The following is a 57,362-nucleotide window of genomic DNA, read 5'->3' as shown; positions in this document are numbered from 1 at the left end:
ACAGGTCGCGCGCCGTCATCGGGGTCTTGCCGCAGGGCGCCGGGTCCGGGAACCGCAGCTTGGCGACCTTGTCGCTCTGCCGGACCTGGTCCAGGCCGGAGAGCAGCTTCTCGGCGCGGCGGGCCATGTTCTGCGCGGCCACCGTCTTGGTCGCCTTGGCGCGCATCTTGTCCGCCTGCGCGTTCAGCGTCGCGGCCTTCTTCTCGGCGTTGGTCCGCTCGCGCCTGCGGCGCTTCTCGTCGTCCTCGCGCTGCTGCTGGTACTGCTTCCAGCCCATGTTGTAGACGTCGATCGCGGAGCGGTTGGCGTCCAGGTAGAAGACCTTGTTGACGACCGTCTCGACCAGCTCGACATCGTGCGAGATGACGATGAAGCCGCCCTTGTAGGTCTTCAGGAAGTCCCGCAGCCAGACGATCGAGTCCGCGTCGAGGTGGTTGGTGGGCTCGTCGAGCAGCAGCACGTCGGAGTCGGAGAACAGGATCCGGGCCAGCTCGACGCGGCGGCGCTGACCACCGGAGAGCGTGTGCAGCTCCTGGTTGAGGATGCGGTCCGGCAGGCCCAGCGCGGCGGCGATGGTGGCGGCCTCGGCCTCGGCCGCGTACCCGCCCTTGGTCAGGAACTCCGTCTCCAGGCGCGCGTACTTCTTCATCGCGTTCTCCTGGGTGGCGCCCTTGCCGTTCGCCATCCGGTCCTCGTTCTCGCGCATCTTCTTCAGCACGGTGTCGAGGCCGCGGGCGGAGAGGATGCGGTCCTTGGCGAGGACGTCGAGGTCGCCGGTGCGGGGGTCCTGCGGCAGGTAGCCGACCTCGCCCGAGCGGGTCACCGTGCCGGAGGCGGGGATGCCCTCGCCGGCCAGCACCTTGGTGAGCGTGGTCTTGCCGGCGCCGTTGCGACCGACCAGGCCGATCCGGTCGCCGGGGGCGACCTTGAAGCTCGCCGACTCGATCAGGATCCGGGCACCGGCACGCAGCTCAAGGGCGTTGGCGGAAATCATGGCTGGGGACTACTCCTGGGGCGTGGGCGGGCGCCCGGACGGGGCACGGGCCGGGACGGCGGGTGAAGGGCGTCGGCGGAGGCTCGGCGGACCGCACGGCGCGGCGCCGCTCGCCCGCTAGTGCACGGAGAGAACAGCCATGACGGCAAGTCTACCGGGCCGCGCGAGCGAACCCCCGAGGGATTACCGGCCGGGGGTACCCGGAGGGCCGGCTACCGCGGCTGCTGCCCGTCCGCCGGCGCCGCGCAGCTGCCCTCCGGGCGGACGGCGGCGAACGGCTCGGCCGGGCTGCCGCAGGCGGCCTCGGGCGCGGCCGCGCGGGTGTCGAAGACCTTGGGAGCGACGATCGGGCCGTCCGAGATCAGCACCCGGCGGCCGTCCAGCGCCTTCATCGAGACGCCCGGGCCGGCGTTGAGCTGCCAGCCGCTGCTGTCCAGCCGGTAGCCGGAGATCCCGCCGGAGACCGACTGGCCGCTGCTGTTGGAGCAGCTGCGCGGAACCAGCACCGCGAAGTCGCTGGCCACCGTACGGGTCGGGTCGTAGACGCAGTTGCCGGCCGGCTTGGAGTTGTAGCGCAGGTCCCCGTCCGCGTCGCGGAAGCCCATCGTCAGATTGGGTGTGACCACCGCCACCCAGGGCGCGGACTGCTGGACCGTCCGCAGCGAGGCCGCCGCCCGCTCGGTCGCGAGCTGCTTGCGCTGCTCCTCGGTGCGCTTGTCGGCGCCGGGCTCGCCGTCGGCGCGCAGCCAGTCGGCCAGGCCGGGCACCGCGCGGTGCCAGCGCACCTCGTGGTCGCCGGGCCGCACGGAGGTGACCAGGCCGTCGTCCCAGACCACCACGGCGTTCTCGCCCGCCATCGACAGGTAGAGCGCGGTGGCGCCCTCCCGCTGGTACGACCAGGCGTGCTCCCCGGTGGCCTTGTGGTACGCCTCCAGGCCCGGTCCGACCCTCAGGTCGAGGTCGGCCGCGTCCAGGGACTTCACGGCGTCCGGGCTCGCGTCCGAGGCGCCCGGTGCGGCCACCCGGTCACCGAACGGAACCGGCTTGTTGGCGTGCGCGGCCGCGCCCGCCACAAGGACCAGCAGCACCGCCAGGGCAGGCAGGATCGATCGGGGGCTGAGGGCGCGCGACTTCCAGGACACGGGCGGAGCGTACCTTTCACCGCCCGCGCGAGTCAGCCGGACCTCTCCGTACGGCCGGACGGCGGAACCTCGCCGGCCGGTTTCGCACGGGCCGGCCGACGCCGCCCACCGACCTGCGCCGTCGGGCCCGGCGGCGCCCCGGGCCCCGCCCGGGCCCGGGGCGCGGGTAGGGCTCCCCGGGCCTCCGGGACTGTTACAGAGGTGATACACGGCACACCGCCGGACGGCGTTCGAATAGCGCCCACTTTAGGGTGACATTCGGCTTTTCCTCCGCCCGGCGGGCCTACTGTCGGCAATCGGGGCGTCACGTTGCGTCGCCCTCCGCCCTGCCCCACCGAGGCCCCCGCCCGAGGAGAGACCATGCGATTCGGCCGCCTGGCGCTGGCCGCCGCCGCCCTGCTGCTGCTCACCACCGCCAGCGTCCCCGCCGGCACCCCGCTGAGCCAGACCGAACGGCACGCGCTCTCCTCCGACGCCATCTCGCCGCGCGGCGCCGCACCGCGCCCGGTCGTCCAGCGGCCCAAGCACGAGCCCCCGTTCGGGGCGTTCGTCGGCTCCTGGGACCGGTACATCCCGCAGATCGGCCGCTACGCGCAGTGGCTCAACAACGCCAACCTCCAGGTCGGTCACACCTATCTGGCGGGCAACGGCTGGGCCGACGTCGAGGGCGAGGCGATGGTGCTCGGCATGTGGTCGCAGTGGCGCCAGGCGGACCCGTCCCGGACGCTCGTCCTCGGCGTGCCGATGCTCGTCCCCAACGAGGCGAACGTGCCGGACGGCGAGGTCGCGAAGCTGCTCGCCCAGGGCGCGCGCGGGGACTTCGACCGGCACTTCCTCAAGCTGGCCCGCCGGCTGGTGGCGCTCGGCGGCGCGGACACCGTCCTCACCCTCGGCTGGGAGATGAACGGGGTCACCTACACCCACCGCTGCAAGCCCGACCCCGCGGCCTGGAAGACGTACTGGCGACGGATCGTCACCGTGATGCGGTCGGTGCCCGGGCAGCGGTTCCGTTTCGACTTCACGCCCAACCGCGGGCTGGACGCGATCCCGTGGACCAAGTGCTACCCGGGCGACGACGTGGTGGACATCATCGGCATGGACAGCTACGACCAGCCGGCCGGCGCGACCTTCGACGACTACGTGCACGAGCCGTACGGGCTGCTGGACCAGGTGGAGTTCGCCGCCAAGCGCGGCAAGCCGGTCTCGTACCCGGAGTGGGGGCTGTTCCGGAACGGCGACAACCCGGAGTTCGTGCAGCGGATGGTGGAGTGGATCCGCACCCACGACACCGCCTACCAGACGGTCACCGACTACTGCCCGCACGGCTTCTGGCAGTGCGACCGCAACCCGCGGTCCAGCGCCCGGTTCCGGCAGCTGATGGGCGGCTCCCCGGGGGCACCGGCCGCGGCCGTGCCGACGGCGCCCCCGGCACCGGCGGCGCCCGCGATGCCGTCCGCACCGCCGGCGCCGTCCGGCGCACCGACCGGTCCCCCGGCCTCGCCCACCACCCCGGCCCCGGCCCCGGCGGCGGCCTCCGCGCCGCCGTCCGCCACGGCGAGCCCGTCGGCGAGCCCCTCAGCGAGCCCGTCGGCCGGTCCCTCACCGAGCGCCTCGCCGACCGCCGCCCCCGCGCGGCGCTAGGACGTGTCCGGCAGACGCCCCCGGAGTGCCCGTTCAGCTCCGGCGGCGGGCGAGCAGGGACTCCTTCAGCTTCGGCAGCCGGCTGCTGAGCACGCGCACCGCGGCCTGCCGGGAGCGGACGGCGCCGCACCGGACCGCGGCGGCCGGGGCCGGGCCGCGCGGGCCGAACAGCAGCCGCTGGTTCGGCAGCCGGTCCGGCCGCCAGCGCTGCTTGTACGGCTCCTGGCCGCGCAGCAGGCCCAGCACCGGGATGCCCGCGCCGACCGTCTCATCCAGCGCGGCGCCGAACAGCAGGCCCGCGATGTCCAGCCGCTCGCGCAGCCTCGGGTGCGCGCCGTACATGTAGAGGCCGCCGAAGGACGGGCAGAGCAGCAGCAGGTTGACCGCGACCAGCTCGCCGTCCAGCCAGTACTGGTGGACGGCGGCCCGGCCGGTGGCCACCAGGCCGGTGGTCGACTCGTCCAGGTGACGGGCGAACCGCTCGGTGCGGTGCTCCGGGGTGACCCCGCGGTCGGCCCACTGGAGGAAGTGCAGCCGCAGCAGCCCGGCCAGGGCCTCCGGCACCTCCGCCGGGGGCGTCGAGCGCACCTCCACGCCCGATTCGGCGATCTTGCGCAGCTTGACCCGGCTGCGCTGGGCGGTCTTGCCCGGCACCCGCTTGAGCAGCTGCTCCATCGGGACGGCCGGCAGGTACTGGCAGAGCGAGTCGGTGAACCGCCGGCGCCGGCCGCGCCAGTGCGCGAAGACCCGCTGGACGGCGGCCTCCGGGTGGACCTCGCGCAGGTCCAGACTGTGCCAGGGGCGGGTGAGCGGGAGCGCGGCGGCGAACTCGGCGGCGGCGCGGTCGGCGCAGGAGTCGTCGAGCAGGATGTCGGTGAAGTCGATCAGCCCGTCACCGAGGCCGGTCAGGCCACTCAACGGGCCGCCGCGGCGCTGGAACGCGCCCGCGCCGACCAGCCGGCCGTCACGGCGGACCAGGACCACCAGCAGGGCGCCGGGGCGTCCGTAGTTGCGCCACCAGGAACGCTGCCAGACGGCGGCCTGGAAGAAGGTGGCGGTCCGGCAGCGGGTGACGAGGTCGTCCCACTCCTCGGCGAGGGTGTCGAGCGCGTCGTCCTCGCGGCGCAGCTCGGTGGTCCAGCGCGGTGCGCACGCCTGGGCGGGGAGCCCCGTGGTCGGGGCGGCTGCCTCGGTGCTCATCGTCCGCTCCCGGCCACGGTCTTGGTCCTGTTCTCCGACTTGGCCGGAGCCGCGTCCGCGGCGGGCCCGGCCTTTCCGGCCCGGTCCGGCTTTCCGGCCCGGGCCGCCGTGTCGCCGGTCCCGGACGCGGCCGTGACCTCGGCCGTGACCTCGGTCCCGGCCTCGGGCCGGGGCTCCGGGCCGGGGCCGGCCACGGGTTCCGCCCCGGGCTCGGCGGTGCGCGGGCGCGGAGCGGTCGGGACGGGCGCCGCCCCGGCCGCGGGGCCTGCGGCGCTGTCGCTCCGGCGGCGGGTCATCATCACCAGGGCGCCGATCAGCACGCCCGCCGCACCGCCGACCGCCACGTCCAGCCGCCCGGAGGGGGTGGTGGGCCGCTCGGGCTCTGCGGCGGCCGCGAGCGGGACCAGCCGGACGCCGGTCTCCTTGGTGCTGCCGTTGGCGAAGGTGACCAGGGAGCGGGCCACCGCGTCGGCCGTCAGGACGGCCTCCTGCGGGTCCGCCCCGGTGCCGGTGATCTCGATCATCGGGGCGTCCGGCGAGGTGGTGCCGTGCACCAGGGCCTCCAGCTCGGACCGGCTGTGCCCGGTCTCCGCGGCGGCTGCCGCGAGTACCTGCGGCCGGCCGGCCAGCCGGCCGTATGCCTGGGCGAAGTTGACGGCCGTGGCGCTCTCCCCCGGGTTCTCCGACACCACGATCACGTAGGAGTCGGCGGCGTACGAGGGGTGGGCGACGACGGCGTACCCGGCGCCGGCGGCGGCACCCAGGGGCACCGCGAGGGCCAGCGGCCACCAGCGGCGGACCAGGAGACGGGCGCTTCGGCGCGGTTCGGTCATCGGGACTCCTTGGATACGGGGGCCGCCCGGCCGGCGGCCCGGCGACTGGGGAGCTGCCGGCTCAGGCGGGGACCAGGCGGTCGTAGAGGGCGCCGAGGTCGGCGGCCACCCGGACGATGTCGTAGTGGCCGACCGCGGGGGGCCGGGGCAGCGGGTCGGTGCTGTGGTCGTTGAGGTGGCGCAGCTCGCCCAGCGCGGTGGCGTACGCGGCGGCGTCCGACGGGATCCGGCGGGCCTGCGGGGCGGCGCTGGGCGGCAGTTCGTCCAGGGCCGGACAGGCGCTGTGGCGGACCGGGAGGCCGGCCGCCAGCCCCTCCAGGACGCCGAGTCCGAAGGTCTCCTCGGTGGAGGGCGCGGCGAGCACGTCCAGCGCGGTGAGCAGGTCGGGGACGTCGTCACGCTCGCCGGTGAGCACCAGCCGGTCGCGGACGCCGAGTTCGGCGGCCCGGCGCTCCAGGGCGGCGCGTTCCGGACCCTCGCCGACCAGCACCAGGCGGGCCGCGCCGTCGAGTTCGGCGAGCGCCTCCAGCAGCACCGGGAAGCGCTTGCCGGGGACCAGGCGGCCGACTCCGCCGACCACCCAACTGCCGGGCGGCAGACCGAGTTCGGCGCGCAGCCGGGCGCGGGTGGCAGCCCGGTCGGCATCCTGCCGGCGGTAGCGGTCGGCGTCGATGCCGTTGGGGATCAGCTCCACCCGGCCCGGCGGGACGCCCCAGCCGTGCAGGGTCTGGGCGACCTGCCGGGAGACCGCGACGGTGGTGGTGCCGAGCCGCTCGGCGGCCAGGTAGAGGCCCTTGACGCCGCGGGTGACCGGCCGGCCCTCGATCACCCCGGCGTGCAGCGAGTGTTCGGTGGCCACCACGGCCCGGACCCCGGCCAGCCTGGCGGCCAGCCGGCCGTACAGTCCGGCCCGGTAGAGGTGGGTGTGCACCACGTCGTAGCGGCCGGCCCGGATCAGGCGGGCCAGCCGGGGCAGCGCGCCGACGTCCCGGTTGCCGCGCATGCCGAGGTGGTGCACGGTGACGCCCTCGGCGCGCAGGGCGGCGGCGACCGTGCCGGGGTTGGTCAGCGCGAGGACCTCGCAGTGCTGGTGCGCGGGCAGGTACCGGAGCACAAGCTGGAGCTGGCGTTCGGCGCCGCCCGAGGCGAGGCCGGTGACGATGTGCAGCACCTTCATCGGGCGGCCCTGCCGTGGCCCGCCCGCTCTCCGCCGGGGCGCTCGGACCTGCGGGCGGCACCGTCCGTGGGTCCGGCGGGCGGGAGGTGCGTCCGGGCCCCGCCGGGTTCGCCGGACCGCCGGACGGGTGCGACCGCGTCGTTCCCGGGCCGCTGGTCGCCCTCGGCGGCGCGGACCTTCGGCTCGGGGCGGTCCGCACGGTCCGCACGGTCCGTACGGTCGGCCCGGACCGGGCGCTCGGCCTGGTCCGGACGCTCGGGGCGCTCAGGGCGGGTGCGGGCGGCGAGACGGGTACGGCGCAGTTCGGTGACGGTGTCGCGGAGGCGGTGCCGGCCGCGCTTGGCGCGCAGCCGCCAGGCGCCGTCGCGGTCGCCGACGTAGCAGCGCGGCAACGCGTACCTGCCGGTGAGCGGGGAGTGCGCGATCGCGCAGGCGTAGTCGTAGCCGGCGTCCCGGACGGCGTGGGTGGCGGCCAGGTCGACGGCGCCGTACGGGTAGCAGAAGCCGGTGACCGGACCTCCGACCATCTCCTCCAGGGCCCGGCGGCTCTCCCGGGTCTGGTCGGCGAGCACGTCGGCGGGCAGGCCGGACAGCGCCCGGTGGCCGAGGCCGTGCGAACCGATCTCCCAGCCGGCCGCGGCGAGGTCGGTGACCTCCTGGACGGTGAGCAGCTTCTTGCGCGGGCCCTCGGTGTCCCAGTCGTTGGCCCGGCCCAGCAGGTCGGCGACCACGTAGGCGGTGGCGGTGAAGCCGTAGGCCTGAAGGATCGGTACGGCGTAGCGTCCGAAGTCGGCGTAGCCGTCGTCGAAGGTGAGGCCGACCAGCTTGTCGTCCCGGCCGGCGGCCCTGGCCCGCATCAGCTCGCGGACCGAGACGCCGCGCCGGCCGCACCGGTGCAGCCAGGCGATCTGTTCGGCGAACCGTTCGGGGCTGACGGTCAGCTGGTAGGGGTCCTCGTCCTCGACGGCCACCGAGTGGTACATCAGGATCCACGGCGAGGAGGGCTCCGGTGCGGGCGCCTCGGCGATCGGGCGGCGGCTCCTCGGCAGCTGTGCCGGTGGTCGGCGGGTGCCCGGCCGTGGTGCGTCGTGGCGCGGCGCGTCGGTGTGCGGGCCGACCGCGGCCGGCGCACCGGGTGCGGCGGGGCGGCGGACGCCCGACAGGACCGGCCGGACGAATCCCCGTTCAGCGTCCATGGGGAGGCTTCCCTTCATCGGCGACAGGTGACGGGCCCAGGGCCCGGGCTGCGGCGCGGACCGGTCCGCGCACCTCGCGGGCGCCGAGGACGGTGCCCAGGGCGGCGAAGACCAGCGCCACGGTGAGGCCCCCGCACAGGGTCGAGAGCAGGGGGTCGGCGGTGAGGCCGGCGACGGGGGTGCCGAGCGCGACGGCGCCGGCGGCGGAGGCCAGCAGCCGGGCGTGGCCGCCGAGGACGAGGCGCAGGCGCAGCGGGATGCCGCGCAGGACCAGGCCGTGCAGCAGGAGCGCCGCGGTGGCGGTGATGCCGACCGCGTTCCCGGCCGCCAGGCCCGGGGCACCGAACCGGGGGGTGGCGAGCAGACCGCCGACGACGGTGACGACCAGGCCGAACGCCATCGCGGCGGCCGGGTACCAGTCGAGCAGCCGGCGTCCGCCGTCGTCGGGGCTGGGGTCGCCGGCCCGGCGGACCACCGGGCGGAGCGAGAAGTAGGGGCGGATCATCACGCCGATCAGCGCCTGCGCGGGCAGGCCGAAGCTGTAGACGCGGATGACGGCGGCGGTGGCGGAGGTGTCCCGGGGGCCGAAGGCGCCGCGTTCGAAGAGCAGCGCGACCACCGACGGCGCGCAGGCGAGCAGGAAGGCGGTGCCGAGCAGGACGACGGCGGCGGCCTGGCCCAGGTCCTTCTCGACGCGGTCGCGGGCGGCGGTGAGGTCGCCGGCGGCGAGCGCCCGGGCGACCAGGGGGAAGGTGACGGTGCAGATCAGGATGCCGGCGGTCATGGCGAGCTGGGAGACCTTGGCGGCGTAGTTGAGGTGCGAGATGGTGCCGGCCGGCAGCTCGGAGCCGAGGAACCGCTCGATGAAGACCTGGGACTGGCGGGTCAGGGTGAAGGCGGCGACCGGCAGCAGGGCCAGCGGGATCAGCACGAGGGCCTTGCTGCGGGGGCGGCGGCCGCGGGCGGGGCGGGCGCCCGGTCCGGTGCGCAGCCCGTACAGGAAGGGGACGATCAGCAGGCCCGCCATCAGCAGGCTGCCGAGGGCTACGCCGAGGGCGGCGGAGCGGACGCCCCAGATCGCGTGGCAGCTGAGCAGGACGCCGAGGATGCCGACGTTGTAGGCGACGTAGATCCCGGCCGGGGCGGTGAAGCGGTGGTGGGCGCGCAGGGCTGCGGCGAGGTAGCCGGCCACGCCGAAGGGCAGCACGGTGATCGCGGTGATCCGGGTGCAGGTGACGGCGAGTCCGGGGTTGGCCAGGCCCGGGGCCAGCACGTCGACGAACCAGGGGGCGCCGAGGGCCGCGCCGAGGGAGAGCGTGGAGAGCGCGAGCAGCAGCCAGGGCAGGGTGGCGCGGACCAGTTGGCGGACCGGGTCGGGGCCGTCGGGGTTCTCCTCGCGGAGCACCAGGGCGAGGGCGAAGGCGGGCACCATGAGGAAGGACATGGCGTCCTCGATCAGCAGCGGTGCGGCGGTCTCGGGGACGGTCCAGGCGACCAGGAAGGCGTCGGTGCCCTGGTTGGCGCCGAAGTAGCGGGCCAGCAGGAGGTCGCGGAGCAGGCCGAGGGCGGAACCGGCAGCGCTGAGGACGGCGGTGACGCCGAAGGCCTTGGCGAGGAAGCCGCGCCGGGGGGCGGCTGCGGGGTCGGCGACGGCGGGGTCGGCGGGCGCGGACCGGGGGGCCGGCAGGGCCGGGGTGAGCGCGGTGGGCTGGTCGGTGCTCATCGGGCCGCCGCCTCCGGGCCCGCGCCGCGGGGGCCTCCGGCGGTTCTTGCGGCTCCGGCGGCTCGGGGGGCTCCGGGGGCTCGGGCGGCTCGGGCGGCGAGGCCGAGGACCACGGAGGTCAGCACGGTGGTGGTGCCGCCGATGTCGGCGTAGAGGAAGTCGACCAGGACCCAGGTGAGCAGGGCGAGCGCCGCCAGACCCGGGCCGCGGGCGTGCCGGAGACAGCCGAGGAGCAGGCCGAGGAAGAGCACACCGTAGGCGACGATGCCGGTCAGCCCCTGCTCGCTGAGCACCAGGAAGTACATGTTGTGCGGGGAGAGCAGCGGTTCGCGCTGGAACCCGATGGTGGCGTCCGCGGCGTCGCTGCCGGAGGAGAGCCGCAACGGGGCGTGGCTGTCGCGCAGTTGTTGGAAGGCCTTGGGGCCGGCGCCGGAGAACGGGTGGTCCTGCCAGATCCGCCCTGCGGTGGCCCACAGGTCGTAGCGGTCGGAGACCGACTGGTCGGGGGCCTCGGAGACGGAGCCGATCGAGCTGATCCGGGCGGTGACACCGGAGCCGCCGAGGCCGAGGCCGCCGACCAGGACGACGGCGGCGGCCAGGCCGAGGACGGCGCTGCGCACGGCGAGCCGGGCGTCGGCGCGCAGCAATAGGACGGCGGCGGCCGCGGCGGTGGCGATCCAGCTGCCGCGGCTGAAGGAGACGGCGAGCGGGAAGGTCAGGAAGGCGGCGGCCGTGAACAGCGCCCGCCGGAGCCGGGGGTCGCCGGCCGGGCCGCGTTCACCCAGGGCCAGGGCGAGGGCGGCGAGCAGGCCGTAGGCGACCACGGTGGACATCGCCATGATGTCCAGCGCACCGAAGGTGCCGACGGCGCGGATAGGCCGGCCCGTGTAGGAGGCGCCCGTCCCGGTGAGGAACTGGTGGACGCCGACGACGCCCTGGACCAGCGCGGCGACCACGAAGGAGCCGAGGACGAGGCGCTGGTCGGTGCGGTCGCGCAGGGAGCAGAGCACCGCGGCGGGGACGAGCACGAAGACCTGGGTGAGCCGGACGAAGCCGGTGAGGCTGGTGGCCGGGTCGATCGAGCCCACGGTGGCGACGGCCGCGGCGGCGACCACGGCGCCGAACCGGACGGCGTCGGCGCGGCCGATCGCGGGCGTCCGGCCGCGCAGCAGGTTGACGGCGGTGAGGGCGACCAGCGCGAGCGAGGCGAGGTCCGCAGCGGTGACGTGGACGGCGGCGGCCACGTCCTTCTCCCCGGTGGGGACGCAGACCAGCAGCACGGTGGCGGCGGCGAGCAGGGCGGGGCGGTCCTGGAGGAGCACCCCCGCACGCCGTAAGAGGTGTGCGGGGCGGGGAGGTGTGGCAAGGGTCAGGGCCACGCTGGGTCAGCTCCCGTCCGGGTGGAGCATCAGGACCGCAGTGCGGCACAGGATCTTGACGTCCTGCCAGAGGCTCCAGCTCTCGATGTAGCGGTTGTCGAAGCGGGCCCGGTCCTCGATCGAGGTGTCCCCGCGCAGGCCGTTGACCTGGGCGAGGCCGGTGAGGCCGACCGGGACGCGGTGGCGGTCCGCGTACTCGGGGTAGGCCTGGCTGAACCGCATGACGAAGTAGGGGCGCTCGGGGCGCGGGCCGACCAGGCTCATGTCGCCGCGCAGGACGTTCCAGAGCTGCGGGAGCTCGTCCAGGGAGCTGCGGCGCATCAGCCGGCCGACGGCGCCCATCCGGTGGTCCTGGGAGATGTTCCAGCGGGTGGCGGACTCGTGCTCGTTGCTGGGCCGCAGGGTGCGGAACTTGAGGACGGTGAAGACCCGTCCGTCGAGGCCGGTGCGCTGCTGGCGGAAGAGCACGCCGGGGCCGGTGTCGAAGCGGACCGCGAGCGCGCAGAGGACGAGGACGGGGGCGAGCAGCAGCAGGCCGAGCCCGGCGGCGGTGACGTCCAGGGTGCGCTTGGCGGTCCAGCCGGGGCGGCGCATCGCCGCGCGCCCGACGCGCAGACAGGGGAAGCCCCAGAGGTGGTCGGCGCCGGCGAGCCGTCCGGCGCCGAGCGATCCGTACTCGCGCAGGGCGGGGACCAGCCAGACCTGGCAGCCGAGCCGGGCGGCGTCGCGCAGGGCGGCGGCGGTCTCGGCCTCGTCGGCGGCGCCGGCGGTGGCGACCACGTGGTGGACGCGGTGGCGCCGGATCTCGCGCTCCAGGACCTCACGACCGCCGAGGACGGGCAGGTCGGTGTCGCCTGCGAGCAGCGCCGGGTCGGCGTCGAGGAAGCCGACCGGGCGCATCCCGTACTCGCCGCGCTCGCTGAGGGCGGCGGCGACCCGCCGGCCGAGCCGGCCGGCGCCGAGCACCAGCACGGGGCTGGGGCGGCTGCGGCGGATCCGGCGGACCAGGTGGTAGAGCACCGCGCGGACGCAGACGGCGAGCAGCAGCTGGGTACCCAGCAGGACGGTCAGCCGGGCCGGGGTGGCGGGACCGGAGTCGGGCCAGTGGCCTTCGAGGCAGCCGGCCAGGGTGACGGCGAAGGCGGTGGCGACGACGGCCCGGACGGTCAGCGCGGGCAGCTCGTCGAGGACGGAGAGGGTGAGCCGGCTGCGGTACAGGCCGCCGGCCAGGTTGAGGAGCAGCAGCAGCGGCAGCAGGGCGGCCACGCCGAGCAGCGGCGCGACCCGGACGGCGGGGTCGAGGGCGCGGTTGGCGATCCCGGTGGCGGTGCACAGGGCGAAGGCGTCGACGACGACCAGGGCGACGGGCAGGGCGATCCGGGAGCGGACCGGGCGGCGGTGCCGCCTGGCCGCCGGGACGCTGCGGGTCCGGGCGGTCCCTGCCGGGCGGTCGAGCAGCCCGGTGGCGGGCCTGCGCTGGCCGGACAGGGGCCGGCCGGGCCGTGGCACGCTGTCGTGGTCAATGGTCATCAGCGCACGAACTCCCCTGCTGTGTGCCCGGGGTGACGGCGGTCCGGCACCGGTTGGCCCGGGGCGGCCGTCCCGACCCGGTGGGCGCGGTCCTGACTGCACCTGCCACCGCTGGCGGCTTTCGGATTTCTCGCGAATTCCCGGCGTGAAATCGAAATGAAGCAGGCAAAATCAGACAATACCGAACGCCGACCGGAATGCTGGAAGTCGACTTGCCATTTCATTCCAGCCGCCCATTAATAGGTATTTCTGATTTCACGCCTCACCCACAACCGGCTGAGGGTGCGAATACGACAGCGCCGGACCGGCGGGCATTCACGGCATGTGAAACGATCAGATCCGCTGCGGGACACGGGCGCGGCGGCGCCCGGCCGCAGGACCGGCCCCCAGGAGATCCCGGTAGAGCGCGTCCACCTGTTCGACCACCGAGCGAACATCATGGCGAGCCGCCGCATGCTCACGCAGGCGTGCGCCGCGTCGCTCGCACTCGATCGGATCGGACAATGCTTCGGCCATTCGGGTGGCGAGCGCGGCGGCGTCCTCCGGCGGCACCACAGCGGACTTCCGTTCGGCCGGCGGCAGGCATTCACGGGCCCCCGGAACGTCGGTCAGCAGCACCGGACGGCCGGAGGCCATCGCCTCCAGCGGGGCGAGCGCCATGCCCTCCCAGCGCGAGGGCAGCACCACCAGGTCGGCCGCGGCGAGCCACGGCCGCGGATCCGCGACGTCCCCGACCAGCCGGACCCGGGCCGGCTCGGCCGACTCCCGGACGACGGCGGCCAGCCGGGCCTCCTCCGGCCCGCCGCCGACCAGCGCCAGTCGGGCCGACGGCACCCGGCGCTGCACCTCCGGCCAGGCGTCGAGCAGCACGTCCTGCCCCTTCTGGCGACAGAGCCGGCCCACGCAGACCGCGAGCGGGGCATCCAGCTCCAGGCCGAGCATGACCCGGGCGGCCCGGCGCTCGGCCGGTGCGTAGTGGCGGACGTCGACACCGTTGGGCACCACCGCCCAGTCGGCGTGCAGGCCCGCCGCGACACCGTCGGCCCGCTCCTGGACCGAGACGCAGAGCAGCCGGTGCGCCCAGCGGGTCGCGTACCGCTCCCAGCGCAGGGTCGCGGCGGCCAGCGCGCCGTCCACGGCGGCGAACGACCAGGCGTGCGGCTGGAAGACGGTCGGCGCGGCGCCCCGGACCGCGAGCCGGCCGGCCAGCCCGGCCTTGGCGCTGTGCAGGTGGACCATGTCGGGCGCGGCCGCCCGGACGATCCGGCGCAGCCGCCACGCCTCGGCGGCGACGGCCGGGCCGGGCGAGCGCCGGGCCGGCCAGTCCAGGACCAGCGCGCCGACCGCGCCGGCCTCCTCGGCCAGCCGGCCGCCGCGCGGACAGGCGACCAGCACCCGGTGACCGGCCTCGCGCTGGCCCCGGACGAGGTCGACGACGACGCGGGCGACCCCGCCGTCGACGGGCTGCGAAATGTGAAGGATCGTCATATGCACGGCGGCGAGCCTAGGGTGGGCGCACCGTGCCGCGGGGCCGCCGTCACCCGCACGTGGCGGGCGTCCACCCGTACGGCTTTCCGCTCGTACGGGTGGACGGACCGGTCGAAACCCCGAGCGAGCCGAAGGACGGTTTCAGCAGGCCCGGGCCGTCGCACCCGGGGCCGTCACGGCCCGGGGCGGGTTGTGACGGGCCGGCCCGGGACCGGTCGTGAGGGGTCGGGTCGGGCGTCAGCGGACCTCGGCGGCCAGGTTGGCCAGCACCTGGTCGTGGATCCGGTTCAGGCCCTTCGGGGCGAAGGTCCGCTCGAAGAAGCCGCCGATGCCGGTCGCGCCCCGCCAGGACGCCGTGACGGTGACCTTCGACCGGCCCTCGCCGACCGCCGAGACGGTCCAGGTGATCACCATGGTGGAGTTCGCGTCCCGCTCCACCAGCTGGTCCGGCTGCGGCGCCGAGACGGTGAACAGGCAGTCGCGGATCCGCTTCTCGGTGGCCTGCAGCTTCCAGTGCACCTGGGTGCCCGCGCCCGTGCCGCCGACCCGGACCTCGTACTCGCTGTACTGCTCGGGCAGCAGCTTGGGGCGGGTCACCTGGTAGTCGGCCAGCGCCTCGTACACCCGCTCGGGGGCCGCGTCGTAGACCCGCTCGGTGGTGGCCTGCACCTGTCCCATGGTCGTGCTCTCCTCGTCAGGTCGTCCGGTGTGGTGGAGTCGCCCGGCGCGTGCCGCGGCCGTCCGGTCCGTGTGGTCCCCGGTGGCGCGCGATCGTCCGGGCCACCGGCAAGCCAATCACAGGAGCCCCGCCGCACCGGCCGCCGCCCTGGTCTCCGAGGGCGGGCATTAGGGTGGCGGGTGTGCTCGATCAGGTGACAGCAGTGCGCTATGTCGACCCCCTGCGGGCCGGCGGTTCCGTCCCCGGTGTCGTGGAGACCGACGACCTGGGCACCTACGTGGTCAAGTTCTCCGGGGCCGCGCAGGGCCGCAAGGCGCTGGTGGCCGAGGTGATCGTCGGCGAGCTGGCCCGGCGGCTCGGCCTGCCGGTGCCCGAGCTGCGACTCGTCGACTTCGACCCGGCGGTCGCCGACGGCGAACCGGACGCCGAGATCCAGGACATCCTGCGGTCCAGTCGCGGGATCAACCTCGGCATGGACCTGCTGCCCGGCGCCCGCGACTTCAGGCCCGGCATGATCGACGTCGACCCGGTCCTGGCCGGGCGGGTCGTCTGGCTGGACGCGCTGACCGGCAACGTCGACCGGACCGTGCACAACCCCAACCTGATGGTCTGGCACGGTGCCCTCTGGTTGATCGACAACGGCGCCGCGCTGATCTTCCACCACCGCTGGTCCGCCGCCGCGTCCGCCGTCGGCAAGCGGTACGACCTGAGCGCGCACGCCCTCGGCGGGTACCGGCCGGACGTCCGGCTCGCCGACGAGGAGCTCGGGCCGCTGGTCACCGCCGGACTGCTGGCGGAGGTGCTGGCGCTCGTCCCGGACGAGTGGCTGGCCGGCGAGCCCGGCTTCGACTCGGTGGCGGAGCTGCGCGGCGCCTACGTCGCACACCTGGCCGCCCGGGCCGCGCGCTCCGCGGAGTGGCTGCCGGAGGGGTTCGCCACGCCCGACCAGCTGCGCGAGACCGAGCAGCGGCGGGCCGCCCGGACCAGGGCCGGCCGGCCCGCCTGGCTCCAGGACGTCCCGGACCTGCACGGCAAGCCCTCGGTGGAGACCGCCTGGGAGCAGCACGTCGAGTGAGCGGCCCGGTGGCGTGCCGGGCCGGACGGCTCGGCACGCCGCCCGGGCGCGGAACGGGGGCGGAACGGGCGCGGACACGCGGAACGGGGGCGGGACCGGTGTCCCGCCCCCGTCGGGGGTTCAGCGGCCGATCAGCGTGTCAGCTGCTCAGCGCCACCACTGGACCGCCTTCTCGGCGTTGATGATGCCGGCGCCGTAGAAGCCGTTGTCGTCCACGCCGCCCTCGCAGGTGGCGGCCCAGACGCCGGTGCCGCCCGGGTTGTACGGGCCCGACGGGCAGGCGTGCGACTCGGCCTGGTTGGTGATCAGCTCGGTGAGCTCCTCCGGGCTGGCCCACGGGAAGGTGCTCGCCAGCAGGGCGAGCACACCGGCGGCGTGCGGCGAGGCCATTGAGGTGCCCTGCATGTAGCCGTAGCCGCCACCCGGGATGGTGGACAGCACGCGGCCGTTCTTGTCCGGGGTGTCCGGGATCTGGTAGATCCGGTCGCCACCGGGGGCGGCGACGGTGACCTTGTTCTTGCCGTAGCTGGAGTAGTACGACTTGTCGCCCTTGACGCCCACCGAGGAGACCGTCACGACGCCGTCCAGCTCGGTCGGCAGGTTGAGGCAGTTCTGGTTGATCGGGCGCTCGGCCGGCGTGGTGTCGTCCGGGCTCGCGACGTCCTTGGTCTTGTGGGCGAGGTCGATGTTCTCGTTGCCCGCCGCGGCGACGTTGAGGACGCCCTTGCGCTGCGAGAACTCGACGGCGCGGCGGACGGCGGTGGTGATCGCCGCCTGGTCGGCGTCCTCCTGGCAGTTGAACATCCACGGGTCGACGAAGTAGCTGTTGTTCGTGACCTCGAACTTGTGCTCACCGGCCCAGACGAAGCCGCAGATGGCGTACTCCGGGTAGATGAAGCCGCCGTCGTCGACGACCTTGACCGCGGCCAGCTTGACGTTCGGGGCGATGCCCTCGATGCCCTTGCCGTTCTTGGCGGCGGCGATGGTGCCGGCCACGTGGGTGCCGTGGGCGCCGTCCACGCCGGGCTGCCAGGCGTCCCAGGCGGTGTTCGGCTTGCCGCCGTCGATGCAGGAGACCGACTTCGAGGCGTCGACGTTCGCGGCGAGGTCCTCGTGGGTACCGTCGATGCCGGAGTCCAGGACGCCGACGGTGACGTTGCGGCTGCCCAGGGACAGCTTGTGGGCCTTGTCGACACCGATCTGACGCATGTCCCACTGGTTGGCCCAGTAGGGCTCCTCGCCGGCGGCGGGAGCGGCGGTCGGCGCGGCGGCGACCTCCGCGGTCCGGTCCTCGGAGGCCGTGATGCCCTTGGTGCGGCTGGCACCGACCGACTCGACGCCCTTGGCCTTGCGCAGCTTCGCGGCGAACTGGGTGTCGGTCGAGCGGGCGATCACCACGCCGATCTGCTCGTAGGAGTACACGACGGAGCCGCCGAGGGTCTTGACCGCGGTCTCGACCTTCTGCACCTGGCCGTGGTTGGCCTTGGTGTTGACGACGTAGCTGAGCAGCGGACCGGTCGTCGACTCCGCACCGGCGGCGAAGGCGGTGCCGGCCGGCAGCGCGAGGGCGCCGGCGGTGGCGAGGACGACGCCCACCGCCGCGAACCGGGTCCGGCTGATCCGAGGAACACTCATAGGGGTTGGCCCTCCCGAGTCGTCATGCAACTGCGGTTGGCAGGTGCACTGGAATGATCGGGACGCTAGTGAACATGTGTCGTAATCCGCAAGGGGTAGTCATCTAATCGACACCGTTCGGCCACTTGCGAAGGTTGCGGCTCCGGGGCGAGCGACACCTCGTCAATCCATACGGTGAATAACCGGCCTTCGTGCCCGCACCGGATCCGCGTGACGAAGGATTCTGTTCGAACAACCGTCATGGACCGCCGCGGACTGGCATGATCATCGGGTCCTGATCGACACCACGGGAGAGCTCGGCACAGCCATGTCCGTCGACCCCCGGGCGGCGGGCGCGGTTACCCCTGCCCCGGGCTCCGCCCGTCCGGGACCGGCGCGACGGACGTCACGCCCTGCCGGCCGTTCAGAGCGCGTACAGCCGTCGGGCGTTGCCGGCGGCCACCCGGCGGGTGAGGCGCTCGGCGTCGGCCGCGGTGCAGGCGCCGTCGGCCCGCCAGCCGTCCAGCAGGGTGCCCAGGCCGTGCCGGAACTGGGCCGCGCCGACCAGGTACAGCTCCGGCAGGCCGTAGGCGTCGGTCGAGAACAGCAGCTTGCCGAACGGCGCCAGCTCCAGCATCTCCCCGAGCACCGTCGCCACCCGGGGGCCGACGTAGGAGGCGGTCAGCCCGAGGTCGGTGTGGACGAGCGGGAAGACGTGCGCCAGCCACGCGGCCTGCCGGTGGTACGGGTAGCCGTGCAGCAGGACCAGCGGGACACCCGTCGGCTCGGCGGCCCGGACGAAGCCCGCCAGCAGCGACGGGTCGGCCCGGTGCAGGGTGAGGTCCGGATCACCGAAGCCGGTGTGGAGCTGGAGCGGCAGGCCGAGGTCGGCGCAGACGTCCACCGCCGTCCAGAGCAGGTGGTGCAGCAGCACCCGGTCGGTCAGCCGGCCGCCCCCGGCCCGCAGCCACTCCCCCGCGGCCGCCGCCACCTCGGCCGGACCGGGGCGTTCGGCGGGCACCGCCAGGCCGGTCCGGTAGGCCAGCACGGACTTCACGGCGACCGCGCCGGACGCCGCCGCGGCCAGCGCCTCGCGCACCGCCCGCGCCCAGCCACCCGCCGGGCCCGCGACGGCCTCGGCGATCCGCTCCAGCCGGACCACCTCACGGACCCGGACGCCGGCCGCCTCGGCGAACGCGTCGAGCGGCAGCAGGGAACGGCCTGCGGCGGCGGTCAGCCCGGTGTCGACCAGGCAGGTCTCCAGCCCGGCCGCCGCCAGCAGCCGGCGTGTCGCCTCCGGCGCGCCCAGCTCCCGCCGGCGGGCCAGGTACTCCTCGGCCGGGGCGTGCGCGGGCAGCCCGAGCGCGGGCGGACACCAGCGGCGGACGGCGAGGCCGAGCGCGCTGTCGAACGGCGAGGTGCCGGGCGCGGGCGGGCGGTCGGACTCGGTGAGCAGCCCCGCCAGGTCCTCGTCGGCGAGCTCGGCCGTCAGCACGCTGTGGCAGTGGTGGTCGACCAGCGCGGGGACGTCCGGCGGGGGCACCGTCAGTACCGCCAGCGGGTCGCCGCCACCAGCTGCTCGGGGGTGGCGCCCGCGTACTGCTCGCTCTCGGCCAGACGGACCGCCAGCACCGCCTCGTACAGCGGCTCGCCGAGCGCCTCCCGGAGCACCGCCGACCGCCGGTAGGCGGCGAGCGCCTCGGCCGGTCCGGCGGGGAGCCTGGGGACCGTGCCGGGCTCGGCCTGCGCCGGGTCACCGGTGACCTCCGGCGGCAGCGTGAGCCCCCGGTCGAGGCCGGCGAGGCCCGCGGCGAGCACCCCGCCGAGCGCCAGGTAGGGGTTGGCGGTGGCGTCGAAGCACTTGATCTCGGCGTTGGCGGCGGTGGAGCGCTCGCCGGTGGAACCGGTCACCAGCCGGAGCGCCGCCTCCCGGTTCTCCAGGCCCCAGCACCGGTAGGCACCGGCCCAGTGCGAGGGGACCAGCCGCAGGTAGCCGGCCGGGCTGGAGGAGCCGAGCACCAGCAGCTCGGGCAGCGCGCCGAGCACCCCGGCGAGGAAGCCCTCGGCCTCGGCGGTCAGCCCGTGCGGGCCGGACCCGCCGCGGGCGAGGTTGCGGCCGTCCCGCCAGAGGCTGAGGTGGAGGTGGCCGCCGTTGCCGACCGAGCCGGCCTCGACCACCGGGGCGAAGGAGACCCGCAGTCCGTGCCGGGCCGAGACGGCGCGGACGGTCTGCCGGACCAGGACCGAGGTGTCGGCGGCCTCGACCGGGCCCTCGGGGGCGACCGAGACCTCGAACTGGCCGGCCGCGTACTCGGGGTGGATCTGGAGCACGGTCAGCCCCTGCTCGGCGAGGGCGCGGAGCAGCTCGCGCAGGTACCCGGAGAGGTCGGTGAGCCGCTGCAGGCCGTACGCGGCGCCGGCCGTCGGGTACCGGGGCTCCTCCTCCGGCGGGCCGGCCAGCGCGACGACCCACTCGATCTCGATCCCGGCCTTCAGACCCAGGCCGCGCTCGGCCGCCGCCGCGACCGCCCGGCGGGCGAAGAGCCGCTGACAGCCCGGGTGCGGGGCGCCGCCCTGGGTGTACCGGTCACCCGGTGCCCAGGCCCAGCCGGGCTGGGCGGCGAGCGGGACGAGCCGGTCGACGTCGGGGTAGAGCCGCAGGTCCCCGGTGGGGCCGCCGGTCAGCGGGCTGGAGACGATGGTGTCGTCGGCCAGGAAGACGTCGAAGCAGGGCGCCGTGCCGACGCCCCACTGCGCGGCGTGCACCAGGCCGGTCAACGGCACGGCCTTGACCCGCGCGATGCCGGCGTTGTCCACCCAGGTGACGGCCACCGCGTCGACGTCGGCGGCCCGCAGCCGCTCGACCGCGGCGCGGGCGCGCTCCCCGCGCTCCGCCCGGTCGGCCCTCGGCGGCAGCGCGACGCCGGCCGGCCGGCCGGCGTCCTCGGCGGCGGGCTCCTGCTCGGCGGCGGGCTCGCCACGACCCGCGGTCACGGTTCCGGTGCTCATGCCCCCATGCTGCCCGGCCCCACCACCTCGCGTAATTCCCCTATCGAGTGGTCCGAACGGACGTCCGTCCCCTCCGTCACCCGTTCCGGCGACGCGGTCCCGGCGGCGAAATACCGGCTCCCACCCCCTTCCTACCTGCGAGTAGCCCGGTTACAGTGTCGGCACGCATCACCGCCGGGCTTCGGGAGCCGCACCGGCGGGGGCGTCGACCGGCGCGCGGGACCGCGCGGACCGGACGGCACCGGAACGGTGTGTTCACCCACCGGCCGTTTTCGCGGATCGCGGACGAAGGCCGGGGTTTCCCTCCTTTTCTCTTCCCTGCTTCAGAGTCGCTTCCTTCACGCCGAGCGCCTGAGTACCACGGCACACCCGCAGCACCGCCGGAGCGGACCGGCGGCTGCGCGGTGGCCGCAACCGTCATCTCCCCAGCCCCCGCGCGCGGACCCCCCTCCGTCGGCGCGTCCGCCGGAGCGCGCGCGGGCTTCCCATGACAAGGAGTCAGGACAGATGGAGCGTCCCTTTCCCACGGTCGCCGTGGTCGGCCTCGGCACGATGGGTGCCGGCGTCGCGGTCGCCGTCGCCAGGAGCGGCCGCCGGGTGATCGGCATCGAAGCCGACGAGGAGCAGGCCGCCCGGGCACTGGCCCGGATCCAGGAGGCCACGGCGTACGCGGTGACCCGCGAGCGGCTCACCCCCGAGGAGCGCACCGCGCTGCTCGACCTGATCTCGGTGGGCCACGCGCTGGAGGCCGCCGCCGACGCCGACCTGGTCGTCGAGGAGGTGCCCGAGCAACTGGAGCTGAAGCGGGAGCTCTTCGCCGAGCTGGACCGGATCTGCCCGCCGGGGACGGTGCTGGCCACCGGGACCACCGCGCTCTCGGTGACCCGGATCGCCGCCGCCACGGCCCGCCCGGAGCGGGTGCTCGGCCTGCACTTCTTCAACCCGGTGCACACCATGAAGCTGGTCGAGGTGGTCCGCACCGTGCTCACCTCCCCGCAGGTGGCCGAGGACGCCGCCGGATTCGCCCGGGACCTCGGCAAGGAGCCGGTGGCCGCCGGCGACCGGGCCGGCTTCGTGGTCAACGGCCTGCTCTTCGCGTACCTGAACCAGGCCGCCGCGATGTACGAGTCCAAGTACGCCACCCGGGAGGACATCGACGCCGCGATGCGGCTCGGCTGCGGCCTGCCGATGGGCCCGCTGGCGCTGCTCGACCTGATCGGCGTGGACACCGCCCGGACCGTCCTGGAGGCCATGTACGAGCAGTCCCGGGACCGGCTGCACGCCCCCGCGCCGATCCTCGGCCAGCTGGTCTCGGCGGGCCTGCTGGGCCGCAAGAGCGGCCGCGGCTTCTACACCTACGCGGCGCCCGGCTCCTCCAGGCCGGTCGACGCGGCCGACGGTCCGGCGCTGCCGAAGGTGCCGGGCCGGACGGTCCGCACGGTCGGCGTCTGCGGTTCGGGGACGATGGCCACCGGCATCGCCGAGGTGTTCGCCAAGGCGGGCCGCCCGGTACTGCTGGCCGCCCGCAGCCAGGAGAAGGCGGACAAGGCCAAGGCGCAGCTGGCGCGGTCGCTGGAGCGTTCGGTGACCCGGGGCCGGCTGAGCGCGGAGCAGCGGGACGCGGCGCTCGCGCTGGTCACGCCGGTCGGGCAGTACGGCGAGCTGGCCGAGGTGGACCTGGTGGTCGAGGCGGTGGCCGAGGACCTGGCGGTCAAGCGCGAGCTGTTCGCCACCCTGGACAAGATCGTCAAGCCGGGTGCGGTGCTCGCCACCACCACCTCCTCGCTGCCGGTGATCAGCTGCGCCTCGGCCACCTCCCGGCCGCAGGACGTGATCGGGATGCACTTCTTCAACCCGGCGCCGGCCATGAAGCTGGTCGAGGTGGTGTCCACGGTGCTGACCGCGCCGGACGTCACCGCGACCGTGCTGGAGCTGTGCGCCGAGGTGCGCAAGCACCCGGTGGAGTGCGGGGACCGGGCCGGGTTCATCGTGAACGCGCTGCTCTTCCCCTACCTGAACGACGCGGTGCGGATGCTGCAGGAGCACTACGCGACGGTGGACGACATCGACACCGCGATGAAGCTGGGCTGCGGCTACCCGATGGGCCCGTTCGAGCTGCTGGACGTGGTCGGCCTGGACGTCTCGCTGACCATCGAGCAGGTCCTGCACCAGGAGTTCCGCGAGCCGGGTCTGGCGGCGGCTCCGCTGCTGGAGCACCTGGTGGCGGCCGGCTGTCTGGGCCGCAAGACCGGCCGCGGCTTCCGCGACCACGCACGCCGGTGACCACGCAACCGTCCTACGGGCAGCCCGGACAGCCCGGGCACCCGCCGCCCGGACCGGACCGGTCCGCCTGGGGGCAGGGGGCCGTCTCCGGCCGCTGGCCCAGACCGGCCGTGACCGGCCCGGTCGCCCCCGTGCGCCGGGGAAGGCCCCCTGCTCCGGCCCCCGGGACGTGTAGCGTTCCGGCCATGGATCGGGTTCAGGCAGTCTCCCCGCAGCAGTCCGTCCTCCCGCGCGACGCCCGGGCGGCCGGCCCGGCGGGGCAGGAAGGGGGCCCGGGCAGCCGCCGGGCGGCGGCGCAGCGGCAGCAGATGCGCCAGGACCTGGCCACCGCCGCCATGGAGCTGTTCGCCTCGCAGGGCTACGAGGAGACCACCGTCGACCAGATCGCGGCGGCGGCCGGGGTGGCCCGGCGGACCTTCTTCCGCTACTTCCGGTCCAAGGAGGAGGCGATCTTCCCGGACCACGACGACACCCTGGTCCGGGTGGCCGACCTGCTGGCCAGCGCGGAGCCCGAGGAGCACCCGCTGGACGTGGTCTGCCGGGGCATCAAGGAGGTGCTGCGGATGTACGCCTCCACCCCCGCGGTCTCGGTGGCCCGGTACCAGTTGATCCGTCAGGTGCCCGCGCTGCGCGAGCGGGAGATCGCGGTGGTGGCGCGGTACGAGCGGCTGTTCACCCGGTACCTGCTGGGTCGGTTCGACCCCGGCGAGGAGATCCCGGCGGGCTGGCAGCGCGGCGGCGAGGACGACTCGATGCTGGCCGAGGTGTCGGCGGCGGCCGTCGTCGCGGCCCACAACCACGTGTTGCGGCGCTGGCTGAGGGCCGGCGGCCGGGGCGACGTGGAGGCGCAGCTGGACCACTCGTTCGAGGTGACCCGGCGGACCTTCTGGGCGTCCAACGCGCCGGGCGCGCGCCGGCGCGGGGCCCTGGTGGCACCCGGTGCCAACGGAGTGGGGTCGGAGGCGGCCGTCGCCAGCGCACTGAGTGCCAGCCCCGGCGGTGAGGTCCTCATCACAGTGGCCCGCACCGACGCCCCGCTGGAGGTGGTGGTGGACTCGATCAGAGCCGCCCTGGAAGGCGCCCGGCGGGCCTGAGGCCAGGCAGTTTCCGCAGGTCAACGAGGTAATTGAGGGCCCGTACCGGCATGCCGGTACGGGCCCTCCCCCATGCCCGCCGAGTGACACGCGAACGCCGGTGCGGCGCGCCGGAAATTCGTGACACCCGGTGTCTTTACGCGTGGCACAGGGTGCCACTACCTTGTTACCAACCAGTCGCGGCGCCGCGGCTCCCCACCTCGGCGCGCCGTCGTACCGGCGTTCCCACACCCCGGGAACGACGCCCTGAAGGCCAGGCCCGCAGGCCGGCCCGCCAGCCACGTTCCACCCACCACCCAACCCAGCGAAGCCGGTGTCCGCGCCCGGCTCCCCCAGACGCCCTGTGCCCTCACACAGGTACGCCTTCGGAGGCAGCCATGAAGGAAATCCTCGACGCGATCCTCAGCCCCGACAGCACCCCGGCGGACTTCGCCGCCCTGGCGCTGCCGGAGTCCTACCGAGCGGTGACGCTCCACAAGGACGAGGAGCAGATGTTCGCGGGCCTCGACAGCCGCGACAAGGACCCTCGCACGTCACTCCACCTCGACGACGTCGCGCTGCCCGAGCTGGGCCCGGGCGAGGCCCTGATCGCCGTCATGGCGAGCGCCGTGAACTACAACACGGTGTGGAGCTCGATCTTCGAGCCGGTCTCCACCTTCGGCTTCCTGGAGCGCTACGGCCGGCTCTCGCCGCTCACCAGGCGCCACGACCTGCCGTACCACGTGCTCGGTTCGGACCTCGCCGGGGTGGTGCTGCGCACCGGTGCCGGGGTCAACGCCTGGAAGCCCGGCGACGAGGTCGTCGCGCACTGCCTCTCGGTCGAGCTGGAGTCCTCCGACGGCCACAACGACACGATGATGGACCCGGAGCAGCGGATCTGGGGCTTCGAGACCAACTTCGGCGGCCTGGCCCAGCTGGCGCTGGTGAAGACCAACCAGCTGATGCCCAAGCCGGCCCACCTGACCTGGGAGGAGGCCGCCTCCCCCGGCCTGGTCAACTCCACCGCCTACCGCCAGCTGGTCTCGCGGAACGGCGCGGGCATGAAGCAGGGCGACAACGTGCTGATCTGGGGCGCCAGCGGCGGCCTCGGCTCGTACGCCACCCAGTACGCCCTGGCCGGCGGCGCCACCCCGATCTGTGTGGTCTCCAGCGACCAGAAGGCCGAGATCTGCCGGGCGATGGGCGCCGAGGCGATCATCGACCGCTCCGCCGAGGGCTACCGGTTCTGGAAGGACGAGCAGACCCAGGACCCGCGCGAGTGGAAGCGCCTGGGCGGGCGGATCCGCGAGCTGACCGGCGGCGAGGACGTCGACATCGTCTTCGAGCACCCGGGCCGCGAGACCTTCGGCGCCTCGGTGTACGTCACCCGCAAGGGCGGCACCATCGTCACCTGCGCCTCCACCTCCGGCTTCATGCACCAGTACGACAACCGCTACCTGTGGATGTCGCTCAAGCGGATCGTCGGCTCGCACTTCGCCAACTACCGGGAGGCCTGGGAGGCCAACCGCCTGGTGGCCAAGGGCAAGATCCACCCGACGGTCTCCAAGGTGTACTCGCTCGACCAGACCGGCCAGGCCGCGCTGGACGTCCACCAGAACAAGCACCAGGGCAAGGTCGGCGTGCTCTGCCTGGCCCCGCAGGAGGGTCTGGGCGTGCGCGACGCCGAACTGCGCGAGAAGCACCTGCCGGCCATCAACCGCTTCAGGAACGTCTGATGACTGCCCGGGCGGACGGGCCGGAGGGCGCGCCGACGGCGGCGGCGGGCGGGCGCGTGCCGCGCGACCGGCCGTGGCTGATGCGCACGTACGCCGGCCACTCGACCGCGAGCGACTCCAACGCGCTCTACCGGAAGAACCTCGCCAAGGGGCAGACCGGCCTCTCCGTCGCCTTCGACCTGCCGACCCAGACCGGCTACGACTCCGACCACATCCTCGCCCGCGGCGAGGTCGGCCGGGTCGGCGTGCCGGTGGGTCACGTCGGCGACATGCGGGCCCTGTTCGACGGGATCCCGCTCGAACAGACCAACACCTCGATGACGATCAACGCCACCGCGATGTGGCTGCTGGCGCTCTACCAGGTGGTCGCCGAGGAGCAGGGCGCCGACATCGCCAAGCTCACCGGCACCACCCAGAACGACATCGTCAAGGAGTACCTGTCGCGCGGGACGCACGTCTTCCCGCCCGGGCCGTCGGTGCGCCTGATCACCGACATGATCGCCTACACCGTCGGGAACATCCCGAAGTGGAACCCGATCAACATCTGCAGCTACCACCTCCAGGAGGCCGGGGCCACCCCCGTCCAGGAGATCGCCTACGCGATGTGCACGGCGATCGAGGTGCTGGACGCCGTCCGCGACTCCGGCCAGGTGCCGGCCGAGCGGATGGGCGAGGTGGTCGCCCGGATCTCCTTCTTCGTGAACGCCGGCGTGCGGTTCGTCGAGGAGATGTGCAAGATGCGCGCCTTCGGCCGGCTCTGGGAGAAGGTCACCCGGGAGCGGTACGGCATCGAGGACGCCAAGCAGCGCCGGTTCCGCTACGGCGTCCAGGTCAACTCGCTCGGCCTGACCGAGGCCCAGCCGGAGAACAACGTCCAGCGGATCGTGCTGGAGATGCTCGCCGTCACGCTCTCCAAGGACGCCCGCGCCCGCGCCGTCCAGCTGCCCGCCTGGAACGAGGCGCTCGGCCTGCCCCGCCCCTGGGACCAGCAGTGGTCGCTGCGGATCCAGCAGGTGCTCGCCTACGAGTCCGACCTGCTGGAGTACGGGGACATCTTCAACGGCTCCGAGGTGATCGAGGCCAAGACCGCCGACCTGCTGGCCGGCGCCGAGGCCGAGATCGCCAAGGTGCTGGAGATGGGCGGGGTCATCCCGGCCGTCGAGTCCGGCTACCTCAAGTCCAACCTGGTCGCCTCGCACGCCGCCCGCCGGGCCCGGATCGAGTCCGGCGAGGACCGGATCATCGGGGTGAACTGCTTCGACACGACCGAGGAGAGCCCGCTCACGGCCGACCTCGACACCGCGATCATGGTCGTCGACCCGGCCTCCGAGCAGTCCGTGCTCAACGCCCTGGAGGCCTGGCGCGGGCAGCGCGACGAGCCTTCTGCACTGCGGGCCCTGGAGGACCTCAAGACCGTCGCCGCCACCGGCGACAACCTGATGCCGGCCACCCTGGTCTGCGCCCGCGCCGGGGTCACCACCGGCGAGTGGGCGTTCGCCCTGCGCGAGGTCTTCGGTGAGTACCGCGCCCCCACCGGCGTCGGCGGCGCCCCGGTCGCGGTGACCGCCGAACCCGGCGGCGAACTGGCCGCGGTCCGCGAGGCGGTCGCCGCGACCGCCGCCGAGCTGGGCGCCGGAAAGCTGCGCCTGCTGGTCGGCAAGCCCGGCCTGGACGGGCACTCCAACGGCGCCGAGCAGATCGCCGTCCGGGCCCGCGACGCCGGGTTCGAGGTGGTCTACCAGGGCATCCGGCTCACCCCGGAGCAGATCGTCTCGGCGGCCGTCGCCGAGGACGTGCACTGCGTGGGCCTGTCGATCCTCTCCGGTGCCCATTCCGAGCTGGTGCCCGACGTCCTGCACCGGCTCCGCCGGGCCGGGGTGGAGGATGTCCCGGTGATCGTGGGTGGCATCATCCCGGCAGCGGACGGCGAGGCCCTCAAGGCCGCCGGCATCGCCGCCGTGTTCACCCCGAAGGACTTCGGCATCACGACCATCATCGGCCGGATCGTGGACGAGATCCGGCTGGCCAACAGGCTCCAGCCCTGGACGTCCTGCACCGCCGCGTCCAGCAGCTGACCCCGGAAGGAACCGACCACCCCTCATGAGCACTCCCGCCGCCCCCCACCGTCTGCGCCCCCGCCGCTCCTGCCTGGCCGTGCCCGGCTCCAACCCGCGGTTCCTGGAGAAGGCCCAGGGCCTCGACGCCGACCAGGTCTTCCTCGACCTGGAGGACGCCTGCGCCCCGCTGGTCAAGGAGAGCGCCCGGCACACCATCGTCGACGCCCTGAACAACGGCGACTGGGGCACGAAGACCAAGGTCGTCCGGGTCAACGACTGGACCACCCACTGGACCTACCGCGACGTGATCACCGTGGTCGAGGGCGCCGGCCCCAACCTCGACTGCATCATGCTGCCGAAGGTCCAGGACGCCGAGCAGGTCAGGGCGCTCGACCTGCTGCTCACCCAGATCGAGAAGACCATGGGCTTCGAGGTCGGCAGGATCGGCATCGAGGCGCAGATCGAGAACGCCAAGGGCCTGATCAACGTCGACGCGATCGCCGAGTCCTCGCCCCGGCTGGAGACCATCATCTTCGGCCCGGCCGACTTCATGGCCTCGATCAACATGAAGTCCCTGGTGGTCGGCGAGCAGCCGCCCGGCTACCCGGCCGACGCCTACCACTACATCCTGATGCGCATCCTGATGGCCGCACGCGCCAACGACCTCCAGGCGATCGACGGCCCGTACCTCCAGATCCGCAACCAGGAGGGCTACCGCGAGGTGGCCGGCCGCGCCGCCGCCCTCGGCTTCGACGGCAAGTGGGTGCTCCACCCGGACCAGGTCGCCGCCGCCAACGAGCTCTTCTCGCCCTCCCAGGAGGACTACGACCACGCCGAGCTGATCCTCGACGCCTACGACTGGTGCACCTCCGAGGCGGGCGGCGCCAAGGGTTCGGCGATGCTCGGCGACGAGATGATCGACGAGGCCAGCCGCAAGATGGCGCTGGTCATCGCCGGCAAGGGCCGGGCCGCGGGCTTCCGCCGCACCTCCACGTTCGAGCCCCCGCAGGTTTGAGACCGGTAAGGAACCATCGATCATGCAGTTCGGACGCACCTACGAGGAGTTCGAGGTCGGCGCGGTCTACAAGCACTGGCCCGGCAAGACGGTCACCGAGTACGACGACCACCTCTTCTGCCTCCTCACCATGAACCACCACCCGCTCCACCTGGACGCCCACTACGCCGAGCACACCACCGACTTCGGCCGGAACGTCGTGGTGGGCAACTACGTCTACTCGCTGCTGCTCGGCATGTCCGTCCCGGACGTCTCCGGCAAGGCGATCGCCAACCTGGAGATCGAGTCGCTGCGGCACGTCGCGCCGACCTTCCACGGCGACACGATCTACGGCGAGACCACCGTGCTCGACAAGTGGCCGTCCAAGTCCAAGGACGACCGCGGCATCGTGTACGTCGAGACCAAGGGCTACAAGCAGGACGGCACGGTCGTCTGCCTCTTCCGCCGCAAGGTGATGGTCCCGACCGCGACCTACACCACCGCGCGCGGCGGGGAGCAGCCCGGCCGCCCCACCCCGTCGGCCTGAGCACGGCCCGCCCCAAGGACCCCGGACGGGCCGGCCGCCGTCATCGGCCGTGGCCCCACCCGGTACACGGGGGCTCCGCGGAAGTCACGCCCGCGGAGCCCCCGTACCCCCACCCTCTTCTTCTTCAGGCATGACAGGAGCCGCACGATGGGACGCCTCGCACAGACCGACGGCCTCACCGAGATCCAGCGGGACATCCTCGCCACCGTGCGCGAGTTCGTCGACAAGGAGATCATCCCGGTCGCGACCGAGCTGGAGCACAAGGACGAGTACCCGACCGCGATCGTCGAGGGCATGAAGCAGCTCGGGCTCTTCGGCCTGACCATCCCCGAGGAGTACGGCGGCCTCGGGGAGTCGCTGCTCACCTACGCCCTGGTGGTCGAGGAGATCGCCCGCGGCTGGATGTCGGTGTCCGGCATCGTCAACACGCACTTCATCGTGGCGCACATGATCAACGCGCACGGCACCCAGGAGCAGAAGGACTACTTCCTGCCGAAGATGGCGGCCGGCGAGATCCGCGGCGCCTTCTCGATGTCCGAGCCGGGCCTCGGCTCCGACGTCGCCGCGATCTCCACCAAGGGCGTCCGGGACGGCGACTTCTACGTCCTCAACGGCCAGAAGATGTGGCTGACCAACGGCGGCACGTCCACCCTGGTCGCGGTGCTCTGCAAGACCGACGAGGGCGGCTCCACCCCGTACCGGAACATGACCACCTTCCTGATCGAGAAGACGGCGGGATTCGGCCCGAACCCGACCGTCCCCGGCCTCACGGTGCCCGGGAAGATCGAGAAGATGGGCTACAAGGGCGTCGACACCACCGAGCTGGTCCTCCAGGACGTCCGGATCCCGGCCGACCGGGTCCTCGGCGGCGTCCCGGGCAAGGGCTTCTACCAGATGATGGACGGCGTCGAGGTCGGCCGGGTCAACGTGGCCGCGCGCGGCTGCGGCGTCGCGCGGCGCGCCTTCGAGCTGGGCATCGCCTACGCCCAGCAGCGGAGCACCTTCGGCAAGAAGATCGCCGAGCACCAGGCGATCCAGTTCAAGCTCGCCGAGATGGCCACCAAGGTCGAGGCCGCGCACCAGATGATGGTGATGGCCGCCCGCAAGAAGGACGGCGGCGAGCGGAACGACCTGGAGGCCGGCATGGCCAAGTACCTCGCCTCCGAGTACTGCAAGGAGGTCGTCGAGGACTCCTTCCGCATCCACGGCGGCTACGGCTTCTCCAAGGAGTACGAGATCGAGCGGCTCTACCGGGAGGCCCCGATGCTGCTGATCGGTGAAGGTACTGCGGAGATCCAGAAGATGATCGTCGGGCGCCGGCTGCTGGAGGAGTACCGCATCGCGGAGTGAACCCGACCCGTTCCGTCGTACCCGACCCGTGCCGCGTGACCTGCGGCACGCCGGGCGGACGGTCCGAGGACGGCCGGTCGACGGGCGTGCGGGCCCGTCCCGGCACCGGGCCGTGCACCGGTCCCGCGCCTGGTCCGCCCGGGCCCGGCACGGCCCTCGGAGCGGCCCCGGGGCGTACGACTGCCGTCACGCGCCCCGGGGCCGCTCCGGCATGCCCTGCCGGACACTCTGCTGAGACAAGTGTCACCAGCTCTGCCCGGTCCCTTGGGAACCGGACGGGGGCGAGCTACGGTCGTATACACAGAGGCGCACCGGCGCCTCCAGCAGGACACATGAACGAGCAGGCGGGTTGCCCACCCACCGTGTGCTCCCGATAGCATCCACCGGGACAGCAGACGTCCCTCTATTACCCGATCCCGCGGTGGCCCCCGTCCAGCGGCCATGATCCCCCGCGACAAAGGTTTTCGATGCCCATCAGCCCGTCCCCTCACACCTCCGTCACGGACCGCGATGCCCTCGCAGCTCCGGCGGCCGGTCGGCGACCCCGCGTGACCATCGCGCGCGGAGCCACCCCCTGGTTCGTCCCCACCCTCGCCACGGCCGCCGTGACCACCGCCCTCACCCGGCGCAACGGCACGTGGGCCCTGGCGGCGGTGCCCGCCTGTGCGCTCGGCGCCGGCATGCTGTGGTTCTTCCGCGACCCCGAGCGTGAGATCGGCACGGGCAGAGTGATCTCCCCCGCCGACGGCGTGGTTCAGAGCATCGACGCGTGGCCGGACGGCCGCACCCGCGTCGCGATCTTCATGAGCCCGCTCAACGTCCACGTCAACCGCGCACCGCTGCCCGGCACGGTGACCTCCGTGGAGCACGTGCCCGGCGGCTTCGTCCCCGCCTTCAACAAGGACAGCGACCAGAACGAGCGGGTCGTCTGGCACTTCGACACCGAGCTCGGCGACATCGAGATGGTGCAGATCGCGGGGGCCGTGGCCCGTCGCATCGTGCCGTACGTCGACGCCGGTACCAAGGTCGAGCAGGGCGAGCGGATCGGTCTGATCCGCTTCGGCTCCCGGGTCGACACCTACCTGCCGGCCGGCGTCGAGGTCGGCGTCGAGGTCGGCCAGAAGACCACAGCCGGGGTGACGCGCCTTGACCGTGACTGATCCTGAAACGATCGTCGGCCTGGACGACGAGGAGACGGCGCTGCGCCGCCGCCGCTGGGCACGCGACCGCGAGCTGCGTGCTCCGCGTTCGCCGCAGCACCTCTCCACCGCCGACTTCCTGACCCTGGGGAACGCCGTCTGCGGCTTCCTGGCGATCTACTCGATCACCACCGGGGTGCTCGTCCCGCACATCACCAACCCGGGCGCCGCGCCGGACAAGCACAGTGCCGCCACCGCGGTGACGCTGCTGCTGATCGGCTCGATGTGCGACCTCTTCGACGGGCTGGTGGCGCGCAAGCTGCGCTCCTCCGCCCTCGGGGCGGAACTCGACAACCTGGCCGACCTGATCAGCTTCGGCATCGCGCCGGCCTACTTCGTCGCCGTCTGGGGCATGGTCTCGCCGGGCTCCAACAGCCGGCTCTCGGCGCTGATCGCGCTGACCGTGCTGCTCGCGGTGGTGCTGCGGCTCGCCCGCTTCTCCGCCGTGAAGATGCGACCCGGGGTGTTCCAGGGCATGCCCTGCCCGATGGGTGCGATGACGGTGATCGCCATCGTGCTGCTCGACCCGCCGTTCCTGCCCGGTCTGCTCGCCATCTTCGGCGTGGCGTACCTGATGGTCAGCCGGATCGAGTACCCGAAGCCGCAGGGGCTGCTGGCCACCGCGACGCTCTGCTGGATCGTGCTCTCCATCGGCTGCCTGGCGGCCTGGGCGACCGGCCTGAAGGGCGGCGACTACCTGCTGCACATCGGCGCGTTCGGCCAGATCGCGCTGGCCGCGATGGCCCCGCTGCTGGTCATCCGCCGCAAGGTGGGCCAGAAGGTCGGGGACGTGCGGGCACGCCGCGCGGAGTCCCGGATCGGCTGACGACCGACGAGACGCATGACGAAGGGCCCGGATCCCCCAGGGACCGGGCCCTTCGTCATGTCGTGCGCCGCGCCGGGGGCTCCCGGGCGGACCGCTCAGGCGCCGCCGCGGTGGACGCTGAAGGCCGAACGGCGCGCCGCGCGGGCCACCGCCGGGTCCGGGTGGACGCCGGAGACGGCGGTCAGCACCGAGGCCGCCCGCGGGTGTCCGGACTGCCGGGCCCGGGCGAACAGTCGCACCGGGTCACCGGCCGAAGCGCCCTCGACGTGGCCGACCAGCAGCTCCGTCTCCCCGTGGTCCAGCACGGCGGCGGCGGTGTCCACCCAGAGCCAGGCGGCGTCCTCCGCCCCCAGCACGTCGGCCGGCGAGACCCCCTCGTCCGAGCGCTCGGCGAGCCAGAGGAGCGCGTACGGGCGCAGCACCGGCTCGTCGACGGCGGCCCGGACGGCCTGCTCGGCGGTGGAGCCGGCGACCCGGAGCGCCTCGAAGGCCAGGCCGCGGACCAGCGCGTCCTCGCCCTGCGCCGCCTCCAGCAGCTCGGCCACCGCCCGGTCGGCCGGGCGGGCCGCCAGCCAGGCGCGGTACTCGGCGCGGGCCGGGCCCGGCGAGTAGTCGGCGCAGGCGCTCAGCAGTTCCGGCGCGCTCTGCTCGATGTGGCCGGCGGCGGTCTGCGCGACGGTGCAGATCTCCTCCAGCTTGGCCCGCACCGCCCAGTGCCCGAGCGGCGACAGGTCGGCGGCGTTGTCCCGGCGGACCAGTGCGCCGACGGCGGCGAGGCCGTCCAGCATCCAGTCGAGGACGGCCGCCACGTCGGCGGGCGAGGCCGGGGTGTCGATCTGCGGCTCGCGGCAGGTGCCGCGGACCGCGGAGATCGCCGAGGCCGCGTGCGGGACGGGCGAGAGGCCGAAGGTGCTCTCGCCACCGCCGACCCGGCGCTCGTCCAGACCTCGCCGGAGCAGCTCCAGCAGCTCCATGTCGGCGACCGGGCCGTCCACCAGGTGCAGGAAGGAGAGCAGTTGCGGGGCCTGGTCGACGGCCTGCCCGGCGAGCACCGCGAAGACGCCGCGCAGGGCGGCGGGCGGGACCGGGGCGAGCAGGGTCCAGGCGTCGAACAGTGCCGACCAGCCGCGGACCACCGCCTCGTCGTCGTGCTCCCAGGCGTGCAGGCGCCAGCCGGGGACGGCGCCGCCGTCCCTGGCCTCGACCAGGCCGACCAGCAGCGCCTGGCCCCAGGCCTTGGCCGCGGCGCCCACCGTCATGGCGAGGGCGCGGCCGGCGGCCCGGGCGTCGTCGGGGAGCAGCTCGCCGCGCTTGTCGACCTCGTCGAGGTCGCCGGCCCAACGGGCGATCCGGACGGCGTCGACCAGCATGCGGCGGGCCAGCGGGGCGAGTTCGGCGGGTGCGGGGAAGCCCTCCGGCACGGGGACCCGGCCGCGGCCGGGTGCGGGGGCCGGGCCTCGTCGGCGGGGTACGCCGGAGGTCCCCGGCCTGGCGCCGGCGGGGCGGTGGGCAGTTCCGGGGAGACGGGTCACCGTCGCACCGGTACCGATCGTCGGCGGGAGCGGGGCATCACGGTCGCGCGGGTTCCGAGACGTCACGTCGAGCAGTCTTCCCCTTGTACCGGCCATCTGTCACATCCGGTTGCACGCGCGGGCCGGGCGGCGGGCGCGGGGCCTCCACAAGATCGGGCAACAGAGGCCAAACCGACTGGCTTGATCTTAGTGGCGGGTCCATGCCACTCGTGACCGGGGGAGGGAGGGAAGGGAAAGCGGGGAGGAAAGGGAGAGGGGAAGCGGCCGCGGCGGCCGGGGAGCCGCCGCGGCCGGGTGGACCGGGCCGGGCGCGCTCAGAGGAAGGGCGTGAGCCAACGGCGGAGGGTCTCCTCGTAGCGCTCCGGGTCGGTGTTCCAGAGTGCGGCGTGGTCACCGCCGGGAAAGGCCTGGAGGTTGACCACGTCCGGGCGCCTCCCGGCGAGGCGCTCGGCCGCGCGGAACGGGGCCACCGGGTCGTCCGGGCCGTGCAGCACCAGAGTGGGGACCCGCAGGTCGGTGCCGTCGGCGAGGCGCGCGAAGTCGGCCAGATCCAGGCCGGTGCGTCCCTCGGCGGCGAGCGCGCCCAGTTCGGCGGCCACGCCCCGGTAGCCGGCCCGGGCCGCACCGCGCCGCGCGCCGGCCGGCCAGTCCAGCACCGGCGAGTCCAGGATCAGGCTGCTGATCGAGCCTGCCCAGCCGGAGCGGGCGGCGGTCTGCAGGGCCGTGGTGGCGCCGAGCGACCAGCCGTAGAGGACGACCTTGCCGGCGCCGCTGTCCAGCGCGCGCCGGATCGCCGCCTCGACGTCGCGCCACTCGGTCTCGCCGAAGTGGCCGAGGCCGTCCGGGGAGGCCGGCGCACCCGCGTCGCCCCGGTAGCTGACGGCGAGCACCGGCAGGGCCAGCCGCCGGAGCAGCGGGAGCACCGGGAGAGCCTGGGAGCGGTCGGCGCCGGGACCGTGCACCAGGATCACCCAGGTGCCCCGCGCGCCGTCCAGCCGCCAGGCGGGCAGCGCACCCAGCTCGCCCTCGACGGCGGTCTCGGTGAACGGGATCCCGAGCGCGGTGGTCGGGTCCCCGAGATGGACCCGGGGGGTGAAGCGGACCTCGGTCCCGGGCGTGAGGGTGCCCCGGTCCGCCCGGAGCAGGCGGCGGGTGACGCCCTTCCCGTCGCTGTGCAGGACCTCGCCGACGACCGCGTGCCCGTCCTCTCCCCACTCCACGGCCCAGCGGCCGGGGCGTTCGCTCTCCGGGCCGCGGGTGAAGCCGACCCGCCCCGCGCCGAGGGTCAGGACCTGCACCGGGCCGGACCTCGTCCGGGCCGCGACGGCCGGGTGGACCATCCGCTCGGACGCCCGCCGGCCGATCACCAGCACGGCCGCCCCCGTACCGACGGCGGCGGCGGCCACGGTGGCCGCGATTCCCCAACGCATACTCGCTCCCCGCAGTTAAGTCCCGGTGCCGGAGGGTGTTCTGGCCCCAGTCCACTAGCGGCGGCGGCCGGTGGCCAGTAGGACACGGCCGTCCGTGTCAGATCGGGAGCAACGTCACACCGGGGCGAGAGCCTCCGGGGCGGGCCGGGGCGGGGGCCGCGCGAGGACCGGCGGTGTGACCGAACGCTCCGTGACCTCGGTTGACTCCCGGTTCGGGGGCGTGATGGGATCCTTCAGCCATACGGAGGCAAGCAGAGGAAGCCGGTGCGAGTCCGGCGCGGTCCCGCCACTGTCACCGGGGAGCACGTCCGGACAATGCCACGGCGAGCCGTCAGAAGCCGCTGGAAGGCCCGGGCGGGCGTCCGACCCGGAAGCCAGGAGACTCTCGCCCCCGGTACGTCGATCCAGGGCGCGGACCCTGAGTGAGGACACCCACGCGATGCAGCCTGCCCCGGCCGCGACGACCCGCCACCGCACCCCGCCGTGCGTCCGCTGACCCGCGCCGCCGCGTTCGCCGCGGGCGCGGTCGCCGGATACCTCGCCGACACCCGGCTCGGCGATCCTCGCCGCGGCCACCCGGTCGCCGTCTTCGGCACCGCCGCGAACCGGCTGGAACGGCGGATCTGGCGCGACGACCGCGCCACCGGCACCGCCTACACCGCGCTCTGCGTGGGCACCGTCGCGGCCGGCGCCGTGGCCGCCGACCGGCTGCTCGGCCGGCGGCCGCTCGGGCGGGCCGCCCTGGCCGCCGCCGCGACCTGGACCGTGCTCGGCGGCACCTCGCTGACCCGGGAGGCCCGGACCATCGGCCGCTCGCTCGCCGCAGGCGACCTGACGGCGGCCCGGGAGCGGCTGCCGCACCTGTGCGGCCGCGACCCGAGCACCCTGGACGAGGCCCAGCTGGCCCGCGCGGTGGTCGAGTCGGTCGCCGAGAACACCGCCGACGCCGTGGTCAACGCGCTGGTCTGGGGCGGGCTCGCGGGCACACCGGGCCTGCTGGCGTTCCGCGCCGTCAACACCCTGGACGCGATGGTCGGCCACCGCTCGCCCCGGTACGCCCGGTTCGGCTGGGCCTCCGCGCGGCTGGACGACGTGGCCGGCTGGCCGGGCGCCCGGCTGACCGCGCTGCTGACCGTCGCCGCCGCGCCCGAACCGCGCACCGCCTGGCGGGTCTGGCGGCGGGACGGCTCCGCACACCCCAGCCCGAACGCGGGCCAGGCCGAATCGGCCTTCGCCGGTGCGGTCGGCGTCCGCCTGGGCGGGACGCTCCGGTACGGCGACCGCGTCGAGCACCGGCCGGTGCTCGGCGAGGGGCTCCGGCCGGTCGGGGTGGACGACATCGAGCGGGCCTGCGTGCTCTCCCGACGGGTGGGCGCGCTGGCGCTGGGTACGACGGTCGCCGGGCATCTGCTGCTCCGGGCGGCCCTGAGCAGGAGAAGGGGTGGGGCATGAGCAACGCACTGCTGGTCGCCGGGACGACCTCGGACGCCGGGAAGAGCGTGGTCACCGCCGGCATCTGCCGCTGGCTGGCCCGTCAGGGCGTCCGCGTCGCGCCGTTCAAGGCGCAGAACATGTCGCTGAACTCCTTCGTCACCGCGGACGGCGCCGAGATCGGCCGCGCGCAGGCGATGCAGGCGCAGGCCGCCCGGGTGGAGCCCGAGGCGGCCATGAACCCGGTGCTGCTCAAGCCCGGCGCGAACGGCCGCAGCCAGGTCGTGCTGCTCGGCCGGGCGGTCGCCGAGGTCGGCGCGCTGGACTACCGCGACCGCAAGCCGGTGCTGCTGGAGCGGGCCCTGGAGTGCCTCGCGGACCTGCGCCGCCGGTACGACGTGGTGATCTGCGAGGGCGCCGGCTCGCCCGCCGAGATCAACCTCCGGGACCGGGACATCGCCAACATGGGCCTGGCCACCGCCGCCGGGCTGCCGGTCGTCGTGGTCGGGGACATCGACCGGGGCGGGGTGTTCGCGGCGATGTACGGGACGCTGGCGCTGCTCTCGGCCGAGGACCAGCGGCACGTGGCCGGCTGGTTCGTCAACAAGTTCCGCGGCGACGCGCGACTGCTCGCCCCCGGGCTGGAGATGCTCCGCGAGCTGACCGGCCGCCCGGTGCTGGGCACCCTGCCGATGCTGCCCGACCTCTGGCTCGACGCCGAGGACTCGCTCGACCTGTCCACCGTGGTCGACCGCACGGCCGGCCGCGGGCCGCTCGGCGCGGACGTGCTGCGGGTGACCGTGGTGCGCTTCCCCCGGCTGTCGAACTTCACCGACCTGGACGCGCTGGCCCAGGAGCCCGGGGTGCTGGTCCGCTGGGCCACCCGGCCCGAGGAGCTGGCCGACGCCGACCTCGTCGTGCTCCCCGGCACCCGGGCCACCGTCGCGGACCTCGCCTGGCTGCGCGAGCGCGGCCTGGAGACGGCGCTGAAGGCGCGGGCGGCGCAGGGCCGTCCGGTCCTCGGCGTCTGCGGCGGCTACCAGATGCTGGCGCGGACCGTCGTGGACGAGGTCGAGTCGAAGGCCGGCGCCGTGGAGGGGCTCGGCCTGCTGCCGACGCACGTCCGGTTCGGCGTCGAGAAGGTGCTGGGCCGGCCGGTCGGCGAGGCGTACGGGCAGCGGGTCGAGGGCTACGAGATCCACCACGGCGTGGTCACCGTCGAGGGCGGCACCCCCTTCCTGGACGGCTGCCGGGTGGGCTCCGTCTGGGGGACGACCTGGCACGGCGCGCTGGAGAACGACGGTTTCCGGCGCGAACTGCTGCGCGACGTCGCCGCATCGGCCGGCCGGGCGTTCGTCCCCGCGCCGGACACCTCGTTCGCGGCGGCGCGCGAGGCCCGGCTGGACCGACTGGGGGAGCTGATCGAGGAACACGCGGACACCGACGCACTGTGGAAGCTGATCGAAGGCGGGGTGCCGGCGGCCGGATCGCTGCCGTTCCTGCCGCCCGGGGCCCCTTGGGGAGAATCGTGAGCGAGAATCATGAGTGACGTCCGCTACCCGTTCACCGCGATCGTCGGCATGGCCGACCTACGGCTCGGGCTGCTGCTCAACGCGGTCTCGCCGGCGGTCGGCGGGGTGCTCGTCCGCGGCGAGAAGGGCACCGCCAAGTCGACCATGGTGCGCGCGCTGGCCGGCCTGCTGCCGTCCATCGCCACCGTCGACGGCTGCCGCTTCGCCTGCGACCCGGCCGCGCCCGACCCGCAGTGCCCGGACGGCGCGCACGCCGGCGCCGGGGCGTCCTCGCGACCGGCCCGGCTGGTCGAGCTGCCGGTCGGCGTCTCCGAGGACCGGATCGTCGGCTCGCTGGACCTGGAGCGGGCGCTCGCCGAGGGCGTCAAGGCGTACGAGCCGGGCCTGCTGGCGCAGGCGCACCGCGGCGTGCTCTACATCGACGAGGTCAACCTGCTCCAGGACCACGTGGTGGACCTGCTGCTGGACGCCGCCGCGATGGGCCGCTCGTACGTCGAGCGCGAGGGCGTCTCGGTGCGGCACGCGGCCCGGTTCCTGCTGGTCGGCACGATGAACCCGGAGGAGGGCGAGCTGCGGCCGCAGCTGCTCGACCGGTTCGGCCTGACCGTCGAGATCGCCGCCACCCGGGAGCCGGTGGAGCGGGCCGAGGTCGTGCGCCGCCGCCTCGCCTACGACGCCGACCCGGCGGGCTTCGCCGACCGGTTCGAGGAGGACGAGCGGGCGCTCGCCCTGCGGATCACCACCGCCCGGGAGCTGCTGCCGAAGGTGGAGCTGACCGACGCGGCACTCCGCCGGATCACCGCCGTCTGCGCCGCGTTCGAGGTGGACGGGTTGCGCGCGGACATCGTGATGGCGCGCACCGCCGTCGCGCTGGCCGCCTGGTCCGGGCGCACCGAGGTGCTGGAGGAGGACGTCCGCAAGGCCGCGCAGCTGGCGCTGCCGCACCGGCGCCGGCGCAACCCCTTCGACGCGCCCGGGCTGGACGAGGAGCTGCTGGACCGGACGCTGGAGGAGCAGGCCCGGCAGGAGCAGGAGGAGGCCCGCGAGGAGCAGGCCCGGCAGGACGAGGAGGAGGCCCTCGCGGAGGGGCGGGCCGAGGCCCGGGAGTCGGACGAGGACCCCGACCAGGACCCCGGGGACGGCCCGGACGGCCCCGAGGGCGACGGACCCGGCCCCGACGGCGGTGGCGGCGCCCCCGAGCCGACCGGCCCGGACGGCCCGCCCGCCGGCGCCGACGCCACCTCCCCCGACGAGGACCCGGCACTCCCGCAGCCCGTCCCGGCCCAGCACCCCTCCCCCGCCCGGGAGTCGGCGCCCGTCGCGGCCGGCGACCCGTACCGGACCCGGCTGTTCGCCGTCGACGGCACCGGGCGCGGCGCGCAGGGCCGCCGCTCCCCCGCCGAGACCGACGGCGGCCACACCATCAGGTCCCGCCGCCCGCAGGGCCGGCTGGCCCGGCTGCACCTGAGCGCCACCCTGCGGGCCGCCGCACCGCACCAGGTGGCGCGCGGCCGGGCGTCCCGCGCCCTGGTGCTGCACAAGGACGACTTCCGCGAACAGGTCCGCCAGGGACGGGAGTCCAACCTGGTGCTGTTCGTGGTCGACGCCTCCGGCTCGATGGCGGCCCGGCAGCGGATGACCGCCGTCAAGGGCGCGGTGCTGTCCCTGCTGATGGACGCCTACCAGCGCCGGGACAAGATCGGCATGATCACCTTCCGGGGCGGGTCCGCCGAACTGGCGCTGCCGCCCACCTCCTCGGTCGAGGTCGGCGCGGCCCGGCTGGAGACGCTGCCCACCGGCGGCCGGACCCCCCTGGCCGCCGGGCTGCTCCGCGCCCACGAGGTGCTGCGGGTCGAGCGGCTGCGCGACCCCGACCGCCGCCCGCTGCTGGTCGTGGTCACCGACGGCCGGGCCACCGGCGCCCGCGACGCCGTCGCGCAGTCGCACCGGGCGGCCGGGCTGCTGGCCGGGCAGGGCGTGGCGAGCGTGGTGCTGGACTGCGAGTCCGGACCGGTCCGGCTCGGCCTGGCCCGCACGCTGGCCGCACGGCTCCGCGCCACCGCCGTGACCCTGGACGAGCTGCGGGCCGAGGGCGTGGCCTCCCTCGTCCGCGACAACCGCCCCACCACCACTACGCGAAAGGCGGCCTGAGCCGACATGCCCAAGGGTGTTCCCGAGAGTGTCCCCGACGACGGCCTGACGACCCGCCAGCGCCGTACGATGCCGATCACCGCCGTCCACACCGGCCCCGGCAAGGGCAAGTCCACCGCGGCCTTCGGCATGGCGCTGCGCGCCTGGAACCAGGGCTGGTCGGTCGGGGTGTTCCAGTTCGTGAAGTCCGCCAAGTGGAAGGTCGGCGAGGAGAACGCGTTGCGCGTGCTCGGCGCCTCCGGCGAGGGCGGCACGGTCGACTGGCACAAGATGGGCTCCGGCTGGTCCTGGATCCAGCGCTCCTCCGAGATGGAGATGGACAGCGAGGCGGCGGCCAAGGAGGGCTGGGAGCAGGTCAAGCGCGACCTCGCCGCCGAGACCTACCGCTTCTACGTGCTGGACGAGTTCACCTACCCGATGCACTGGGGCTGGGTGGACCCGGAGGAGGTGGTGGCCGTCCTGAAGGACCGTCCGGGCAGCCAGCACGTCGTCGTCACCGGCCGGTACGCGCCCGAGGCGCTCACCGGCTTCGCCGACCTGGTCACCGAGATGACCAAGGTCAAGCACCCCATGGACGCCGGCCGCAAGGGCCAGCGCGGTATCGAGTGGTAGACCGGAAACCCTGAACGTGAACATCCCCCGTCTCGTCGTCGCGGCGCCGTCCTCCGGCGCCGGCAAGACCACCGTCGCCACCGGCCTGATCGCGGCACTCGCCGCGCGCGGGCTTGCCGTCTCCCCCCACAAGGTCGGCCCGGACTACATCGACCCGGGCTACCACGGGCTGGCGGCCGGGCGGCCGGGCCGCAACCTGGACGCGTTCATGTGCGGGCCGGAACGGATCGCGCCGCTCTTCCTGCACGGCGCGGCCGGTGCGGACGTGGCGGTGGTCGAGGGCGTGATGGGCCTGTACGACGGCGCCTCGGGGCGCGGCGAGCTGGCGTCCACCGCGCACGTCGCCAAGCTGCTGCGGGCACCGGTGGTGCTGGTGGTGGACGCCTCGTCGCAGTCCCGGTCGGTGGCCGCGCTGGTGCACGGCTTCGCGTCCTGGGACCCGGAGGTCCGACTGGCCGGGGTGATCCTCAACCGGGTCGCCTCCGACCGGCACGAGCAGCTGCTGCGCGAGGCCCTGGAGGAGGGCTCGGGCGTGCCGGTGCTGGGCTCGGTCCGGCGCTCGGCGGCGGTCGCCACGCCGTCCCGCCACCTCGGCCTGATCCCGGCCGTGGAGCGCTCGGCGGAGGCACTCCGGGCGGTCGCCGACATGGGCGAGCTGGTCGCCGCCTCGGTGGACCTGGACGCGGTGCTGGCGTTGGCGCGGACCGCGCCGCCGCTGGACGCCGAGCCGTGGGACCCCGCCGCGGAGATGGCCGAGCTCGTGGCGGCGGGCTTTCCGGTGGCCGGGGCGCCGCGGGCGGGGGCGCCCCGGGCCGGGGCGCCGCGGATCGCGGTGGCCGGCGGCGCCGCGTTCTCCTTCTCGTACGCGGAGAACACCGAGCTGCTGACCGCCGCCGGCGCCGAGGTGGTCCCGTTCGACCCGCTGCACGCCGACGGGCTGCCGGAGGGCACGGCGGGCCTGGTCATCGGCGGCGGGTTCCCCGAGCTGTACGTCCGGGAACTCAGCGCGAACGGGCAACTCCGTTCCGCGATCGCCGCGTTCGCCGCCTCGGGCGGGCCGGTCGCCGCCGAGTGCGCCGGACTGCTCTACCTCGGCCGCGAGTTGGACGGCCTGCCGATGTGCGGCGTGCTGGACACCTCGGCCCGGATGACCGAGCGGCTGACCCTCGGGTACCGGGAGGCGGTGGCGCTGCACGACTCGCCGCTGGCACCGACCGGCACCCGGGTGCGCGGGCACGAGTTCCACCGGACCGTCTGCGAGCCGGGGGCCGGCGAACGGGCCGCCTGGGGCTGGCGGTTGCCGACCGGCCCGCGCACGGAGGGGTTCGCGGCCGGAAACGTTCACGCTTCGTATCTGCATCTGCACTGGGCGGGATCTCCGCAGCTCGCCGCCTCGTTGGCGGCCGCCGCAGCGGCCCACCGGGCGAACTGAGGGGAACCGACCCCCCTTCGACCCTGGTGCTTTCACCGCCCGGGGCGTCAAAATAGGGACTGATAACCGCATATCGCCCCATTCGCGACCGGTACCGGCCAGACCCGACCCACTCGGCGAGCCGACCGATTGCCGGCGACCGCCCACTCGGCGGGGCGCCGAACACGCCCCCGCGGGGTGAACAGGCTCTAAGGAGCCGTCACTATGCGTCACACCTTAACCCCGCTGCATCACCGCCCCCACCACTCCCTCGACGACCACCGCCCCTGCCCGGTGCCGATGTCACCCGACGCCCTCGCCGCTCTCCGTGCCCACTACCGGGAGCTGATCAGGACCCGCCGCCTGCCGCGGGACATCACCTTCGAGCAGTACTACTTCGTCTGGCGCTCCCAGCGCCGCGGCGAGAACCTCATCGGCCTCGACGACGGGGCCGTCCGCCCCGGTCCCAGCACCGGGGCCCAGTTGATCACCCGTCCGTCCAGGAAGCTCAAGGGCGAGATCCGCACCCTCGTCCTCCTGGTCGACTTCCCCGACCGGCCGCACGACCCCGCCCACACCGTCGAACACTTCGAGCAGCTGCTCTTCGGCCCGGACACCTTCGCCACCGGCTCGATGCGCGACTACTACCGGCGGATCAGCGGCTTCGACCCCGCCCGCCCGACCGCGCACGGCATCGACGTCCAGGGCGAGGTGCACGGCTGGTTCCGCCTGCCGCACCCGCTCTCCTTCTACGCCGACAACCGGTCCGGCATGGGCGACCCGCCCGGCAACGCCCAGGGCATGGCCGCGGACACCCTCGACATCGCGCTCCGGGAGGGCATCGACTTCACCGGCGGCTTCGACGCCCTCGACGAGGGCCTCGTCACCGCGCTGTTCATCGTCCACGCGGGCCGCGGGGCTGAGGAGCTCCGGGAGTCCGACCAGCCGGGCAACCTGTGGAGCCTCAAGTGGAACCCGCCCGGCGAGAACGGGGTGAAGGTCGCACCGAACCTGCGGGTGCAGACGTTCCTGACCGTCCCCGAGGACTGCAAGGTCGGCGTCTGCGCCCACGAATGGGGTCACCTGGCCGCCCGCTGGGCCGACTTCTACGACACCGGACGCGTCACCACCACCGTCTCCAACGGGCTCGGGAACTACTGCCTGATGGCAGGCGGCTCCTGGGGCAACAAGGGCACCACCCCGGTCTACCCGAACAGCATGCTCCGGATGTTCCACGGCTGGGCCACCCCGCAGGAGATCGACGGCACCACCGCGGGCATCTCCCTGCGGCCCGTCGCCGAGGGCGGCGACTCGCTGTTCGTCCGCAACCCGAACCCGGGGCGGATGCGGGAGAGCCAGTACATCGTCGTCGAGTACCGCCGCCAGAGCGGCCAGGACGAGTTCCTGCCCGACGAGGGCATCGCGGCCTACGTCGTCGACGAGGCCATCGACAACGTCAACGACGAGCGCCGGCTCGCCATCGAGCTCCTCCAGGCCGACGGCCGGCGTGACCTGGCGAAGATCTTCGGCGCGGACGAACGCGGCGACGCGGACGACCTCTACCCGTCGCTCGACAACTCCAGCATCGGGGAGAACACCAAGCCGCCGCTGGACCTGCCCGACGGGACCTGGAGCGGCGTCACCCTCGCCGTCTCCGGCGCACCCGGGGCGGACCGGATGGAGGTGGACGTCACCGTCGAGTGAGGCCGTGGCCGCGCGCACCCGCGCGCACCCGTCCGGAGGACCGATCAGGAGGACCACTGCCGCACCAAGTGATCGCCGCCCCCGCCCGACGCGCCGCCCGCGCGGCTCCGACGGTGGCTCCGGCGGAGCCGCGCCCGGCGCGAGAGGTGAGGCCGGACCGGGCAGCGGCGGCGATCACGGCCGGGGTCCGGCGCACACGGCCGGCCGGACCCCGGCCCGGGGACCGCGCGTCCGGGCCGGGCGACGGGTCACCGGCCCGCGGTCGCGGGTCCCTGCCGAACGGGACCGCCGGGGGCTGTTGTTGACTGGGTGCCGGAATCCCCACCGACCTCCGCTCGGAGAGGCACCCGATGGCCAAGCTGCACACCTACACCGCCGAGATCACCTGGACCGGCAACCAGGGCACCGGCACCAGCGACTACCGCTCCTACCGCCGGGACCACGAGGTCGCGGCGGACGGGCGCCCGCCCATCCCCGGCTCCTCCGACCCCGCCTTCCGGGGCGACCCGACCCGGTGGAACCCCGAGCAGCTGCTCCTCGCCTCGATCTCCCAGTGCCACCTGCTCTGGTACCTGCACCTGTGCGCGGTGAACGGCGTCGTGGTCACCGCGTACACCGACCGCCCGACCGGCACGATGGCCGAGACCGCCGAAGGAGGCCACTTCACCGAGGCGGTGCTGCACCCCCGGGTCGAGGTCGCCGAGAAGGGGATGACGGAGAAGGCACTCGCCCTGCACGCCGACGCGCACCGGGCCTGCTACATCGCCAACTCGGTGAACTTCCCGGTCCGGCACGAGCCGGCGGTGACGGTGGCGCAGCCCGCCTGACGGACCGGGCGGCGGCGCGGTCAGGCCGGAAGCCCGTACCGCACCCCGGTCAGTTCCTCCGACAGCGCCCAGAGGCGGCGGCCGGTCCCGGGATCGGCCGCCGCCGGGGCCAACGGGACGCGGACCGGGGCGCCGCGCAGCTCGCCGCGCCCGTCCGGGCCGAGGAACTCACCGCCCCGCACGTCCGGGGCGGTCGCCGCGTACAGCTGCGGCAGTGCGCCGTCGGCCGCCGTCTGGGCGAGCGGCCGGAGGATCCGGCCGAAGAGCAGCCGGACGAGGCCGGTCGGCGCGCCGGTCTGGAGACCGGTGGCGGCGTAGCCGGGGTGGGCCAGCAGGCTGCGGACCGGGCTGCCTGCGGCGACCAGCCTCCGGTGCAGTTCCCGGGCGTGCACCGCGTTGGCGAACTTCGACTGGTCGTAGAACGCCATCGGCGCGTAGGCGCGGGCACCGTCGAGGTCGTCGAAGCGGATGCGCCCCTTGCGGTGGTTGACCGAGCTGACGGTGACCACGCGGGGGTCGGGCGCTGCCGCCAGCGCGCCGAGCAGCAGCCCGGTGAGCGCGAAGTGGCCGAGGTGGTTGGCGGCGAACTGCAGCTCGTGGCCCTGGGCACTGAGCGTCCGGGGCGGGGCCATCACGCCCGCGTTGTTGACGAGCACGTCCAGTCTCGGACGGTCGGCGCGCAGCCCCCGGGCGAAGGCCCGGACGGCGTCGAGGTCGGCCAGGTCGAGGCGGCGGACTTCGAGCCGGGCCTCCAGTGCCCGGGTGTCGGTGACGTCCCAAGCCGTGTCGGGGGTGTCCGCGCTCTCGGCGAGCAGACCGGCGACGACCGCGTCCGCCGCCCTGCGCCCCTTCTCCTCGTCCCGCACGGCGAGGACGACGTGCCCTCCCCTGCGGACCAGTGCCCTGGTGGTCGCCAGCCCGAGACCGCCGTTGGCTCCGGTGACCACGAAGACCCGGCCGGTCTGGTCCGGGATGTCCACGGCGCCCCACCGCCCTTGCTGCTGCGGCGGCCTCGGCCGCTCCGACACCGACTCCGGACGTCCTTCCGGTTCCCCTGTCATGTGACACATGCTGGCTTCGGTGTCACCGAGTGTCAAGACGCGCCCTGATGTCATTAAGTCACTTGGTAACGGATCGCGCCTTGGTGCCGTCGGTGACATGCCGTACCATCACGGCATGACCTCCCGCCCCGCCGTCAGCCTGGCCCAGCGCAAGCGGCAGCTCGTCGTGGACGAGCTCACCGAGGCCGCGTTCCAGCTGCTGACGGCCCGGGGGTTCGACGCCGTCACCGTGGACGACATCGCGACCGACGCCGGCGTGTCCAAGCGGACGTTCTTCCGGTACTTCGCGTCCAAGGAGGACGTGGTCGTCCGGTTCCTGGCCGATCTGGGCACCGGCATCCGCGAGGGCCTGGCGGCCCGACCGGCCGACGAACGCCCCTCGGCGGCGCTGCGCGCGGCGGTCGGCGCCCCGCTCGCCCACTGCGGCGACCGCGGGGACCGGGCGCTGCGGGTCGTCCAGCTGATCCTGCGCACGCCGGCCCTGCTCGCCCGGCTCCTGGAACACCAGGACCACTGGCGCGACGAGTTGACGGAGGAGCTGGCGGTACGGCTCGGACTCGACGCCCGCACCGACCTCTACCCGCGCCTCGCCGCGGGGATGGCGCTCACCGCCTTCGGCGCGGTACTGGAGCGCTGGAGCGAGAGCGACGGCACCGCGGATCCGACCGCCCTGACCGACCGGGCCTTCGCCCTCCTCGCACCGTCACTCGACGCACCGTCACTCGACACGGTCTGACGCGCCGCCTCCACCGCTCCCCCACGCCGCGATCCCGGCGATCCGGGTGCACCGGGCCGCTCCGCCGGCCCCTCGAAGGCCCGTGCCCGCCCGTCGGTGACGGGGCGGGCACGGGTCGGCCGGCGGCTCAGGCCCGGCGGCGCAGACGGCGGGCGAGGAGCAGCGCACCGGCGCCGACCGCGGCGAGCGCCGTGGCGGCGGCAGCCGGGACCAGGGTGGACCCGGAGCCGGTGGCGGCGAGTTCACCGTCGACCGGCGCGGTCGGGGCGGCGGTCCCCGGAGCGGCGGCAGCCGCGGTGGGGGACGCGGAGGCGGTCGGCGCCGGGCTCTTCACCGAGACGTCCTTGCCCGGGGCTTCCTTGCCCGGGGCCGGGGTGGCGGGCTTGGCGGGCGCCGCCTTGCCCGGAGCCGGGGTGGCCGACTTGGCAGGCGCCTTGGTCGGGGACTTGGCAGGCGCCTTGGTCGGGGACTTGGTCGGCGCCGGGGTGGAGGTGCCCGCGCCGGAGGTGCCCGCGCCCGGGGCGACGACCTTGACGGTGGCCGCCTTGCCGCACCGGGCGGTTCCGCGGAACGGGGAGCCCGCACTGACGAAGAGGCACGGGTTGAGCGTCGCGACCCCCGGCGGCGTGCTCCTGTCGTACGAGACGCGCACCTTGGTCACCGTGGTCTTCCCGGCGCCGACGGTGGCATCGCGGCCCTGGAGGTAGACACCGGGCGGGTCCCCCGGGAGTCCGCCGGACACCTTCGTCGGCGTGGTCCACGTCCCGTCCGCCCTGCGCACCTGCACGGTGGCGTGGTCACCGACGAAGAGCGCGCTGCCGAGACCGACGTAGGAGGACGGCGTGGAGTTGGACAGGACCGCGTCGAACTCGATCGGCGCGCCGCCGGCCACCGCCGTGGCGGGCACGCGGGCCAGCGAAGAGGTGGGGGTGGCGACCTTGATCGTGCTGAAGTTCTCGGCCAGCAGGACCCCCGACTGCCCCCAGCCCACGGCGGAGCGCAGCTTGAGGGACTGGAAGCCGGCGTTGCTCCCGCCGTCGTTCGGCCGGTCCACGGGGGCGCCGATGCGCAGGTCGACCTTGACCGTCTTGCCGACGGCCACGGTGATGCCGCTGACCGTTCCGTCGTAGGAGGTGCCGTTCTCCCCGTGGTGGTACGCCATCTCGATCGGCTTCCACGCACCGCTCGCCGGGTCCTTGTAGTCGATCGTGAGGGAGTGCTGCGGCGCGCCCACCACAGCGGTCACCAGCAGGTTGAGCTTGAAGTTGGTGGCCCTCTCGCCGGTGTTGGTGACGCTCTCGGTGAACCTCACCGGCTGCCCGCCGAATCCGATGACGGCCGGCGCCTGGACGGACAGCTTCGCGCCCTTGACGTAGTCGGGGCTGTCGGCGAAGGCGGCCTGCGCAGGAAGCATGGGCGAGCCGGCCAGGGCGGCGACCGCCGCGGCGGCGGCGAGGGTACGGCGTGAGCGTCGGACCGGGATGGTGCTGGACATGGTTCCCCCCTGGAACACGTGGTCTGCGGGCATGCCGAGGACAGCGTCGGCGCCGCAGCGACTGGATGCGTTGAGTGGCTCGACCGGCTCACGCGGACTGATTCGCCCACGAGCGGCCCTCACCCCGCCTGGCGGGGGAGTGGCCCTTCCGGCCTCACATCACCTAAGACGTGTGGGGCGCGAAGTGGTTGCAGTGGGTGCGAAGAATTCTTCCGAGCCCTGCCGGAGCCCTTCCCGGAGCTGTCCCGAGCCCCTCCCGAGCCTCACCGCGCCGGGCTCCCCCCGGTTCCCCCTGGCTCCGCCGGCTCAGTGGCGGGGGATGCCGAGCGCGGGGCCGTAGAGGTCGGTGCCGTTCTCCATGACGATCAGCTAGCGGGTCCCGGTGCGGCCGAGCCGGAAGGCGCACTCCAGCGAGCCCCCGGGCCGCCCCGTCGGGGTGATGGTGGCCGCCGACCCGGCGGGTTCAGGCCCCCTGCCGCTGCCCTGCCGGCCCGGGCTCGGGCTCCCCGTCCCGGTCGGGTGCGGTCGCCGGCGGCAGGACCAGGGTCGCCACCGCCCCGCCGTCGGGGTGGTTGGCGAACGTCAGCTCCGCGCCGATCACGCGGGCGTGGCCCCGGGCGATCGTCAGGCCGAGGCCGTGCCCCTTCCCCCGCTCGCGCACGCTGGTGCGGAAGCGCTGCGGCCCGTCCCTGAGCAGTTCGTCCGGGAAGCCCGGTCCGTGGTCGCGGACGGTGATCCGCGAACCGTCGACGTGCAGCCGGACCGTGCCGCCGCCGTGCCGGTCGGCGTTCACCAGCAGGTTGCCCAGGATGCGGTCCAGCCGGCGCAGGTCGGTGCGCACCGACGCGCCGGCCGCCGTGTCCGTCAACTCGACCGCCACGTCCAGGCCGGTGAGCGTGACGGTGCGGCGCACCGCCCGTTCCAGCGGCACGGCCGACAGGTCCGGCGTCTCGGCGTCCGCGTCCAGCCGGGACACCTCCAGCAGGTCCTCCACCAATGAGCGCAGCGCCTGGACCCGGTTCCGGACGAGCTGGGTGGGGCGGCCGGGCGGCAGCAGTTCGGCCGCGGTGACCAGCCCGGTCAGCGGGGTCCGCAGCTCGTGGGCGACGTCTGCGGTGAACCGCTGCTCGTCCTCCAGCCGGCGGTGCAGGGCCCGCGACATCAGGTCGACGGCCGCCGCCAGGTCGGCGACCTCGTCGCGTCCGTCGACCAGCTCCCCGATCCGGGTGTCCGTGCGCCCGGCGGCGATGCCCCGGGCAGCGGTCGCCGCCGTCCGCAGCCGCCGGCTGATCCGGTCCGCGACCAGCACCCCGACCAGCACCGTCGTGAAGACCGAGGCGACGACGGTGATCAGGATGATCCGGTCCAGGTCGGCGATCGCCCGCCGGTCCTGCGTGAAGTCGACCCGGACGGAGAGCACCCCGCCGTGGACGCCTCCCGCCGCCCACATCGACTCGCCGCCCTGCGGTCCGGCCGCCAGCTGCGAGCCGTGCCGGCCGGCCGCCGCGAGGGCGCGCAGCCGGTCCGGCGTCGCCGGGTCGTCCAGCGCGGTGCCGCCGCCGACCGGCTCACCGCGCTTGTAGGAAGCGAGGGCCGAGTCGAGCGCGGTGAGCGCCGAACGGCGGGCCTGATCGACGTGCTGACGGACCATCGCCTGGTGGACCAGCAGTCCGACCGCCACCGCGACCAGGACGGAGATGGCGGCGACGGCGGTCGCGATCTGTCGGCGCAGCGTCATTCGGGACGCCGGAACTTGTAGCCGAAGCCGCGGACCGTCTCGATCCGCCCGCCGCCGATCTTGGCGCGCAGCCGCTGCACGTGGACGTCGACGACGCGGGTGTCGGCGCCCCACTCGTAGTCCCACACCCGCTCCAGCAGGCTCGACCGCTCCAGCACGATGCCGGGCGCGGCGGTGAACTCCAGCAGCAGCCGCAGTTCGGTCGGGGTCAGCGGGACCAGCCGGCCGTTGACCCGGACCTCCATGGAGTCGGTGTCCACCTCCATGCCGTCGAAGCTGCGGACGGCAGCCCTGGGCGCCGGGGCGGCGGCCGGGGCGGGGGGTGCGGCGGGGGGTGCGGCGGCGGGTGCGGCGGCGGGTGCTGCCGGTACGGCGGGTGCGGCTACGGACGCGCCGGGGCCGGTGACGGGCGCGGCGGGGGCCACCGGGGCCTCCGTGACCGGGACGACCCGGATCCGGCGCAGCACGGTACGGATCCGCGCCACCAGCACGGCGCTCTCGAACGGCTTGACCACGTAGTCGTCCGCACCCGCCTCCAGGCCGGACACCACGTCCACCGGGTCGGTGCGCGCCGACATCATCAGGATCGGCAGCTGGCTCTCCTCCCGGATCCGCCGGCAGAGGCCGACGCCGTCGAGCAACGGCAGCATCACGTCCAGCAGCAGCAGGTCGGGGCGAACGGCGTGGAACACCTCCAGCCCCTCCAGGCCGTCCGCGGCCGTGGAGACGGGGAAGCCGTAGCGTTCCAGGGCCATCCGGGTCGCCTCCCGGATCACCTCGTCGTCCTCGACGATCAGGATGTGCGGGTGGGTGGGCGCTGCGCGGTTCAAGGCTTGGCCTCCGGGGGAGCCGCAGGGGTCGTCGGACGGACGGGCTGGGCGGGTACCGGCACGGGCGGAGTGGCACCGGCACGCGGGGAGGCCGGAGCCGCACCGGAATCCGCCGTGGGCCGCGCGGTCGGGGTGAGGGCGGAGGGGGCCGCCCCCGGGGCGGAGGGCGTCACGGGAGGTTTGACGACCGGTCCCACCGTCGGTTGCACCTGCCGCTCCGGGGTGGGCTGCCTGGACGGCGTGGGCACGGGACCGAGGTCCTGGCTCGTCTGCTCCACCAGGGCGAGGCGCACGCCGTCCCAGCGGTAGTGACTGGTGGTCCGGACCCACACGCTGGTCGACTCGTGCAGCCGCAGGTCCGTACCGACGGTCTCCGCGCTGAACCTCGCCAGCGCCTGGACCCGCAGGACGGGCACGAGGCCCTCGCCGGTCAGGGTGTAGACGTGCAGGACCACCGGCCCGGCGGTGCCCGCCGTGCCGACGGCGAGGATCAGCTCGGGGCGTCCGTCACCGGTGAGGTCGCGGTACTCGGCGCTGCGGAGCTCGCAGGCCGGACAGGCGCTGAGGGCCCGCTGCTCGTCCTGGCTCACCCCTGGGTCCTTCGCGAGCAGGCCGTGGACGTCCACGGAGGTGATGTCCTGCCCGGCGGCGGTGACGCCCGGGACGGGCTGGGGCGGCGGCTCCGAGACCTGGCCCGTGCCGGCCGCGGGCGCGGTCGGCGGCGGCACGGTGGCCAGACCGGGCCAGAGCGGCTGCGGCACCGGCGGCGGCGTCACCGGCTGGGCCTCCCCGTGGTCGCGCAGGCCGCCGGGGGCGGCGCAGCCGACCGGCAGGGCGAGCGCGAGAACGGCGAGGAGGGCGGCCAGGGCCGCCCGTGGCGCGGCGCCGGACCGGCCACGGCGAGGTGGAGGTGGTGCTGCCACGGTCGGTTCTCGTCTCCTGGTCTGGCCGGTCCGGTCCTGGTCCGGCCGCTCCGGTCTGCGGCGATGCGCCGGTTCGTCCCCGGTGGTAGGTCGCCGGTGGTAGGTCGCCGGGGCGGCGGTCGGCGGTTCCGCCCGGCGGCTTGCGGGCCGCCGGGCGGGATGCGACGGCAACGGCCGCCGCCGGCACGCGGGCCGTCGAAGCGCGGCGGCCCGCGTGCCGGTCCGTCGTGGTGATCATTGTCCCGGTGCGCCGGACGGCGCCGTCAGCCGGCCGGACCCGCCGGGTCGGCCAGGTCCGCCACGACGATGATGTTGTCCGTCCAGTGGCCGTCCGCGCCGATCCGGCCGCCGCAGGTGATCAGTCGCAGCTCGGGTGCTGCCGTGTCACCGTAGACCGCCTCGGTCGGGAACCGGTCCTTGGCCGCCTGGAGCAGCGAACGGACCCGGAAGTCCACCGTGCTGCCGTCCTCCCGCCGCACCTGGATCAGGTCTCCGGGCCGCAGCTTCGGCAGTTTGTGGAAGACCGCCGGGCCGTTCGCGGTGTCGTAGTGCCCGATCAGGACGGCGGGTCCGTTCTCCCCCGGCGTCGGGCCGTTGCGGTACCAGCCGGCCTCGTCGGCCCGGGCCACGGTCGGCACCTCGACCGTCCCGTCCGCGTTCAGGCCGAGGCCGGGCACCGGGGCGTCGACGCCCGCCGCCGGGACGAGGAGGCGGGTCGGCGCGGACGCCGCGAAGGGCTTCCGGGGTGCGGCGGACGTGGAGGTGCCCGGGGCGGCGGTCGGGGAGGTGGCCGGGAAGGTGGCCGCCGCCCCGGTGGCGGTCCCGGTTCCGGGACCGGTTCCGGCGCTCCCGGCGGTGGCCGCCGGGCCGGTGGCCTCGCGGGCCGAGGTCTCCACCCGCACCACCGGGGTGCGGGTGCTGTTGAACGCCATCGAGGTACCGAGGACCACGCAGATCAGGCCCGCCGCACCGAAGGCGGTGCGGCGCAGCCCTGCCGCACCGGGTCCGTCGGAACGGGGGCGCCGGTGCCCCCGGTTGCTCCGGCCGCGGGCGGCGGCCGGACCGGCGGTCCGGCCGGCATGCCGGCCGCCGCCGGCCGCTCCGTCGACCCCGGGCCCGCCGCTCGGCGACGGCGTCCCGTCGTCCCGGCTGCGGACGGTCGTGTCCGGAGCCGGGACGACGGGACGCCCTGAGGGCCCGGGGCCGTTGTCAGCCGCGCGCACCGGAACGGCGGCGCAGGAGGGCGAAGCCCAGTGCGGCGGCGCCGACGGCCGCGACGGTGCCGCCGCCGGCCAGCATGAGGCCGGAGGAGCCGGCCGAGCCGGATCCGTCACCGGCCTGGGCGGCGCCCTTGGGCACCTCACGGACCTGCGGCGGGCCGCCGACCGCCCCGGTCGTGGGCGGGTGGGTCGGGGTGACCCGGGGGACGGCCGGACCGTCGGAGCCGGCCTTCGCCGAGGGGACCGCGGTGGGCGTGGTACCCGGGGCCGGAGCCCCCGGGGGGACGACGGTGGGCGTGACCGGGGCGTGCGGGGCCGCCGGGGCGACTGCGGTGGGCGTGGCCGGGGCGGGCGCGGGGGAACCGTCGGCCCACGCCTGCCCGCCGGTGAAGGCGGTCAGGAGGGCGGCCCCGGTCAGGGCGCAGACGGCGAGGACGCGGCGGGCGGGAGCACGACGGGTACGGCTGGTCATACGGTTCGCTCCTTCATCGGGACGCTGGTTCCGGCCGGTGCGGCCGGTGCGTCGTGAGTGACGTTAGGAGCGCCGTGTCGCGGTCCCCGGCCGGTCGTGTCACGGCCGCCCATCGTCTGTGTAACGGCCCTCGGGCGCCGGTCGGGTGACAGGATCCGGGCCCGGTGCGGCACGCCAGGACGGGCCCCGGAGGGGCGGATCCCGGAGGTCCTAGGTCGCGCGGTCCACCAAGATCGCAACCAGAGGCGGAAGCCGGGGCCCGGCCCGGTCCGTACCGTGGCCGTATGACCGTTGATCTGGAGAAGTACTTCGCACGTATCGGATGGGACGGCGAGCGGGCGCCCACCCTCGTGACCCTCCGGTCCCTGCACCACACGCACGTCCTCGGCATCCCGTTCGAGAACATCGACGTGGTCGTCGGCTCGGTCCCCTCGCTGGACCTCGCCGACCTCCAGGCCAAACTCGTCGAAGGCTCCCGCGGCGGCTACTGCTTCGAGCACAACACCCTGTTCGCCGCCGTGCTGGAACAGGTGGGCTTCGAGGTCACCCGGTTGACCGGCCGGGTCCGGCTCGGCGCCCGCCCCGGCGAGGTCCGCCCCCGGACCCACATGGTGCTGGCGGTCCGGGTGCCGGGCGAGGGCGGCCGACACCTGGTCGACGTCGGATTCGGCTCCGCCCGTTCCCTGTTGGAGCCGCTGCCGATGATTCCCGGCCTGGTCCGGGAGGGGCTGGGGCGGTTCAACCGCCTGGTCGTCGAGGAGGAGGACGGCCCCGCACCGGTCTGGGTCCTCCAGGCCAGGACACGCACGGCTGCCGACGCGGCGGACAGGTGGGAGGAGTTGGTCTCCTTCACCCTCGACCACGCTCCCGCCACCGACATCGGGGTCGCCAACTGGCACGTGGCGACCCACCCGCGCTCGCCGTTCCGCCGCCTGTTCGTCCAGCGCACCCACGCCGCGGGCCACCTGAGCCTCGACGCGACCACCCTCACCCGCACACGGCCCGACGGGACGACCACCGTGGAGGAGGTCGACGGACCCGACGGGATCAGGGAGTTGCTGGCCTCCGAGTTCGGTATCGCCGCACCGTCCGACATCCGCCCCCAGCGCTGAGAGGGCCGCCACCGGCCGCAGGACCGGCATGAGAAGTCGGCCGGTCCGCCTTCTCATGTGGGGTGGGCGGTGCGAAATCCGGTGGGCTTGAGGGGCCGGACCTGCCACGATCGCCGGATGGGTGCGTTGGATGCAGTGGCCGGCCGGGTGGCCGGGGGAGCAACCGTCTCGTTCCGTCCGAGCGGATCATCGATGGTCCCGCTGATCCGCAGTCGGCAGCCGGTGACGGTCGCCCCGGTCGACCCGTCGAAGCTGGAGGTCGGGGACATCGTGCTCGCCCGGGTCGCCGGCACGGTGTACCTGCACCTGGTGTCGGCCCTGGACCCGGCCGGGAACCGGGTCCAGATCAGCAACAACCGGGGCCGCGTCAACGGCTGGACCGGCCACGCCCGGGTCTTCGGCATCTGCGTGGCGGTCGACGGCACTCCGCGGTCCGGCACCGTCGGCAAGGTCCGCACGGCCGGCTCCCCCGGCGGCCCCTGACCCCGGCCGGGCCTCCGCCCGGACCTCCCCGTCGGCCCACCGGCAGCCGAACCGCCTTTCACCGGAGCGACGTTGAACTGCTGGACCGGGGTGAGATGCTCGTTCCGGCAGTGGCGCCGACGGGACGGGGGAACACGTGGGGATCGCCGAACACCCGGGGGCGCGTGAGGAGCGGGCGTGGCGGCACGCCGACCGCGCGCGCCGCTGGAGCCTGTACGCGCTGGGGCTCCCGGCGGCGGCCGGGTGGCTGTGGGCGCTCGGCCTCGCCTTCCTGCCCGCCTCGGTGGACCACCGCACCGGGTCGATGCACTGCGGTTCGCCCGTGTTCTTCGACGCCGCCGCCCGTCACTACCGGGACGACGACTGCGTCCCCCTGGTGGACCGGCGCATCCACCAGGCGGTCGGGGTGGCGCTGGTGACGCTGCCGGTCTTCGGCGCCTGGCGCGCCGTCGGCCACCGGGCCCGGCGGATCGCGGCGGAGGGGGTGGAGGGGCGGCGCTGAGTCACCGCCCACCATCGCGGTAACTTTGGTTTACGATTCCGGGGTTCGTAAACTATGGTTACCGCATGGCGATGCCCGAGATCACCCCCGAAGAGCAGGCGGAACTCGACAAGGCCCTCTACGAGGCGCTGAATCCCCTGGCCACGGCCATCCGTTCCCGGGAGAGCGGCCTCCCCCCGGAACGCATGTGGGCCTCGGAGCCCGTGGAGGTCACGCTCTCCGTCCTCGCCGCGTGGAAGGTGGTGGACGCCGAGGTCAAGCGCCTGACCGCCCACGCGGCGGCCACCGCCGGTTCCTACGGTGCGAGTTACGAGCAGCTGGGCGCCGTGTGGGGCATCACCCGGCAGGGCGCCCGCAAGAAGTGGCCCGAGGCCGTCAGCCGCCCGGAGACCCCGAAGGCGGAGCCCCGAGCACTCGAACTCTTCGGTGGAACAGCCCGGTTGACACCGCTCCCGGACGGCGGCTGGCGGTGGGCCGGAACGGGTGCGGACGGCACGCCGGGCACCGCCGGCGACGGCGCCCGGTACGCGACCACCGAGGAAGCCGCGGCCCACGCGGGAGCCTTCCTCAAGGACCACGCCCTCGGCACCACCGACCGACCCTGACCCTGAAAGCCGTCGGCCCCGACCGGTCCCACCGGTCGGGGCCGACGCGCGAACCGGGTGTCAGACGGTGCCGAACTCGCCGGACCGGACGGCGCCGACGAAGGAGTGCCAGGCGTCGGCGGGGACGACGAGAGCCGGACCGTGGGGATCCTTGGAATCGCGCACCGGAACGGCCCCGTGGAAGCCCACGGAGACCTCCACGCATTCACCGCCGTTGGTGGAGTAGGACGACGTGAACCAAGACGCGCGGGACAGGTCGGAGTTCATCGGGCAGTTCCTTTCCGCCGTGTGCCTACCTCCGGGGACGCCGCCCTCGACGGCGCTTCAGCCGTCTCTCGACCGTACCCGCGCCCTGCCCGGCTGCGACCCCCTGCGCGAGCGTTTTGGTGTCATTCGGCGGGGATGCCGCGGAGGAGGAAGGGGAGGTGGGCGCCTCGGGCGAGGGCGTCGAGGGCCTGGGTGGTGCGGTGGTGTTGGTCGGGGGTCATGGCGTCGGTGAGTTGGGCGCGGTGGAGCCAGTGGACGGCGGTGATGGTGTGGGGCGGGCGGTGGCGGGCGACGGTGGATTCCTGGGCGGGGGTGAGTCGGCCGCCCCAGTAGACGAAGTTGACGGCTTCGGGGAGGTGTCGGGCGTCGACGTAGTCGGTGGCGAGGACGGAACGCAGGGGCAGGACGAGGCCGGTTTCGGTTTCGGTGTGGCGGCGGGCGGCGAGGTGGGGGAGTTCGTCGGCTTCGGCGCTGCCGCCGGGGAGCATGAGGCCGGAGCGGTAGGTGGTGGCGACGAGGAGGATCGCGCCGTCGCGGTTGAGG

48 protein-coding genes and 1 riboswitch (1 of these 49 running past the window's edge) are annotated in these 57,362 nt (G+C 74.4%); of the genes, 23 read left to right on the top strand and 25 right to left on the bottom strand.

Going from position 1 to position 57,362, the window contains the following annotated elements; genetic code table 11:
* Positions 1–994: the 5' portion of a ribosomal protection-like ABC-F family protein gene (gene abc-f, locus PUR61_RS34225; RefSeq protein WP_329883422.1), read on the bottom strand. 605 nt of this gene lie to the left of the window's left edge; only the first 994 of its 1,599 coding nucleotides appear in the window; its start codon is at positions 992–994; its stop codon lies off the left edge, out of view.
* A gap of 212 nt (positions 995–1,206) precedes the next feature.
* Positions 1,207–2,136 carry a hypothetical protein gene (locus tag PUR61_RS34220; RefSeq protein ID WP_329883421.1) on the bottom strand — a complete coding sequence of 310 codons (930 nt, stop codon included), beginning with the start codon at positions 2,134–2,136 and terminating at the stop codon, positions 1,207–1,209.
* A 360-nt stretch (positions 2,137–2,496) separates the two neighbouring features.
* Here PUR61_RS34220 and PUR61_RS34215 point away from each other — a divergent pair, with 360 nt between their 5' ends.
* Complete coding sequence (locus tag PUR61_RS34215) at positions 2,497–3,777, top strand: glycoside hydrolase family 26 protein (RefSeq protein ID WP_329883420.1); 1,281 nt, start codon at positions 2,497–2,499, stop codon at positions 3,775–3,777.
* Between the two features lie 33 nt (positions 3,778–3,810).
* Here the strand turns inward: PUR61_RS34215 and PUR61_RS34210 are convergent, their stop codons facing one another.
* The 9 genes from PUR61_RS34210 to PUR61_RS34170 all read right to left on the bottom strand — a co-directional run bounded on the left by PUR61_RS34210 (position 3,811) and on the right by PUR61_RS34170 (position 14,981).
* Positions 3,811–4,977 carry a GNAT family N-acetyltransferase gene (locus tag PUR61_RS34210; RefSeq protein WP_329883419.1) on the bottom strand — a complete coding sequence of 389 codons (1,167 nt, stop codon included), beginning with the start codon at positions 4,975–4,977 and terminating at the stop codon, positions 3,811–3,813.
* The gene (locus tag PUR61_RS34205) at positions 4,974–5,810 is read right to left on the bottom strand and encodes a hypothetical protein (protein ID WP_329883418.1); all 837 of its coding nucleotides are present in this window, start codon (positions 5,808–5,810) and stop codon (positions 4,974–4,976) included. The genes PUR61_RS34210 and PUR61_RS34205 overlap by 4 nt, the downstream gene beginning before the upstream one ends.
* A gap of 61 nt (positions 5,811–5,871) precedes the next feature.
* Positions 5,872–6,987, bottom strand: coding sequence for a glycosyltransferase (locus tag PUR61_RS34200; protein ID WP_329883417.1), 1,116 nt, complete (start codon positions 6,985–6,987; stop codon positions 5,872–5,874).
* Positions 6,984–8,183, bottom strand: coding sequence for a polysaccharide deacetylase family protein (locus tag PUR61_RS34195; RefSeq protein ID WP_329883416.1), 1,200 nt, complete (start codon positions 8,181–8,183; stop codon positions 6,984–6,986). The genes PUR61_RS34200 and PUR61_RS34195 overlap by 4 nt, the downstream gene beginning before the upstream one ends.
* Positions 8,173–9,906, bottom strand: coding sequence for a murein biosynthesis integral membrane protein MurJ (gene murJ / locus PUR61_RS34190; protein WP_329883415.1), 1,734 nt, complete (start codon positions 9,904–9,906; stop codon positions 8,173–8,175). The genes PUR61_RS34195 and murJ overlap by 11 nt, the downstream gene beginning before the upstream one ends.
* Positions 9,903–11,228, bottom strand: a complete 1,326-nt coding sequence (locus PUR61_RS34185; protein WP_329883414.1) for an O-antigen ligase family protein — start codon at positions 11,226–11,228, stop codon at positions 9,903–9,905. Before PUR61_RS34185 ends, murJ begins: the two co-directional genes overlap by 4 nt.
* 63 nt (positions 11,229–11,291) lie before the next feature.
* On the bottom strand, positions 11,292–12,815 hold the full coding sequence (locus PUR61_RS34180; protein WP_329883413.1) for a sugar transferase: 1,524 nt from the start codon (positions 12,813–12,815) through the stop codon (positions 11,292–11,294).
* Positions 12,816–13,148: 333 nt separating this feature from the next.
* Entirely contained in the window at positions 13,149–14,303 is a 1,155-nt protein-coding gene (locus PUR61_RS34175; RefSeq protein ID WP_329883412.1) for a glycosyltransferase, read from the bottom strand.
* A 237-nt stretch (positions 14,304–14,540) separates the two neighbouring features.
* Positions 14,541–14,981, bottom strand: coding sequence for an SRPBCC family protein (locus PUR61_RS34170; RefSeq protein ID WP_329883411.1), 441 nt, complete (start codon positions 14,979–14,981; stop codon positions 14,541–14,543).
* 182 nt (positions 14,982–15,163) lie between these two features.
* Between PUR61_RS34170 and PUR61_RS34165 the strand changes: the two genes are divergently transcribed.
* Entirely contained in the window at positions 15,164–16,057 is an 894-nt protein-coding gene (locus PUR61_RS34165; protein ID WP_329883410.1) for a HipA family kinase, read from the top strand.
* A gap of 147 nt (positions 16,058–16,204) precedes the next feature.
* On the opposite strand, the gene PUR61_RS34160 is transcribed toward PUR61_RS34165, so the two are convergent.
* From PUR61_RS34160 to PUR61_RS34150, 3 genes are all read right to left on the bottom strand, one after another.
* Complete coding sequence (locus PUR61_RS34160) at positions 16,205–17,692, bottom strand: S8 family peptidase (protein ID WP_329883409.1); 1,488 nt, start codon at positions 17,690–17,692, stop codon at positions 16,205–16,207.
* A gap of 403 nt (positions 17,693–18,095) precedes the next feature.
* Positions 18,096–19,214 (bottom strand): amidohydrolase family protein, encoded by a 1,119-nt coding sequence (locus tag PUR61_RS34155; protein ID WP_329883408.1) that lies wholly within the window; start codon positions 19,212–19,214, stop codon positions 18,096–18,098.
* 2 nt (positions 19,215–19,216) lie between these two features.
* The gene (locus PUR61_RS34150) at positions 19,217–20,680 is read right to left on the bottom strand and encodes a glutamine synthetase family protein (RefSeq protein WP_329883407.1); all 1,464 of its coding nucleotides are present in this window, start codon (positions 20,678–20,680) and stop codon (positions 19,217–19,219) included.
* Positions 20,681–21,187: 507 nt separating this feature from the next.
* Here PUR61_RS34150 and PUR61_RS34145 point away from each other — a divergent pair.
* From PUR61_RS34145 to PUR61_RS34105, 9 genes are all read left to right on the top strand, one after another.
* Positions 21,188–22,963, top strand: coding sequence for a 3-hydroxyacyl-CoA dehydrogenase family protein (locus tag PUR61_RS34145; protein ID WP_329883406.1), 1,776 nt, complete (start codon positions 21,188–21,190; stop codon positions 22,961–22,963).
* Between the two features lie 185 nt (positions 22,964–23,148).
* On the top strand, positions 23,149–24,057 hold the full coding sequence (locus PUR61_RS34140; RefSeq protein ID WP_329883405.1) for a TetR family transcriptional regulator: 909 nt from the start codon (positions 23,149–23,151) through the stop codon (positions 24,055–24,057).
* Positions 24,058–24,434: 377 nt separating this feature from the next.
* Positions 24,435–25,772, top strand: coding sequence for a crotonyl-CoA carboxylase/reductase (gene ccrA, locus PUR61_RS34135; protein WP_329883404.1), 1,338 nt, complete (start codon positions 24,435–24,437; stop codon positions 25,770–25,772).
* Positions 25,772–27,847, top strand: a complete 2,076-nt coding sequence (locus PUR61_RS34130; RefSeq protein ID WP_329883403.1) for a protein meaA — start codon at positions 25,772–25,774, stop codon at positions 27,845–27,847. Before ccrA ends, PUR61_RS34130 begins: the two co-directional genes overlap by 1 nt.
* A gap of 25 nt (positions 27,848–27,872) precedes the next feature.
* Positions 27,873–28,844, top strand: coding sequence for an HpcH/HpaI aldolase/citrate lyase family protein (locus PUR61_RS34125; protein WP_329883402.1), 972 nt, complete (start codon positions 27,873–27,875; stop codon positions 28,842–28,844).
* A gap of 22 nt (positions 28,845–28,866) precedes the next feature.
* Positions 28,867–29,370, top strand: coding sequence for a MaoC family dehydratase (locus PUR61_RS34120; protein ID WP_329883401.1), 504 nt, complete (start codon positions 28,867–28,869; stop codon positions 29,368–29,370).
* Between the two features lie 147 nt (positions 29,371–29,517).
* Entirely contained in the window at positions 29,518–30,720 is a 1,203-nt protein-coding gene (locus PUR61_RS34115) for an acyl-CoA dehydrogenase family protein (protein ID WP_329883400.1), read from the top strand.
* A gap of 467 nt (positions 30,721–31,187) precedes the next feature.
* Positions 31,188–31,880, top strand: a complete 693-nt coding sequence (locus PUR61_RS34110; RefSeq protein WP_329883399.1) for a phosphatidylserine decarboxylase — start codon at positions 31,188–31,190, stop codon at positions 31,878–31,880.
* On the top strand, positions 31,867–32,745 hold the full coding sequence (locus PUR61_RS34105) for a CDP-alcohol phosphatidyltransferase family protein (RefSeq protein ID WP_380353877.1): 879 nt from the start codon (positions 31,867–31,869) through the stop codon (positions 32,743–32,745). The genes PUR61_RS34110 and PUR61_RS34105 overlap by 14 nt, the downstream gene beginning before the upstream one ends.
* 95 nt (positions 32,746–32,840) lie before the next feature.
* Here the strand turns inward: PUR61_RS34105 and PUR61_RS34100 are convergent, their stop codons facing one another.
* Positions 32,841–34,343: a hypothetical protein gene (locus PUR61_RS34100; RefSeq protein ID WP_329883398.1), complete on the bottom strand. Its 1,503-nt coding sequence runs from the start codon at positions 34,341–34,343 to the stop codon at positions 32,841–32,843.
* A 248-nt stretch (positions 34,344–34,591) separates the two neighbouring features.
* Positions 34,592–35,707, bottom strand: coding sequence for an alpha/beta hydrolase family protein (locus tag PUR61_RS34095; RefSeq protein ID WP_329883397.1), 1,116 nt, complete (start codon positions 35,705–35,707; stop codon positions 34,592–34,594).
* A gap of 199 nt (positions 35,708–35,906) precedes the next feature.
* Positions 35,907–36,114: riboswitch (cobalamin riboswitch) on the top strand.
* 76 nt (positions 36,115–36,190) lie between these two features.
* On the opposite strand from PUR61_RS34095, the gene PUR61_RS34090 reads away from it, so the two are divergent.
* From PUR61_RS34090 to PUR61_RS34060, 7 genes are all read left to right on the top strand, one after another.
* Positions 36,191–37,159 (top strand): cobalamin biosynthesis protein, encoded by a 969-nt coding sequence (locus tag PUR61_RS34090; RefSeq protein ID WP_329883396.1) that lies wholly within the window; start codon positions 36,191–36,193, stop codon positions 37,157–37,159.
* A complete protein-coding gene (locus PUR61_RS34085; RefSeq protein ID WP_329883395.1) occupies positions 37,156–38,670 on the top strand; it encodes a cobyric acid synthase in 1,515 nt (504 codons plus the stop codon). Before PUR61_RS34090 ends, PUR61_RS34085 begins: the two co-directional genes overlap by 4 nt.
* 9 nt (positions 38,671–38,679) lie before the next feature.
* A complete protein-coding gene (locus tag PUR61_RS34080) occupies positions 38,680–40,821 on the top strand; it encodes a putative cobaltochelatase (RefSeq protein ID WP_329883394.1) in 2,142 nt (713 codons plus the stop codon).
* Between the two features lie 6 nt (positions 40,822–40,827).
* Complete coding sequence (gene cobO, locus PUR61_RS34075; protein WP_329883393.1) at positions 40,828–41,433, top strand: cob(I)yrinic acid a,c-diamide adenosyltransferase; 606 nt, start codon at positions 40,828–40,830, stop codon at positions 41,431–41,433.
* 16 nt (positions 41,434–41,449) lie between these two features.
* Entirely contained in the window at positions 41,450–42,865 is a 1,416-nt protein-coding gene (locus PUR61_RS34070) for a cobyrinate a,c-diamide synthase (RefSeq protein WP_329883392.1), read from the top strand.
* 204 nt (positions 42,866–43,069) lie between these two features.
* Complete coding sequence (locus PUR61_RS34065; RefSeq protein ID WP_329883391.1) at positions 43,070–44,548, top strand: M6 family metalloprotease domain-containing protein; 1,479 nt, start codon at positions 43,070–43,072, stop codon at positions 44,546–44,548.
* Positions 44,549–44,898: 350 nt separating this feature from the next.
* On the top strand, positions 44,899–45,375 hold the full coding sequence (locus tag PUR61_RS34060) for an OsmC family protein (protein WP_329883390.1): 477 nt from the start codon (positions 44,899–44,901) through the stop codon (positions 45,373–45,375).
* A gap of 20 nt (positions 45,376–45,395) precedes the next feature.
* Here the strand turns inward: PUR61_RS34060 and PUR61_RS34055 are convergent, their stop codons facing one another.
* On the bottom strand, positions 45,396–46,436 hold the full coding sequence (locus tag PUR61_RS34055) for an oxidoreductase (RefSeq protein ID WP_329883389.1): 1,041 nt from the start codon (positions 46,434–46,436) through the stop codon (positions 45,396–45,398).
* Positions 46,437–46,551: 115 nt separating this feature from the next.
* Here PUR61_RS34055 and PUR61_RS34050 point away from each other — a divergent pair, with 115 nt between their 5' ends.
* Positions 46,552–47,172 (top strand): acyl-CoA-like ligand-binding transcription factor, encoded by a 621-nt coding sequence (locus tag PUR61_RS34050; protein WP_329883388.1) that lies wholly within the window; start codon positions 46,552–46,554, stop codon positions 47,170–47,172.
* Positions 47,173–47,299: 127 nt separating this feature from the next.
* Here the strand turns inward: PUR61_RS34050 and PUR61_RS34045 are convergent, their stop codons facing one another.
* The 6 genes from PUR61_RS34045 to PUR61_RS34020 form a co-directional block, all read right to left on the bottom strand.
* Positions 47,300–48,667 (bottom strand): hypothetical protein, encoded by a 1,368-nt coding sequence (locus PUR61_RS34045; protein WP_329883387.1) that lies wholly within the window; start codon positions 48,665–48,667, stop codon positions 47,300–47,302.
* Positions 48,668–49,130: 463 nt separating this feature from the next.
* The gene (locus tag PUR61_RS34040) at positions 49,131–50,405 is read right to left on the bottom strand and encodes a sensor histidine kinase (protein ID WP_329883386.1); all 1,275 of its coding nucleotides are present in this window, start codon (positions 50,403–50,405) and stop codon (positions 49,131–49,133) included.
* Positions 50,402–51,160, bottom strand: a complete 759-nt coding sequence (locus PUR61_RS34035) for a response regulator transcription factor (RefSeq protein WP_329883462.1) — start codon at positions 51,158–51,160, stop codon at positions 50,402–50,404. Before PUR61_RS34035 ends, PUR61_RS34040 begins: the two co-directional genes overlap by 4 nt.
* Positions 51,161–51,231: 71 nt before the next feature.
* Positions 51,232–52,158, bottom strand: coding sequence for a hypothetical protein (locus PUR61_RS34030; protein ID WP_329883385.1), 927 nt, complete (start codon positions 52,156–52,158; stop codon positions 51,232–51,234).
* 263 nt (positions 52,159–52,421) lie between these two features.
* Complete coding sequence (locus PUR61_RS34025; protein WP_329883384.1) at positions 52,422–53,090, bottom strand: class F sortase; 669 nt, start codon at positions 53,088–53,090, stop codon at positions 52,422–52,424.
* A gap of 277 nt (positions 53,091–53,367) precedes the next feature.
* On the bottom strand, positions 53,368–53,850 hold the full coding sequence (locus PUR61_RS34020) for a hypothetical protein (protein WP_329883383.1): 483 nt from the start codon (positions 53,848–53,850) through the stop codon (positions 53,368–53,370).
* A 284-nt stretch (positions 53,851–54,134) separates the two neighbouring features.
* Here PUR61_RS34020 and PUR61_RS34015 point away from each other — a divergent pair, with 284 nt between their 5' ends.
* From PUR61_RS34015 to PUR61_RS34000, 4 genes are all read left to right on the top strand, one after another.
* The gene (locus tag PUR61_RS34015; protein ID WP_329883382.1) at positions 54,135–54,962 is read left to right on the top strand and encodes an arylamine N-acetyltransferase family protein; all 828 of its coding nucleotides are present in this window, start codon (positions 54,135–54,137) and stop codon (positions 54,960–54,962) included.
* A 117-nt stretch (positions 54,963–55,079) separates the two neighbouring features.
* Positions 55,080–55,445: a S26 family signal peptidase gene (locus tag PUR61_RS34010; protein WP_329883381.1), complete on the top strand. Its 366-nt coding sequence runs from the start codon at positions 55,080–55,082 to the stop codon at positions 55,443–55,445.
* Positions 55,446–55,581: 136 nt separating this feature from the next.
* Positions 55,582–55,947 carry a hypothetical protein gene (locus PUR61_RS34005; protein WP_329883380.1) on the top strand — a complete coding sequence of 122 codons (366 nt, stop codon included), beginning with the start codon at positions 55,582–55,584 and terminating at the stop codon, positions 55,945–55,947.
* Between the two features lie 65 nt (positions 55,948–56,012).
* Entirely contained in the window at positions 56,013–56,552 is a 540-nt protein-coding gene (locus PUR61_RS34000; RefSeq protein ID WP_329883379.1) for a hypothetical protein, read from the top strand.
* Positions 56,553–56,612: 60 nt separating this feature from the next.
* On the opposite strand, the gene PUR61_RS33995 is transcribed toward PUR61_RS34000, so the two are convergent.
* Together PUR61_RS33995 and PUR61_RS33990 are read right to left on the bottom strand one after the other, a co-directional pair.
* Positions 56,613–56,819: a DUF397 domain-containing protein gene (locus PUR61_RS33995; protein WP_329883378.1), complete on the bottom strand. Its 207-nt coding sequence runs from the start codon at positions 56,817–56,819 to the stop codon at positions 56,613–56,615.
* Positions 56,820–56,941: 122 nt separating this feature from the next.
* Positions 56,942–57,362, bottom strand: a 421-nt coding sequence (locus PUR61_RS33990; RefSeq protein ID WP_329883377.1) for an NUDIX hydrolase, incomplete at its 5' end; no start/stop codon positions are given.

Source organism: Streptomyces sp. BE20 (assembly GCF_036322525.1).
Lineage (GTDB): Bacteria > Actinomycetota > Actinomycetes > Streptomycetales > Streptomycetaceae > Kitasatospora.
Note: the sequence above shows the minus strand (reverse complement) of the source record. Positions and strands in the feature narration are given on the sequence as shown.

Excerpts from the sequence above, each read along its gene's own strand:
- PUR61_RS34215 (WP_329883420.1), top strand. The coding sequence starts at position 2,497 with ATGCGATTCGGCCGCCTGGCGCTGGCCGCCGCCGCCCTGCTGCTGCTC.
- PUR61_RS34210 (WP_329883419.1), bottom strand. The coding sequence starts at position 4,977 with ATGAGCACCGAGGCAGCCGCCCCGACCACGGGGCTCCCCGCCCAGGCG.
- PUR61_RS34205 (WP_329883418.1), bottom strand. The coding sequence starts at position 5,810 with ATGACCGAACCGCGCCGAAGCGCCCGTCTCCTGGTCCGCCGCTGGTGG.
- PUR61_RS34200 (WP_329883417.1), bottom strand. The coding sequence starts at position 6,987 with ATGAAGGTGCTGCACATCGTCACCGGCCTCGCCTCGGGCGGCGCCGAA.
- PUR61_RS34195 (WP_329883416.1), bottom strand. The coding sequence starts at position 8,183 with ATGGACGCTGAACGGGGATTCGTCCGGCCGGTCCTGTCGGGCGTCCGC.
- murJ (WP_329883415.1), bottom strand. The coding sequence starts at position 9,906 with ATGAGCACCGACCAGCCCACCGCGCTCACCCCGGCCCTGCCGGCCCCC.
- PUR61_RS34180 (WP_329883413.1), bottom strand. The coding sequence starts at position 12,815 with ATGACCATTGACCACGACAGCGTGCCACGGCCCGGCCGGCCCCTGTCC.
- PUR61_RS34175 (WP_329883412.1), bottom strand. The coding sequence starts at position 14,303 with ATGACGATCCTTCACATTTCGCAGCCCGTCGACGGCGGGGTCGCCCGC.
- PUR61_RS34170 (WP_329883411.1), bottom strand. The coding sequence starts at position 14,981 with ATGGGACAGGTGCAGGCCACCACCGAGCGGGTCTACGACGCGGCCCCC.
- PUR61_RS34160 (WP_329883409.1), bottom strand. The coding sequence starts at position 17,692 with ATGAGTGTTCCTCGGATCAGCCGGACCCGGTTCGCGGCGGTGGGCGTC.
- PUR61_RS34150 (WP_329883407.1), bottom strand. The coding sequence starts at position 20,680 with ATGAGCACCGGAACCGTGACCGCGGGTCGTGGCGAGCCCGCCGCCGAG.
- PUR61_RS34145 (WP_329883406.1), top strand. The coding sequence starts at position 21,188 with ATGGAGCGTCCCTTTCCCACGGTCGCCGTGGTCGGCCTCGGCACGATG.
- PUR61_RS34140 (WP_329883405.1), top strand. The coding sequence starts at position 23,149 with ATGGATCGGGTTCAGGCAGTCTCCCCGCAGCAGTCCGTCCTCCCGCGC.
- ccrA (WP_329883404.1), top strand. The coding sequence starts at position 24,435 with ATGAAGGAAATCCTCGACGCGATCCTCAGCCCCGACAGCACCCCGGCG.
- PUR61_RS34130 (WP_329883403.1), top strand. The coding sequence starts at position 25,772 with ATGACTGCCCGGGCGGACGGGCCGGAGGGCGCGCCGACGGCGGCGGCG.
- PUR61_RS34125 (WP_329883402.1), top strand. The coding sequence starts at position 27,873 with ATGAGCACTCCCGCCGCCCCCCACCGTCTGCGCCCCCGCCGCTCCTGC.
- PUR61_RS34120 (WP_329883401.1), top strand. The coding sequence starts at position 28,867 with ATGCAGTTCGGACGCACCTACGAGGAGTTCGAGGTCGGCGCGGTCTAC.
- PUR61_RS34115 (WP_329883400.1), top strand. The coding sequence starts at position 29,518 with ATGGGACGCCTCGCACAGACCGACGGCCTCACCGAGATCCAGCGGGAC.
- PUR61_RS34110 (WP_329883399.1), top strand. The coding sequence starts at position 31,188 with ATGCCCATCAGCCCGTCCCCTCACACCTCCGTCACGGACCGCGATGCC.
- PUR61_RS34095 (WP_329883397.1), bottom strand. The coding sequence starts at position 35,707 with ATGCGTTGGGGAATCGCGGCCACCGTGGCCGCCGCCGCCGTCGGTACG.
- PUR61_RS34085 (WP_329883395.1), top strand. The coding sequence starts at position 37,156 with ATGAGCAACGCACTGCTGGTCGCCGGGACGACCTCGGACGCCGGGAAG.
- PUR61_RS34080 (WP_329883394.1), top strand. The coding sequence starts at position 38,680 with ATGAGTGACGTCCGCTACCCGTTCACCGCGATCGTCGGCATGGCCGAC.
- cobO (WP_329883393.1), top strand. The coding sequence starts at position 40,828 with ATGCCCAAGGGTGTTCCCGAGAGTGTCCCCGACGACGGCCTGACGACC.
- PUR61_RS34065 (WP_329883391.1), top strand. The coding sequence starts at position 43,070 with ATGCGTCACACCTTAACCCCGCTGCATCACCGCCCCCACCACTCCCTC.
- PUR61_RS34060 (WP_329883390.1), top strand. The coding sequence starts at position 44,899 with ATGGCCAAGCTGCACACCTACACCGCCGAGATCACCTGGACCGGCAAC.
- PUR61_RS34055 (WP_329883389.1), bottom strand. The coding sequence starts at position 46,436 with ATGACAGGGGAACCGGAAGGACGTCCGGAGTCGGTGTCGGAGCGGCCG.
- PUR61_RS34050 (WP_329883388.1), top strand. The coding sequence starts at position 46,552 with ATGACCTCCCGCCCCGCCGTCAGCCTGGCCCAGCGCAAGCGGCAGCTC.
- PUR61_RS34045 (WP_329883387.1), bottom strand. The coding sequence starts at position 48,667 with ATGTCCAGCACCATCCCGGTCCGACGCTCACGCCGTACCCTCGCCGCC.
- PUR61_RS34040 (WP_329883386.1), bottom strand. The coding sequence starts at position 50,405 with ATGACGCTGCGCCGACAGATCGCGACCGCCGTCGCCGCCATCTCCGTC.
- PUR61_RS34035 (WP_329883462.1), bottom strand. The coding sequence starts at position 51,160 with ATGGCCCTGGAACGCTACGGCTTCCCCGTCTCCACGGCCGCGGACGGC.
- PUR61_RS34025 (WP_329883384.1), bottom strand. The coding sequence starts at position 53,090 with ATGGCGTTCAACAGCACCCGCACCCCGGTGGTGCGGGTGGAGACCTCG.
- PUR61_RS34020 (WP_329883383.1), bottom strand. The coding sequence starts at position 53,850 with ATGACCAGCCGTACCCGTCGTGCTCCCGCCCGCCGCGTCCTCGCCGTC.
- PUR61_RS34015 (WP_329883382.1), top strand. The coding sequence starts at position 54,135 with ATGACCGTTGATCTGGAGAAGTACTTCGCACGTATCGGATGGGACGGC.
- PUR61_RS34010 (WP_329883381.1), top strand. The coding sequence starts at position 55,080 with ATGGGTGCGTTGGATGCAGTGGCCGGCCGGGTGGCCGGGGGAGCAACC.
- PUR61_RS34000 (WP_329883379.1), top strand. The coding sequence starts at position 56,013 with ATGGCGATGCCCGAGATCACCCCCGAAGAGCAGGCGGAACTCGACAAG.
- PUR61_RS33995 (WP_329883378.1), bottom strand. The coding sequence starts at position 56,819 with ATGAACTCCGACCTGTCCCGCGCGTCTTGGTTCACGTCGTCCTACTCC.